This window comes from Paenibacillus sp. J22P51 (assembly GCF_059692215.1).
The window spans coordinates 1-57,671 of sequence record NZ_JCAUAZ010000023.1; the positions used below are offsets into that span (position 1 = coordinate 1).

Genomic DNA, 57,671 nt, shown 5'->3' on the forward strand with positions numbered 1-57,671 from the left:
TTCTCTCATGCGAGAAAACCAGTTATCCGGTCTTAGCTATCGTTTCCGATAGTTATCCCAGTCTTAAAGGCAGGTTACCTACGTGTTACTCACCCGTCCGCCGCTAGCTTATCCCGAAGGATAAACCCGCTCGACTTGCATGTATTAGGCACGCCGCCAGCGTTCGTCCTGAGCCAGGATCAAACTCTCCATAATAGAAAAGATGACTTGCTCATTTGAAGCTAGCGAGATTTTGCAATCTCTTTATAGTCGATTACTCGACTGTGCTTACTCACTCGTTGTTCAGTTTTCAAAGATCAATTTCTTTTGCTCACTGCCGTGTTACCGAAGCAGCGAGAAGTAATATACCACATCAGCCTGTCCGAATGCAAGAACTATTTTTGAAATTTCTTTCGTTCATTCGTTCTTTCGTTCGACCGCCGAAGCGACAAGGAGTAATATAACAAATCCTCCAGGGGAATGCAAGTTTTATATCATGGAAAAAAACGACAATAAAAAAAGCCCTGGCGCTTGATGCACCAGAGCCTTACCTTATTTTTAACCTTGGCTTCCAATAAAGACATATCGTGCAATAATTAGAAGAGCTAGAATCCACATTAACCAGTGGACACTGTATTTCTTTTCACTTTTGCCACCTACATTAGCTGCTGTTGCTAGAACGACGTACGTCACGATTCCGAAGGAAATGCCGTTCGCAATGTTGTATGTGAAAGGCATCAATACAATCGTAAGGAACGCTGGGATCGCGATAACGAAGTCTTGGAAGTCGATCTCTTTGATGGATTGAACCATAAGAACACCAACAACGATTAACGCCGCTGCAGTTGCAGAACCTGGAATCAACATAGCGATTGGCGCTAAGAACAAGGCAAGCAAGAAACATACGCCAGTTGTGACGGCTGTTAAACCTGTACGTCCACCCTCTGCTACACCTGCTGCACTCTCAACGTAAGCCGTTACCGTACTCGTTCCAACTAATGCACCGCCGCTAACACCGATCGCATCAACGAACATCGCTTTACCTACACGTTTGTTGCCTTCTTCTTTGTTCTTCATAATACCAGCACGGGAAGCTGTTCCAACCATGGTGCCGAATGTATCAAATAACTCAACAAACGTAAATGTAGCAATGACTGAAATGATTCCCGTTGTCATAATACCTGCGAAATCAAAATCACCAAAACGCAGCTTAGTCATATCTGGTACCCAAGTTGTTTTGTCACTAGTTAATGTACCTAGATCCACCATACCCATGAAATACCCAACTACCGTCGTTCCTAGAATTCCGAACAGAATCGCGCCACGAACACGCAGTACCATAAGAATTGAAATCAACAAGATTCCGATGATGGTTAAAATAACACCTTTATTCTCTAATGAACCTAGGTGAAAAATCGTTTCAAAAGAAAGAACCTCTGTATATTGATGTGCTTTAATATCATTGCCTGCTTCAACTGCAACGCTTAGAATACCGCTGTTCTTGAAACCGATCATGGCGATAAACAAACCAATTCCCACAGTGATCGCATGCTTCAAGCTATCCGGGATAGCCACAAGAAGCATTTGACGCAATTTCGTAATCGTAAGGATGATAAAGATAATCCCCGAAATAAACACCGCCGTGAGCGCCATCGAAAATGTAAACTTACCTTGTGACGTCAGAATGATCGTCGCGAAGTACGCATTTAAGCCCATCCCCGGTGCTAGTGCTACTGGGAAGTTAACGAAAAGACCCATTGCAATCGTCATAACGCCTGCCGCGATGGCTGTAGCTAAGAAAATGGAAGTCCAGTCTCCACCCGTCGCCCCTGATTTGAAAGCACTCAGAATATCTGGATTTACTGCAAGGATGTAAGCCATAGTCATGAACGTCGTAATCCCCGCCATGATTTCTGTTCTTACGGTGGTGCCATTCTGTTTCAATTTAAAAAAACGATCCAATCCCATTTTCCTACTCCTCCTAAACGAATGATGGGGAACAGCAAAAAACCCGGAATCATGTTGTCTGATTCCGGGTACGAAAAAGGAGCCGTCCATATGAGGGCTGCCTTCAAAATGTGAAGTCGCACGTAAAAACTCATACGGATACCGTTCCTTTTTTTCGTAGCCAGATCATTTGCGGTGATCTCGTAGAAACTCTCAGGCCAATCCCCGAGATTATACGAAAAACTGTTATCCAATTTCATATTCTAGTGAAGAATTGAGCAAGTGTCAATAAAAAAAGACGAACGATTCAAGGGTAAAATATAACAAATCGTTCGCCTTTTCATGCAGCTATTTCTGCTAGGTAAAAAGAACGAAAATAAGTGCGACTAGAGCAGGCAACCCCTGGACAAGCAGAATTGATTTTTTCACTGTTGCGCCACCAAGATCGTTGCAATCATAACCATAACCATTCCTCCATTGGGTACTCCAATATATTGGGTGTCCATATAATGTAACATATTTTTCCAATAAACTCGTTCAAAATAAAAGACTCTCTTCCAGCTGATCTACAGCTCAAAGAGAGTCTTTCTTTCATGCTATTGGCACTGCCCAATCTGCAGCAGCTATTCCCACTCAATCGTAGCCGGCGGTTTGGAAGTGATGTCGTACACGATACGATTCACGTTCTCAACCTCGTTTACGATACGGACGGAAATCTTCTCAAGCACATCCCAAGGGATACGTGCCCAGTCGGCTGTCATGCCGTCAATGGAGGTTACCGCGCGGATACCTACTGTATAGGAATAGGTTCTAGCATCACCCATGACGCCTACGCTTTTCATGCCTGGAAGCGCCGTGAAGTACTGCCAGATCTCACGATCTAGGCCAGCTTTGGCGATTTCATCGCGTAGGATGGCGTCGGATTCACGAACTATTTTCAGCCTATCCTCGGTAACTTCACCTAGAACACGAATAGCAAGTCCAGGACCTGGGAATGGCTGTCTCCACACGATCGCGGACGGAAGGCCACACTCTTCGCCTACTTTGCGCACTTCGTCTTTGAATAGTGTTTTCAATGGCTCAATCAGCTTGAACTTCATATCTTTCGGCAGGCCGCCAACGTTATGATGCGACTTGATTGTTTGCGCGGTAGCTGTACCACTTTCAACGATATCCGTGTACAACGTCCCTTGCGCCAAGAAAGTGAAGTCATCAAACTTGCTTGATTCTTCTTCAAACACACGAATGAATTCGGTGCCGATGATTTTACGTTTTTGCTCCGGATCCGCTACGCCAGCCAATTTGCCAAGGAAACGGTCTTTTGCATCGATCTTAACAACTTTCATATCAAATTTACCGACAAACGTCTCCATGACGCTTTCACCTTCGCCTTGACGAAGTAAGCCATGGTCAATGAACATACATGTCAATTGCGCTCCGATTGCTTTATGAAGCAGGATCGCAACAACGGAGGAATCAACGCCGCCGCTCAGTGCGCAAAGCACTTTTTTGTCGCCAACTTCTGCACGAAGCTCTTTAATCATGTCTTCCACGAAAGAGGACATCGTCCAATCGCCGACACAACCACACACTTCATAAATGAAGTTGTGAATCATTTCGTTCCCTTGAACAGAGTGACGAACCTCAGGGTGGAACTGAACAGCATGGATTTTGCGATCACGGTTGCTCATTGCAGCAATTGGAAGTGATTCTGTGCTTGCTTCAACAACAAAGCCATCCGGTAAAACGGAAACATGGTCACCATGGCTCATCCATACCGTTTGTTTCGCCTCAAGACCTTTGACTAGCGGGCTTTGGTTCGAGAACTCTAGATCCGCTTTCCCGTATTCACGTGTATGTGCACGTTCAACTTTCCCGTTCAATTGGTGTGCAATCAACTGCATCCCATAACAAATACCTAAGATCGGAATACCCAAATCGAAAATGCCTGCATCAACCGAAGGAGCTCCTTCGCCATATACGCTTGCAGGTCCGCCGGAAAATACGATCCCTTTTGGGTTAATTTCACGAATTTTATCAACCGTTGTATTGTGCGGCAGCAATTCGCTGTATACGCCCAAATCACGAATTCGTCTAGCAATCAGTTGGTTATATTGGCCTCCAAAATCTAAAACGACGATCAATTCACTTGGTTTACTCATTATCCGACCTCCTAGGTTCATAGCGATTAAAGCTTTGGGAGAACCCTTGTCCACTTACCGCTATTTCTAGGTACTAATTTTAAACATTAGGCACCTAGGATGTAAAGGGGATTTAATGTGTCTTTTGAATGGCTTTCCAAATCGCTGTAATTTCCCGCTTCGAATAGGCAAAAGCACGTGCTGGATCATAGCGGACACTTTCATAAATTTGAGCGAAAGCCATCAGTGCCTGTTGTTGCCCTTGATGGGTCACCTGAAGATTCATGACATATTCGCGAACCGTTTGATTGGCTGGCTTTACACCGTATTTGCGGAAAAGCTGTCTCCACAAACGATCCATATACGGCGTAATAGGATGCTGTTGATTCGAAGTTTCGTTGTTGTAGCTCGGGAGCTCCACCGTTCTATGCAACAAGTATCCTTGTCGTCTAAGCACGAGAATCATACCAACAAGTAGACAGATGCTGCCGATTAGAACAAAAACAGCACTCTTATAAGCCTTTACTAATTGGATAAGATTATTCTTCATTGTGTGCAACCATTCACTCGACTTGTTGATGATCGAACTCGATACCTGTGTATTGGCGAGGGAAGCCGTCATCCCCAATTGCTCCATCGTTTCTGTAGTCAACATATCTCTCGGTTGATCCGCAGATATTCCTGAAAAGCCTGGAGTCGGCTCGAATGGGACCCATCCCATCGATGGAAAATACACCTCAACCCAGGAATGCGCATCTTGATTCCGAACAACAACCTCTTGAAGCCCATTGTCATCCACGGTGCCTGCTGATCCTGGAGCAAACCCCTTCACCCACCGAGCGGGTACACCAACAGAACGAAGCATGACAACCATGGCCGTGGAAAAATGATCACAATACCCTGTTCGATCAACGAACAGGAAATGACTGACGAAATCCTCATTTCGGCTGGGATTGGTAGGCTTTTCGAGACTATAAGGAAAGGTTTGACTCAAATACTGCTCGATAGCCACCGCTTTGGCATAAGGAGTCAAGCGATTTTCTGTGACTTGCTCTGCCGTGCTCCGCACAGTCCGCGGCAGCGCCTCTGGCAATTGCAAATACTCGTTTGTAATCTCTTCTGGGTAAGGAGCGATATCTGTGTTCAACAGATCAGGATTTTCCGTGACGGGCTGAACAGTTATTTTGTAATAGGATAGTGGATCTGCGATCTCCGGCAAGGTTGTTAAGCCGCTCGCATCGGAAGTCAGAAGACTACTCGAAGACATTGGCTTCCCTTTTTCGCTCAATAACATATCCACGCTCCGCAGTTGACCACCTACGAACAATTGTTTATTGGATGATTTCCCATTCAGCAAAATCTCCTGCTCCACTACGGGTAGTGTTGACGACGGAGTAGAGGCTGCAAAAGGTTCCAGCTTTTGAATCGGCTGTGTCCAGCCTTTGCCATCGTAGTAGCTTTTGGATTCGCCGCGCCAGTAAGTTAATTCGGAGGTTTTGGCTGTAAAGACTGGCGATGTGTCCACTTGGAGTGGACCTCCTAACGCAGTGTCGTTCTGGCCATATCCAGAAGTCGCCACGGCAGGACTTACGCCCATGTCTTCGTTATAGAGCTCAAATAAACGATCATACCAATGCGCCCAACTCACTGGCTTCATCAAAGGTTCAGAATCGGTTTGTTTGGCAGAAAACAATCCAACGCCAGTCAAGAAGCCAACGACAATCACACTGACCATAAGCCATTGCAAATAACTTCTTGAACGTGTAATCGTCACTTTATACGTCTCTTCAATCCTTGAAAGATTAAGAAGAGCCATAAGGAGCAGCCCGTAGCCTAATGTGCGAATAATCCCTTGAACGGTATCTGCCCCTAATACAAGCTGAATACCTACGAGATAGGTCAACGTTGCCATCACAAACCAAAGACTATGCTGCCTTTGCAGCATAAGCGCTTGAACAACAGAGAGCAGGAGTGCCCACCCCATTAAGAATAAAAGCGTACGCATTTCACCGCTGATGAGATCAAAATGAGCTTGAACGATGTACATAAAATCTTGAACGAACGTTCTCACCAGTGAGACGATCCATCCCCCAGCGAGCAACTCCCTTCGGTCAAACATATAACCAATAAACATGATGATAATACTGAACTTCGCGGGCCATCCCCAACTATACGGAACTCGGAAGCAATCCAGTGCAAGGCAGAGCGCAAAAACGACCAGGATCGGTCCTATTTGGATCGACTCATCGCCCAGCCACGCCAATGGACGCAACCATTCCGAGAGAAGGAGAAAGAGCAGCAGGGTGATGAGACTGTCTCGGAAGAGACTATTGTGAGTAGGCCGTATCGTGTCCGCGCGAAAGATGAGCTGGGACGGGTTGCGGGTTGCGCTGGGTGGTGTGTCTGGGTGTGAAGGGATCGAAGCGTGCAGAGAGTTCACTTGTGTAGTACTGGATCGTGACTCACTTGTGTTTGAAGTACTTTTTATTGAGCGCGCGTGTAGCATGCGGCGTGGTTCAAGCGGTTGCATCCGCAACACCCCCTTGCCTTGGCCACTGGCTCTGCGGATGCGGCACTTCCGTGAAGCTGCAGCCTGCGGCTTGCAGCTGAGAAGCCCCCTCTCGCTCTGCGACCGAGAGGGAAGGCCGCGCGTGCACGTAGATCACGTGCACAGCTCGGCGCCTGGTGCGCGCATCTGCGACCGCGCGCACCAGCGCCACATCCAGCGTCGATGTAATGCACAGCATCGACGCATCCAGCGGCAAGTCTGCCGCCTCTTTCCTGACGAGGTCAGGAAAGGGCAGGGCGGGCTTGCCGCCAACGCTCGCGAGTACTTCGTACGCGAGCGTTAGATCGGGGCGAATCGTCGGCACGATTCGCCTTGTGCTAGAGCTGCTGCAGGCGAAGCCGCAGCTCTCTCGCCCGCTCGCGGCAGCTTCGAAGAACCCCGCCGCAAGGGCGACGCCCTTCTCCAGCAGCGGCTGAGCCGCTTCTGCCGGGCCCGCCGCAGGCGCTACATCGAGCAGCAGCATCCACTTCGTGGAGGCGGTCTGCTCGGGATCTTTGGTCATCAGACGGCTCAGACGAGCCGTCGATTTCCAGTGGATGCGGTGATATGGATCACCGCTGACGTAATCGCGCACGGAGCTAATCAGCGGCGTTTCGGCGGCCTTTGAACTTCGTGTTGCAGAGCCCTCATCGGATTGAAACGTCATCCCGCTTCCACCCAAAGCATCCGGCCGTGGATATACGACATATCGTCGCAAGTCTTCCCTATATACTTTGCGAAGCGCGAAACCGAAGAGATCCCCCGCCACAGCTTCAAGGTGAGCAAAGCGGTAGCTGCCGCGCATGAGATGAGTCATTTTGTAAGGAAGCAAAAGCGTCTTCTGAAACCAAGGAAAAAGCAGCTTGCTATACGCGAGCTTTCTCCCGCTTCCTTCATGTATCCAGGTTTCTTTCATCAGCAGCCAAGGCAAAGGTACTAGTGAGCGATGCTTGATCTCCAGTACAATCGTCACAGCTTCACCAGAAAGAAAAACGTCCCCTGACATGTGCCGATTCAAGCTCAAGCCTTTCAGAGCAAACACATAAAACAAGCCAGCCTGAATCCAGATCAACGATAAACAGATGCCTAGATACCACGCAGCAAATCCACCTTGTCGATATGCCAAATAGACCATCAACACACTACCAACGAGCAATAACGTCGACTTCCCCCAGCTTCTCATAATGGCCCCCTACTTCGCTGTGACATAACGAAGAACTGGTGTTTGCATGCCATCTAATAAGCCTTTAAGAATCAGTTCTGCCGAACGCCCCATCATGCGAGCATCCGAAGTTAGAATAAGCCGATGCGCCCAAACAGGTAAAACCAAATCCTTAATATCGTCGGGAACAACAAAGCTTCTCCCTTTCACATAAGCCGCTGTTTGTGCAGCACGCATCAAGGCGTAAGACGCCCTTGGACTCGCTCCGATGTAAAAATCAGCTTGGTCTCGCGTTGCTAAGGCTAATCGAACTATGAAATCTTTTAACGTGTTATCCACATGGATCATGGCGGCTTCCTTCTGTAATTGCACAAACTCATCCTGCACGATAACAGGCTTCAGGTTTTCCAATGGATGACGATCCTGCAAGCGATCCAACATCAGAATCTCTTGATCATGGGTTGGATAGCCGAGCGAAAGCTTCATCATAAAGCGATCCATCTGCGCTTCCGGCAGGGCATACGTACCTTCATAATCCATTGGATTTTGGGTCGCGATGACAACGAAGGGCTTCGGCAGCTCATAGCTAGTGCCGTCAATCGTTACTCGTTTCTCTTCCATCGCTTCCAGGAAAGCAGACTGCGTCTTCGGAGAAGTCCGATTACATTCATCCGCAAGTACGACAGACGTCATTAGCGGCCCTGGGCGAAACTCGAACTCATTGCTTTTCACATTAAAAACGGAAACACCGGTTACATCCGAAGGAAGCAGATCTGGCGTACATTGAATTCTCTTAAACTCGCAACCGATCGTTTTGGCTAATGCGCGTGCTAGCATGGTTTTACCTACACCTGGCACGTCCTCTAGCAGTAGATGACCACCGCTCAACATGGCGATAAAAGCTCTCTCTATCGTCTCTCTTTTGCCAACTATCACTTTCTCTACGTTCATGATCATCCGTTCCACAAGAGGCTGCGGTTGATCGAATATTCGGGTTTTCGATGCCATAGACAAGAAGCCTCCTTTATAAGGGTATGCTTCTAGTTTTTCCAGCTCTCTACTCTTTTAGACATTAACCTCCCATAGCAAATAGAGAGTTTTTGAGAATACTATTATTTTCATTGAAAAAGTAGAGTGGTCGCAGCGCCAAAGAAACCTCCCGATTGTTCGACTCCATCACGGCATTCGTAATTCGACCACCTAGTGAAGCTATGGTTTTGCGTAATGGCACGATGATTTGATTATTTTGCATGTTCATATCCGCTAACGAATAAGTGGCTGTTTGCTTACCTAAAGTAAACAAACTAATGCTTCTATTCGCTAGATCATAGTCCATATCATAGATGCCATAATGCGCATTGGCTGTTTTCGTACTCGCCTGCCACTCGACCTTTCCGCCCATCTTCTCGATGAGATAGCGTAGAGACAGCTCTATTTGATTCTCACGCAGCTTATATATCGATGGTTCTATAGAAAATGTATTGCCTCCGAGCACATGAACCTGCAGAGGTAAGGCTGCTTGTTTGGCGAGAATACGAGCAGCCTCCTCCTCTTCTTCCTTCTTCGCTTTCGCTTTCTCTTCAGCCTCGGCCTCTAGTTTCTGAGCGAGGAGCTTTTCCTCTTCCTTCTTCGCTATGTCAGACGGGCTCGGGTGAGCAACTGCATATTGCTGTGTTTGTTTTATCAACGCTTGAAATTGCTTCAAGCTCATATTTCGTGACCATTTCGGCTTCGTGACAGCGAATTGTCTTGGTTTAACCTGTTCCGTCAACGGCGCGAACGCATATCCTAATTTTTTGTAGTAGCTAATCACTTGGGGTAATACTTCAACTGATGATTCATGGCCAGTGCCGTCGTGAAACAAAATATTGATCTCATGCTCAAGAGGTGAAGCCTTCACCGTCTGCCAGATTTCATTCACAGGTACATTAACTCTCTTGGAGTCCCCACTGTCAACATTCCAGTCATGCACGATATAACCGGCTTGTTCCATGAGGTAAAAGTAGTTAGCATCAAAATTCGTAGCAGTCCCGCCAGGCGCACGCACGAGTTGTGGTCTTATCCCCACGATATTTGAAATAATGTCCTCGCTGCGCTGAATTTGGTTCCAAAAGGTTTGAAAATCACTATAAAGCTCTTTATAAACATGATTATATGTATGATTGCCAATGGCATGACCGTCTTTCACAATTCTTTTGAGCTCAGCAGGATGCGCATTCGCTTGCTCGCCAAGTACGAAGAACGTCGCCTTAATGTCCTCTTTATCTAGAATGTCCAGCACCTTATTCGTTAGCTTGCTAGGACCATCATCAAATGTCAGATACACAGTAGGCTGCTCCGGTGTTACATATGTCCCCTCACTCTTCAGTCGCTTTCCTGCTTGAAGCTGCCCAAACACCTCTTGCACAGCTGGATCAGCATCATTGTCCGCGGCTTTGGCCGGTGTCATACCAATCAAGAGTGAAACTAGTAACACAACAACCATCATGATTTGAATTCGTAGTCTTCCGTTACCGTTGCTTGGAGTTTGTACTTGTAAGCGCATCCGATGATCCCTCCGCATGTTCTATCATTTTGACATCTGATAGATTATATGGGCGGAGGTGCGAGAGTATGACACAAAATAAACGCACTCGTCCTCTTAGGACGAGTGCGTTTATGGAGAAATATAGCCGCCTTATATGTGAAACATATACATGCTATATTTGAAAAAAAACGATCCCTCTCAGCAATGAGAAGCATCGTTAAAGTGTGATTTGGCAGCTCGCTTAAGCTTCCTGAGGCAGGCTACGGCTCTCCTCTTTCGTTCCAATTTTAAACAGAGATCGACTGCCAATCAGGCCCACAAAGCTCACGATCAGCAACACGCCAAGCAGCAAAATCGCGGTTCTTGCCCCCTGGAAGGAAACGATTTGCGTACAGACGGCGATGAGCAGAACACGCATCCCCATCCCTACGGTATTGAAGAAGCTGTTCACTCGGCCAATCAGATGATTCGGCACGATTTCCATCAGAATCGTATTTCGCGCTACGCGACTTCCCGCATTACCCCAGCCGTTCAACGATTTGAATACTAGAAAGATAGAGATGATTGGAAACGAATAGAAGAAGACGATCGATAGACTGAACATGACAAATGCGAGAATCGTTGTCGCATATGAGCCTAATCGCTTCATAATCAATGGAATTGTTAAACCTGCCACGATAGCTCCAATGGCAAAAACCATATCAGCCGCCCCAAGCACACTCGCCCCACCTTGAAGAACGCTTGTAATATACACGGGGTATAGATAGTTACCTACCATCACACAGAGGAAAGGCATCAGCGCACATAGGAAAAATAAGACTAGCAGCGGTCTCGTTTTCAAATATGTATACCCTTCCTTGAAATTCGCCCACATGGAGACAGCGCCAGTCGCGGTGACTGACTTATTCTTGATATAGGGAATGAGCAGAAAAAGTCCAAAACCTAAGAAATAGGTCAACGCATCGGCTAATAGAATCCAGCCAAAATTGATATGGTCAATTAGCAGACTCGCCAGGCCCCCTGCGATCATGGAGGTGGATTGATTTTGTACCTCAAGAATGGCGTTTAATGTCTTATACTGCTCCTTGGAGAAGATCTCCTGTGTAAATGCGAACTGCGTTGGAAAATGGACATTATAGTAAAGAGAGCCACTGAAATAGATGACAATCAACTGCCACGTTTCAAAATGACCTGATAGGATTCCCCACAATGCAAATAGCAGTGTGACGGCACCGCTGACAATTTCACTGCCCAGCAGCATTTTTTTACGAGAAATGCGGTCAATATACGCGCCTATATGAGGCGAAAGCAGGAACAGAATCAGGGTAGAAACAAGCGTCGCATACCCATATATCTCACTTCCCCCTGCCCGATTCACCAGTAACCACGGTACCCCGATCATCGTAATTCCTGAGCCGATCGAGGATAACATATTGGCAATCATAAGAAACATCATTCTTCGGTCTTTGAGCATGAGCCACATGTTGTATAAACACCTCGATGAAAGTATTGGATTGTCTTACTTCATTTCCAGCACAGCATCTAACACAGACTGTACGTGATTTTTAATTTTCACTTTACTCCATTCCTTCACGATGTATCCTTTTTCATTGATAAGAAACGTCGATCGAATAATGCCCATATACTCACGGCCATACAGCTTTTTCAACGCCCATACCCCATACTTCTCAGCTACCTTATGATTCGTGTCTGAAAGCAGGAGGAATGGAAGCTCGTACTTGGTAATAAATTTGTCATGCGATTTCAGCTCGTCTGGGCTGATGCCGATCACTTCAACACCTAACTCCGCAAACTTTCCGTTATAGTCTCGAAAGTCGCAGGATTGTTGGGTACAGGTTGGTGTATTGTCTTGCGGGTAAAAATAAATGACGACTTTACGCCCTTTATAGTCGGCTAAAGAAACTTTCTCTCCGTTAGTGGCAGGCAGCGAAAAGGCAGGTGCTTTACGCTTGGTTATTGCTGTTTCATTCACTTTTTTCAATGGTGCTCTCTCCTCTTGCTATCCAGCTTTATCTTCATCCATTATGCGACATTCCCTGGATGACATCAAACAGAAAAAGCTGCTCCGAATCGTAAAGACTTCGTTAGCAGCCGTTGTACATGCATGTAAGGAAGCTATGTTTCGGATGATTCCTTGTGAAGGTGCCTCAATTTATCAGGATTCACAACGAGATAAAATGCCTTAATTAGCCCATCTTCCACTTGGAAGGTCATCACATTATTGGGTTGATCGTTCACATAGGCTGCAATGCCCATTTCACCATTAACCGTAGTTAGCTCAAACCGATAGCCCTCTGGCACTTTGGCCAAAACACCAGACAAGAACAATGCAATCCGCTCAGCACCTATAATCGGATTGATGGCCGCTTTCACTTTGCCGCCGCCATCAGAGTACAGGATCGCATCGGATTTCACGATGGTTAATAGTTGAGCGATATTCCCCGATACCAACGCGTGTACGAATTGTTCCACGACAGCTGCCGTTTGTTTGAGTTCAGGTTGTTTGAGCTGCAACTTCGTTTCACCGACTCGCTCTGTCGGGATGCTTATGGCACTCTTAGCCCGACGAAAAATTTGCCGGCAATTGGTGCTGCTTTTACCTACAATCTCTGCGATTTCATCGTATTCGTATTGCAGAACCTCCCGAAGCAGAAACACCGCCCGCTCTACCCATGACAACTGCTGCAGAAGTAGAAGATAGGCCGTGGAGAGCGACTCTTTCTGTGTGTATACGTCATCCGGGGTGCTTTGGGAATTTTGACTGCCCATCAGCGGTTCTGGCAGCCAAGGTCCTACGTAAACTTCTCGCTTTTTGCTGGCGGAGCGCAGGTTATCGATGCACCGATTGGTCACGATTTTGCATAGGTAAGCCTTGGGATTGTGAACATGCTCCAGCTTGGTCTCATTGGCATACAGAAATGCCTCCTGAACGACATCTTCCGCGTCCACCACACTGCCCAACATGCGATACGCTAGGGAGAACAACAAGGGTCTATAGGACAGATAGATCTGTTCGGAAGCTCCCGATTCTGTTCCTGTGATCTCCATCCGGCACACCTCCCGATTTTACTGTTATAGGGTAATTTTAAGCGAACTGAGGCGTTTTTAAAATAGCTTGGGCCGCGCGTCTAGCACTCGCCGCCGAGGCATCTGCAAGCATTTCGCCATGGCTGACCCAGTCCCCAGCTACATAAAGACCGCGAATGCCTTCGACGGCTGGACCCGTTTGCAAATTGGATTTACCTACATGCAAGGTGTCGTGGACGACCGTCATGTTCGGCAGAAACTGTCTGGCTACGACTTCTTGTTCCCAGCCTGGATGCAGGGTATTCATTGCAGCTGTAAGGACGTCCTCATCATCCTTCGGATTACTTTCCCCAGATCCGTTATATTTGACCATATGCACGACTAGGGTGCCATCCTCACTAAGCTTAGCATTTAAGGTGTGATGCGAGAAAAAGATCGGTTGATCCAGCGCGATCGCGACATCTCGACCTGGAACGGAGAGTCTCTTCAAGCCTAAGTCAAGGCATGCGGCCTTCGAGGGGCGCGCTTCGTCCTTCCATTGCTTCAAAATCGTTCGGTCTGCGTTTGGGACTAGCTTGTAGGTCTCAGATGGGGACGCGGTACTGATGACATGCGATACTTCTAGCATTGCTTCATCAGCAAGTTTGAGGCCCTGCACCTGGCCATTCGTATGAAAGATTTCTTTCACGTCGGAACCACTTATGATGTGGACACCCGCTTCAATCGCTTTCTCATGGAGCTGATCAATGATCGTTTGCCAACCTCCGTGGAGGTAGAGCACTCCTTTTAATGAACGCTGTACTTGCCCGAGCACCGGACCAGCAAGCTGATGATCCGGATCATGCGTGTAAGTTGCCGTACGGCACAAGGAGTAAAAAATATGACGAACCATCGGATTAACAATTTCTTGCTCCGCCCACTCTCTCAGCGATGCGTTTCCAACCTTGCTTGCGTCCATTTTGGTTAACCGCACAACGAGTCGCAGAAGTCCCATCTTCCCAGACCACGACAGCAGCTTCGATGTGAGCATGCTGAGCGGCGTTGCCGGCATCGGCACTAGCTCATGGTTCCACAAAGCGTTGACCTTTGAGGAAGGCGGGCCTCCTTCGATGCGAACATCAAGCTCATGCAGGATTCGAAAGGCATCTCCTGCACGGTATAAGGCATGCCCGCCAAGGTTGAGTAGCACACCATTTTTCTTATTTGTCATCGCTCTGCCGCCCATTCGTCCCGATCGTTCCAGAAGTACAACGCTTCTGCCACCCTTCGCTACTTCAATAGCAGCAATGAATCCAGCTAAGCCTCCACCAATGATGGCAGTGTCGTATTTTGTCATATTCATCATCCTCCGTTTCGCTTTCCCTCTATAAGGCGAAATAGGAGCATGTTTTGTGACAAAAAAATAATCCACAAAGCTATTTCTGTGGATAACTACAAATGTGGATATGTTGATATGCGTCGAATAAGTTATACACAATAGGGACTTAAGGCCCTGTGGACTTGTGGGTAACTCTGTGGATAGATGTGTATAACACATATAGGCCGCCTCTAGGGAGAGACGACCTCTGTTTACTTTTGTGATCATACCGCCTACGCCTTACACACCATTCGCAGCAAGCCCTCAGCGAAACGAAACGAAACGGAACGTAGATCCGCTATTTAGGTGAATATCGTCTATATTTAAAAATTGAGGAACGTGGTTCCGCTATTTCATGAATATTACCCTCCAAACACACTTTTTGGATGAAATAACGTCCTCACGTTCCGTTTCGTCGGGAAATTGGCTATTTGGGGCAAAATAGCGGAACGTAGTTCCGTATCTGCGGGTCTCGAGTCTCCGTTCTTGTGTCTCGCGTCTCAGTTCTAGTATCTGCTCGATCCTCGATCAACGCTATTTCCCCCGACTCCCATCTAACGTAACTCCCTTATTCAGCCGAACAGCTTCCTTCCAATAGTAGCCCGCAATAGCAATATCGAAGATACCTAAGCCCATCGGATTAAAATAAATGGGCTCCTCGGCGCTCACACTTGCAAGTTGGTCGCGAAGCACCACATCGGCTAAGGTACGTACATCCGATTCCTGTAAGTAATACAGGAGGTGCAACTGCTCGATATCCGTCTGCTCCCGGCATACTTCGCGCCAATCATCCACGATGATCGCTTTCACGCCCGACACACTTTCAGGTTTATAATCTCGGAGGGAAACATTGAGTAGAAGCGCACCTTGAGGTGGAGCCTCATCGATATATCTATCTTCTGACACGGTGCAGGTCATAATCACATTAGCCTCGCGGTAGCCATCTCGCCAATCACCTACAATCTGTGTCTTCTCTTGAATAGCTGCTGGAATCGTCGCTGGGTCAACACCCTTAAGATCATAAAGGCTTACATGCTCAATCCGTTCCCCAAATAACGTTAAACACATATCCAAATGCAGGCGTCCAATCGGTCCCCATCCGATTAAGAGAATGCGTAAACGGTCAGGCCGCCTGACTTTCACAAATTGGCCCAACATCACACCGCTAACCGCTGCGGTCCGCAAACCATTTAGCAAGCCGCTGTGGATAAATGCCGTAGGCTCACCCGTCGAGGGTTTATTCAGAATCAACGTATTATGGGCCCGGGGAAGTCCCAAAAGGCGATTGTTTGGAAAGCTCGCAATCCATTTGATACCCGACATATCGATGTTACCACCTACATAGGCAGGCATCGCAATAATGCGGTTCTTGGGATCGCGAAAGCGTAAGTATGGCTTCAAGGGGTGAGCACAGTCCCCGCTATCTTGTATCGCGACAACATCTTGAATGATGTCGGTCAGCTTCTTCCAATCGATTCCGATTTCTCGGATATGGTCATCCTGTAAATACAACATCCGCTAGTCTCCCATGCTAGTTACTCGGTTTATACCCTATCTCACTCTGTACCCATTCATCGTTGTACACTGTACTTAAATACCGTTCACCGCGATCCGGCAATATGGCTGCGCAAACCGCTCCCGGCGGAATGGAACGGCTCATTTTGCGTATGGCCGAAATAACGCCTCCTGAGGAGGCACCTGCCAGAACGGCTTCCTCATGCACTAGAGCGCGACAGCCCTCTACGCAATCCCTATCGGATACGTACATGACCCTATCCGCAACATCGTGCCGATGCAAGCCTGGCGTGATTCCCGCGCCTAATCCAGGGAACTTCCGTGAACCTTTTTCCCCGCCAAAAATAACACTGCCCTCGGCATCCACCGCCACGATCTGTGTGGACCATCCGCGCGCGCGAATGTATTCCATACAACCTCGAATCGTTCCACACGAGCTAACTCCGCAAAATAAATAATCCACCGCTCCTAGCTGCTCGCCAATTTCCCGCATCGTTGTCTCGCTATGAGCAAGCGCATTGTCTGGGCTTCCGTACTGATTGGTCCAATAGGCGTTCGGAATTTGCCGAACCAACTCAGCTACTCGCCGAATCCGAGCCGGCAGAAACTCACCCGTTGCCTCATCCGGCACGGTAACGAGGTCGATTTCTCCATGAAAGCTGCGGATGATTTGCAAATGTTGCTGCGTCGTACGAGGATCGACAACACAGATGAAACGAAGCCCGAGATATCGGCAGAGTTGAGCCAGACTGATAGCCAGGTTGCCGGAGCTAGATTCTACAATGACACTCTCGCTCGTCACCTCGCCTCGGCGTATCGCTTCCCGCAGCATAAACAGGGCAGGCCGATCCTTTGCACTGCCCCCAGGGTTCATCCATTCCATTTTGCCATATACCTCAAAGGGCTGATCCTTGAACAAGCGCGACAGCCGAATAAGCGGCGTACGTCCGATCGCGTGGACAATACCTCCTTCAAGCTCCATTCGCTTCCCCTCCTTTTACGTGTAAAAAATCTTTTTATTTTTCACGGAGTTGCGGTTGTGTGAATCCTCAAAGGTGCCCCCGATAACTTGAATGCCCTCTAAAAGCTGAGCTTTTATCATCATGCCGATCGCTGGAATGTGGTTCTCCACATCCGCACGAATGCGGTCCAGAATGGCTGTCGTTGCTAACGCGCTGTAGACATACACCGTTAATGCGTTGCCGCTAACCTGTACTCGAACGCTCGCTTCACGAAGGTGATGATAGACAACATCCTCAATGTCATAGATACTGATTTTCTCTCCGTGCTTTAGGTCAGGCCCTATACGTTTTACGATGCTCTGAAAGGTCTGCGTGGGGACACCATCTACATCGATTACTCTCAAATCACGCACGATATCGTAGGTGACATAACGCAGCGCTGGGAACGAATCCCTTACTGTCGAAGTGAGGACCAGCACTTGCTCCAGCTCATCCGGCAGCGGCTCCATATCATCCAGCAGCTCCGCATGGACGCCTTCTGCAACGATGCCCTCTGTAAACAAATACCTGCCATGCTGGTGGGAAAAGTAAGCGATCGTCCCAATCTCGATCGAGCCGTACGTATCAGTGACACACGCTTCTGCAATGCCTAATCTTTCAGCAATACGCTGCCGCCAGCCTGGCGAAGCAATCTCTCCAACGAGAATGACGTACTGGATGCCATAGCCAGCAGGATTCTCCGACGCTTGCAATATGCGATCCAAAATGGACGGCATCGTATACAACACTTCGGGTCTAAAGCTTTGAAGCCGTTCAATATGCTGCTCGATGGGAAGCCGAAAGGATACCGACTCTACCTCCATCCCGAGCTCGCGAAAAACCTCGACCGCCGTTGCCTCCGCATGCCCCGTGCCCATATCAGCCATCGCACTTCGGTAACTGGTGCCTACCAGAATGTTGCGGAAAACGTCCAGTTTGATTCGCAAATAAGCTTCTTCGTCCGATTTTGAGTAGAAAATCGTCTTACGCCGCTTGGAGCTCGTGCCTGACGTCTGATAGCGATTCAAATCCGCTTGCTGCAGCAAAGGGTTGGTATCCGTGTAGTAAAACGATTCCAACATCCCAGCTGACACAAGCGGCAGCGCAGCCAGCTCTCCAAACCCTTCTTGGTCCGACGAAGCCTCTACCCCCTCTAGCAGCCAGGGAAATTGCCGCTTCATCACCTCAATCGTATCTTTGATGTGCATGGTTGTGATGTTCCTCCTCTCAACCGTACTGACTATACGAACCCCCAAAACACCTGACTACATATCCTATGCGCCCTTCCTGCCCATCGTTCTGATTTCCTGATGTAGAAACCTGAATCCCTGTTCCCTGCCTCCGCAAACGCTCATATCATAATGCATAATGAAATGCCATGCTCACTAGAGAAAGGATCGCAGCCATGACAAGTTCACTGAAGGCCGTTTCAAGCAAATGGATTAAAACACGCATCACGCTTCGGAATGCGAAGCTGCGCCAGTATGTGCCAACTACGCATCCTTTTGATCGAAATAGGCTATTGGCCATGCTCACCGAGCACGGCATGCTCTATGTGAAGCCCGACATAGGTTCCCTTGGTATAGGCGTCATGCGTGTCGAGAAAAAGGGAGGAGCCTACCGCTATCAAAGCGGCGTACACATTTATCGTTTTCCGACGTTTGAGAAGCTGTACCAATCCCTGCTGCATCGTTGCGGCACCAAGCGTTATCTCATTCAGAAAGGTATCCATGTGCTAAAGCATGAGGGGAATCCCTTCGATTTCCGGGTCATGATTCAGCGAAGCCCTTCGGGGAAATGGGTATGCACTGGAACTGCAGCACGGGTTGCTCATCCGCAGAAAGCCGTAACCAATGGCAGTCAAGGCGGCACCATCTACAGTCCATATGACCTCTTGGAACCCCAATTCGGTGTTGATGCAACGTCTATTCTAATGTTCAAAATGGAGAGAATCGCCTATTTGACCTCTGTTCAATTAGGTCGCGCATACCCTGCCATGAATGAGCTCGGCATCGACATCGCCGTCGATCATAAGCTCAAGCCTTGGATCCTCGAGGTCAACACGCGGCCAGACCCCTGTCCCTTCACCAAGCTGGAGGACAAATCCATCATCCGTAAAATCATCCAATTCGGCAGAGCGAATGGCCGAAAGTACGATTTGACCTGCTCGAAGGCGAAGAAGGCGCCGAAACAGCGGTTTTCGACCGCTTCTACTGAGCAGCCTCTTCCGAGCGTAGAACCTCCTTCTGAACCAACTTCTGAACCAGCTTTTGAACCAGCTTTTGAACCACCTTTGGATAGTGAATGATCTGGTTTCAACCTCTCAACTCGGATAAATGAAAAAAGCTGTCCTCAAGTAATAAAACCTTGTTGGACAGCTTTGCTTTTTGTTATGAACCTGCGCCGCGATACCGCTTCACGCCAATATTCCAGACCGTGATGCCAAGCACACTAAACGCGATGCCAACCACAGGGGTAAGTAGGGCGAACCATTTCCAGTTCTCTGGATCAATGAAATACGCGGCCGGATAGAAGCCAACGAACGCAAACGGTAGAATCCAGGTCAGAATACTTCGCAGCAATTTATTGTAAATCGTCGCAGGATACCGCCCGTAGTTCTGAATGTTCCAAATCAACGGCAGGATACCCGTCGGCGCATCGGAGAAGAAGGCTAATGATGTCAGAGAAATGTATACCCCTGCATAAATGAGGATCGACCCCACCACCATGACGATGAAAATCAGCGGATCATGCCAATGGAACGGCAGGTCCAACTGTACCCAGGAATAGATCATGACGACCAAGCCGGCCAACGCGCTGAACATAGAAGCAGGATCGAGATTTTCCATCATAAGCTGCCACAGATTGTAAGCAGGCCTTGTCAGGACGCGGTCCATTTCCCCTTTGACAATGTAGCGCTCACTGAAGCCCCACAGATTAAAAAAGGAAATAAATATGCCATATGGGATCATAAAATAACCGTAGATGAACAAAATTTGTTCTTGATTCCAGCCGCCAAGCGATTGCGTTTGCATAAAGACGACAAGAATGAAGAATAGATTCAATCCATTGAATAACAAGTCGGACAGCACTTCAATCCAGAAATCAGATCGGTAGGTGAGCCTTGTTTTCATGTAGTTTTTGAAATATTCGAAAACGAGGGTGATATAGAACATGCGTTACCCTCCCTGCACGAAAAGACGTGTTTTGGATTTAACCCACAGTACATAAATCGGAATAATCAAGAGCAGGAACCACAGCACTTGTACGCCAAAATTTTGGAGTATTGCATTGCCTGTTATTTTACCTGTAAACACTGCGCTGGGTAAATAAGTGATCGCCTGAAATGGCAGCCACTCAAGAATGGACTTCGACCATCCTGGGAAAAAGGAAATCGGAATGATAAGCCCTGAAAAAAGGTCAACCGCTACGCGCTTCATGCGCATGAGACCTTCATTATTTTCGAGGAAAAAGGCAAACAAGCCCGTAATGATATTCAACTGCGTATTAATTAGAAAGCTGAAGAACAACATTACGAAGTAGATGACCCACAAGCTCGGATCTGTTGGTAACTGAATCGGGAGCAGCAGCCAGATTAAGATCATACCAGGTGTCATGAAGAGCAGCAGTCGGAATATGCCTTCGCCTAGGCCCTGCATCATTTTAACAAATATATAATTGTAAGGCCGGATGAATTGAATCGCTACACTGCCATCTCGAATCTCATTTGCAATTTCACGATCTAAATTATTGAAATAAAATGCGCGGCCCATCCAGGAGATCGCAACATACGTTGTCATTTGACCCAGTGTAAGACCTCCGATGATGTCTTGGTCCCCGTAAATCGCTTTGTAGACGAAATAGTAGGAGCCAATATTGAGCGCATAAATCAGGATCCCGCTGTAATAATTCACCCGATAAGCGAGCATCATGAGAAACCGCATGCGGATTACTTCTATATAAGCTTTATGCATGGGTCGTGACTCCCTCTGGCTGATCGATGTCCAAGCGTTTCACTTCGGCAGAGCCGGATTTATAAATTTCACGGACGATATCATCCGTATTCGTTTCATTAATCTTAATATCTTGGATTTGCAGCACGCCAACGACGCGGCTAAGCACCTCGGAGATATTCGCTCTTTCGTAAGGAATGAATACTTTGGCGGATAGCTCATTGTCTAACTGCCAAGCTACATCCAAACCGAGGGTCAGCTCTTGGAGACGAGCCAAGGTTGTTGGTCGCTCAAATTGCAGCACAACTTCCTTTCCCTTGCCCCATCTGGCTTTCAACTCTTCTAGACCACCATCATAAATAATTCTGCCGTCATCTAGCATAATAACACGGGAGCACAGCGCCTCAATGTCCTGCAAATCATGCGTTGTCAGCAAGATCGTCGTTTCATATCGCTGATTGAGTGATTTCAGAAATTCACGAATTTCTGTTTTAACTACAATATCGAGGCCAATGGTTGGCTCATCCAGAAATAGGATTTCAGGATTATGCAGCAGTGAAGCCGCTAATTCACAACGCATCCGCTGACCCAAGCTGAGCTTACGGACAGGTCGTGAAAGGAGATCCGACAGCTGCAAACGGTCGACGAGCTCGTCGAGGCGTTTCTTGTAATCGGCTTCGGAGACACGATACACCTTTCTCAACAGCTGGAAGGACTCTACAACACCAATGTCCCACCAGAGCTGACTGCGTTGACCGAAAACTACACCGATCCCGGCGACGAATTTCTCACGCTCTTTGAAAGGCACGTACCCATTCACTTTGATGTGACCGGAAGTCGGCACAAGAATGCCCGTAAGCATTTTGATTGTCGTTGACTTCCCAGCACCATTTTCACCAATATATCCACAAATTTCGCCTTTCGGAATTTGAAAGCTTATGTCCTTCACAGCTGTGATTTGCTTATACTCTCTCTTGAATAAATCTTGCACGGCTCCTTTGAGGCCACCGCGGCTTTGCTGAACTTGAAATTCTTTACGCAGCATTTGAACATCTATGGCTAACATGCGTCTTCCCCCCTGACTTTGTCGTCTCGGTTACAGATTACGGCAACATTCGTCATAACTTGCTATCGAAGTTTCGTAGCATCTATAATATGGATCATAATGACGTTTCATACAACCGTACAACATGCTCATGATAACTCAATTCTGTAAGAAAAAAAAGTACAGATTAGCATGTATCGTATTTCCCTTTAAATCACGCTGAATTTCACCTTGGAAAGGAGCTTACCTAGTATGAAAATCTTCAAACGGACCATGCTCCTGATTGTTATGCTCCTTCTAGTGGGCGCTGGCTATTATTCTTACGCTTTCTACAGCTTTGCAAATAATATCTCGCATAAATCAGAGAATACAGATGGCAAAGGAACTGGAAGCACTACCTTAATTCCAAACACTGTGAAGGAAAATGGAGATAAATTCACACCACCGAAATGGGAAAGCAAGCAGCGGGTGAATATTTTGCTGTTAGGCGGCGATTCTCGTGGCATGGTGAAGAACGAGTTACCAAGATCAGACAGTATTATGCTAGCCTCCATCGATCCGGTCACGAAAAAGGCTCATCTGTTCTCGATTCTACGGGACACCTACGTGAAAATCCCTGGCCAAGGCGAAGATCGGATTAATACGGCGATCACGATGGGCGGTCCTAATTTGGCCATGAAAACCGTGAGCGATCTGCTTGGTATTCCAGTTCAATATTACGTTTACACAGACTTCAAAGGCTTTATCGCACTCATTGACGCTGTTGGCGGTATCGATATTGATGTCGAGAAAGACATGAAATATTCCGACTCCGAAGATGATCATGTGTATGATATTAATTTGAAAAAAGGAAAGCAGCATCTGGATGGCAAAACAGCCCTACAGTACGTACGCTTCCGACACGATGCGTTATCTGACTTCTCCCGAACTGAGAGACAACGGAAGTTCCTAACGGCTGTTGCGGCAAAAATGCAATCAACCTCATCGCTGATCAAGCTGCCGCGTATCCTGAATGCAATCGATCCGTATATTGATACGAATCTTAGTGTAACGGACATGCTCAAGCTAGGTAGTCTCGGCTACGAAGCCAAAGCGGATGGCATCGTTTCATCTCAGCTTCCTCCTTCTGAGCTGCTCGTTGAGAAAACTATTCGCGGCGCTTCCGTCATCACAGCAGATAAATTGAAGCTTCAGCAATATATCAAAGACCTTTTTGCTGGCAAAGCGGACGCCGATTCAGGTCCAACGAAACCATCCCCTTCTCCAACGCCGAAGGTCACAGGGAAAACAGTGAAGTAAGCACAAGAATAGGTTAAAAAATAAGATAAAAAAGCGGATAATAAGAGTGGGTATCCACTCTTATTTTTCTGTATGAGGGGCTTATAAGATCGCCGCTGTTGATGTGGTGAGGGGTTGGGATTGCGAAAGTTACTGAGTGGTGCGGGAGATGCGGGGTACGCAGACGCAGGGTATATCGAGACGAAGTAATCGCCTGTGACAAAAGTGAGAATCTGTCATTTGTGAAATGTCATTTACTCGTTGGTGGAGATCCGAGATATAACTAGACCACATGACTGACTGTGACAAAAGTGAGAATCTGTCCTTTGTGAAACGTCATTGCTCGTTGGTGGAGATCCGGGAAATAACTAGACCAAATGACTGACTGTGACAAAAGTGAGAATCTGTCATTTGTAAAGCGTCATTTACTCGTTGGTGGAGATCCGGGATATAACTAGACCAAATGACTGACTGTGACAAAAGTGATAATCTGTCATTTGTGAAACGTCATTTACTCGTTGGTGGAGATCCGAGTTATATAACTAGACCACATGACTGACTGTGACAAAAGTGAGAATCTGTCATTTGTGAAACGTCATTGCTCGTTGGTGGAGATCCGGTATATAACTAGACCAAATGACTGTGACAAAAGTGAGAATCTGTCATTTGTGAAACGTCATTGCTCGTTGGCGGAAACCTCCAATCGCGTATGAACCTAACGAATTCAAAAACTAATACATATAAAGGAATGATGATTTCCATGGAACGCAAACAATCTGAGCTACTTTATCAAGAAGCACTGCAACACATCGTCGGCGGGGTCAACTCCCCTTCCCGTTCGTTCAAAGCCGTTGGCGGCGGCGCGCCCGTCTTCATGAAGCGTGCGCAAGGCGCACACTTCTGGGACGTAGACGGAAATCGCTTCATTGACTACCTCGCCGCCTATGGTCCGATCATTACCGGTCACGCGCATCCGCACGTTACCGAGGCGATTTGCCGCGCCGCACAGAATGGCACGCTGTACGGCACCCCGACCGAACTCGAGATCGAGTTCGCCCGCATGCTGAAGTCGGCGATTCCCTCGCTCGACAAAGTGCGCTTCGTCAACTCCGGCACTGAGGCCGTGATGACGACGATCCGCGTGGCGCGCGCTTTCACAAAGCGCACCAAGATCATTAAGTTTGCCGGGTGCTACCACGGCCACTCGGATCTCGTACTGGTGGCGGCCGGCTCCGGGCCGTCAACCCTGGGCACGCCGGACAGCGCTGGCGTGCCGGCCAGCATCGCGCAAGAGGTCATCACCGTGCCGTTCAACGACATTCCGGCACTCGAGGCCGCGCTTGCGCGTTGGGGTGAAGAGATCGCCGCGGTGATGGTGGAGCCCATCGTCGGCAACTTCGGCATGGTTATGCCCCATGCCGGTTACCTCGAGCAGCTCTGCACAGCTGCTCGCAAGCACGGTGCCCTCGTCATCTACGACGAGGTCATCACGGCGTTCCGATTCCATTACGGATCGGCACAGACCTATGAAGGCCTCCCTATTCTAGAGGGAGGCGCTACCGAGGCGGCGGCGCGCTTCGCCGCCGTGGAGCCGGACCTGACGGCCCTAGGCAAAGTGATCGGCGGCGGGCTGCCGATCGGGGCCTACGGGGGCCGCAAGGAAGTGATGGAGCAGGTCGCACCGCTCGGACCTGCTTATCAAGCCGGCACGATGGCGGGGAATCCCGCCTCCATCTCGGCCGGCATCGCCTGCTTGGAGGTGCTCCAGCAGGCAGGTGTATATGCCAAGCTCGAGCAGCTTGGCACAACTCTAGCTAGCGGCATCGCAGAATCCGCCGCCCGCCACGGCATCGCCCTCACGTTGAACCGCATTGGCGGCGCCTTCTCTACCCACTTCTGTGATCATCCAATCACCAACTATGATGAAGCGCAAGATACCGATAGTGAACGCTTCGCCGATTTCTTCCGTCTCATGCTGGAGCAAGGCATCAATCTTGCCCCGTCCAAATACGAAGCATGGTTCATGACGATCGCTCATACCGAGGACGACATTGCCCAAACGCTTGAAGCTGCAGATCGCGCTTTCAAAGTGATGAAAACACGCTGATTGTCCCAAAAACGAACTATGATCCTATCAGGATTATAGTTCGTTCGTCTTTCTACCCCTACTAGAGTTGTATGAATTATGGTTTTATTCACCAATATACAAAAAAGGTAACGCTTACATTCGTGATTTACGTCTGCAAGTATTGTCGGATGAAGTTTTTCATGCTATTCTAAGATTACTTTTACCCTTTTAGCGAAACGGCTTGAATACACAGTATTTTCCTAGAAAGTTAGGGCATGATTTACAAATCCTACACGGTTTTTTGTGTGCGATGCCTTACTTTCCTACGAGTCGATTTATGCCATATTTCGAGAGTTTTATCTCCTGTAAATTGGCATGTTATTCAGTAATATTGCATTTTTATACACAATCATGCATATTTCGGATTTAAGCAAATAGTGGCTTTTCTCCCTAAAATGTGAGAGCTGGCAGGCTCATCAGCGCCAGAATGCAAGAAGCGTAAGCAAGAGGAGTTTAATTATGTATGGGAGGTGACGGTCAGGCGACTGACCAGAGCAATGAATGAAATTATGCGTAATGAAGGCCGTTTTCAAGATCTACTAGGAACCGAACACGACAGCTGCGGTATTATTTGTATTATTGAAAAAAATGGTCACCCTTCCCGTGATAACATCCAAAAAACGATTGATGCCCTTGTTAAAATGGAACATCGTTCAGGATTTATCAATGGTGAAGGCGATGGTTGCGGTATTCTAACAGACATTCCACGTGCTCTCTGGGAAAAGAAATTAACAGACGCGGGTCTGGACGGCAAACTTGCCTATGACAACCGTTTTTCTGTTGGACATATCTTTGTTCCAAGAAAGCTGGACTTGACTGTTACTGAGATTCAAAACGGCATTCGTGAGCTTTTTGCCTCCCATGATGTATCCATTATTCTTGAGCAAGAAAACCTCGTTGACAGCGGTTCGCTTGGCGCCAACGGTTTGCTCGATGAGCCTACGTTCTGGCAAATTGCAGCGATTAGCAACAAGACTGAAGGTCAAGTTGCCGATCACCTGTATGAGCTGCATATTGCGATTGAAGATCGTTACAACGTACATGTTGCGACACTAAGCAATGTGACTTCTGCCTACAAAGTACTAGGTGCAGCAAGCATCCTTCCTAAATATTTTAACGACTTGCGTGATCCTTTATTTGCGTCCCAAGTTACGATCGGTCATAACCGTTATTCAACAAACACATTGTCCAGCTTCTTCCGCGTTCAACCGTTCTCCCTTCTTGGACACAACGGTGAAATTAACACGGTAAAGAAACTTCGTCTTGAAGCTGACATGGTTGGTGTTCCGCTTGTTAGCGGCGGCTCTGACTCCCAAGACATGAACAGAACGATCGAAACGTTCATTCACCGTTTTGGATTGTCCCTTTTCGAAGCCATGGAAATGGTATTCCCTCCTATTATTAATGAAATGAAACAGTTCCGTCCGGAGCTTCAAGATCTATACGTGTACTACCGTCAAGTATGGGGCCACTTTGCACAAGGTCCAGCGGGTATTGTTTCCCGTTACGGTAATGAGTGTATTTTTAGCGTTGATGCGCTAGGTCTTCGTCCGGTATGGATGGTTGAAAGTGATACATCCCTATACTTCTCATCCGAGCAAGGTGTTATTACGGTTGGCGAAATGGTTGCTGATCCGAAGCCAATTGCTCCAGGTGAGAAAGTCGGTGTTGTACTAACACCAGGCGAACATATTCAAGTTATTCCTTATCATGAAGTTCAAACCCTGGTATATGAGCGTGTAAGCAAGCGTGTGAATTTTGGCGGTCTCCGCTCTTATTTGAACCCTGCCCAAACGAATACAGAAGCCGAGCTTAATGAGAATATTGTTACAACAGATCAAGTGTACAGTGCATTTGGTTGGGATCGTGACGGCATTTCACACATTGAATCCATGTCCGAAACTGGCGCTGAGCCGATTCGTTCATTGGGTCATGATTCACCTCACGCAGCGCTTGCATGGGAACGCCAGAACGTGCCTGACTTCATTAAAGAAAGTGTTGCTGTCGTAACGAATCCGGCCATTGACCGCGACCGTGAAATGGAGCATTTCTCCACGCGTGTTATCGCTGGAGCTCGTCTTCCTGTATTTGCACAGGTTGATACTAACCTTCGTCTTGAGCTTCTTGCTCCGCTTGTTCTTGAAGGAACGAACGGTGTAGGCAGTGAAGAGCACTTGTCACAGCCCTCATTCGAACAATTATTGGCACAATTCCGCGCACAAGGCGATAACAAAGTAGCTGTACTATCCGCAACATTCGCTAGAGGAACTTCTCTAAAGGATGGCTTGAACAAACTTGCAGAAGATGCAATCTCTGCAGCACGCGATGGCGCTGTACTTCTCGTCTTGGACGATGCAGAAGCTCACCAAAACGACCGTTTGTGGCTTGATCCGCACCTTGTTGTTTCCAAAATCGATATCGCACTTCGTGCGGAAAAGCTTGGTTTCGGCGATAACCTGCGCCGCCATGTTACGCTGATCCTTCGTTCAGCTGCTATCCGCAGCCTGCATGATATCGCGGTAGCTTGTGGTCTTGGTGCAGATGTGATTTCACCTTACTTGTTGTTCTCCACGGCTTCTGACAAAGAAGGCAACGCAGCAGCAGCACGTAAAGTATACGCGGCTCTTACGAAAGGACTTGAAAAAGTCATTTCAACTATCGGTACACATGAGCTTCGCGGGTACACACGTTTCTTCTCCTCCATTGGCTTCCATCCGGAAGTATCCGAGGTGCTAGATATCGTGAACTACTTGGGTAGTGAAAAAGCAGGAACTGGCTTTGCACAGCTTGAAGCTGAAGCTGAAGCACGTTATGTGGATTACACGAACCCGAAAGCGAAAGCAGCGAAGAACTTCCGTTTCTTCCAACGTATGTGGAAAGCCCTAGGCGATGCTGCATCAGGAGCTGCTCCTTACAGCGACTACCGCGACAAGCTGCGTGAAGAAGAGAAGAAGAATCCGATTTCCATTCGTCATATTGCGGGCTTCAAAGCAATTAGCGATGGCCGTCAGCCACTTGATCCGTCACAAGTTGATATTTCCATTGGCGGTCATTCCTTGCCGATGTTGATTTCATCCATGTCCTTCGGTTCACAGAATGAAACAGCTTTCCGTGCCTATGCTGAAGCCGGCGAACGTCTGAACATGGTTACCATGAACGGCGAGGGCGGAGAGATTAAAGATATGTTAGGCCGTTACAAAAAAACGCGCGGAGCGCAAGTCGCTTCCGGACGTTTCGGTGTAAACATTGAGCTTGCTAACGCTGTAGCTTTCCTTGAGATCAAAATCGGTCAAGGGGCAAAGCCAGGTGAAGGCGGTCACTTACCAGGCTCCAAAGTAACAGCGAAAATCGCTGAAGCACGTAACGCTACAATCGGTTCAGACCTGATCTCGCCATCCAACAACCACGATATTTACTCCATCGAGGATTTGGCGCAAATCATTTCCGAGCTTAAAGAAGGTAGCGGACGTAAAGCCAAAATCATCGTGAAAATCCCAGTTGTTCCTGGTATCGGTACGATTGCAGTTGGTGTTGCCAAAGCTGGCGCTGACGTTATTACCCTTTCCGGTTTCGATGGCGGTACAGGTGCTGCTCGTATCCACTCCTTGACTCACGTTGGTCTTCCTACGGAGATTGGTACGAAGCTTGCTCACGTTGCTTTGATTGAAGCCGGTCTTCGTCACCGCGTTGAGCTATGGTCCGATGGCGGTCTGAAATCAGGCGCTGACGTTGTTAAAATGGTTATGCTCGGTGCGAACCGTGCAGGCTTCGGTAGTATCGCGATGCAATCCATTGGTTGTACAACATGTCGTGGTTGTCATTTGGACACTTGTCACGTTGGTATCGCCACACAAATCGATTCCATGGAAGAAGCCGAAGAAAAAGGTCTTCGCCGTTTCGTACCGCGTCAATTCGATCTAGCTGTTGACAGCTTGGTTCGTTTGTTCGGTTCGATGGGTGAAGAAGTACGTGAAGTCGTTGCTTCCCTTGGTTTCAAAAGCTTACAAGAACTCGTTGGCCGTTCCGATCTATTGGAACAAATCAGCCACGTTGAACGTATTGATCTATCCGACATTCTTCGTCCAGCTCCACTTCAGTTCATCTCTGAAGAGACAAGAGCGGCTGAAGAAGCAGCAGTTTCGTCCGATATCCGTATCGCGGCTGGTGCAGAAGGTTTGGAATTCTTCCCGGATTCCGTATCATTCGATGCTCCTGTCGTTCGCAACTGGTCCAAAGTGGATGCCGAGTCCCGTATCCTTGGAACTCGCTACTCTAGCCATCGTGTAAGAGACCGTTTCAACGGCAGCTACGATGAGCTTCCAGCTGTTGCGCTGAACCTTGTTGACGGTTCTGTTCCAGGTAACGGTCTTGCCGCATTCAACGCACGTGGCGTTAACATCACTGTCCATGGCGGTGCTGAAGATGGTCTTGGTAAAATGGCTTTCGGTGGTAAAGTTGCTATCGTGAAATCACTTGGCCAAAATAACACCTTCATCAATGGTAGCGTTGGTAAATCGTTCGGTTACGGCGCTCAAAAAGGTTTGTTCTTGATTCAAGGCAGTGCAGATACACGTGCATGTATCCGTTTCTCCGGTGCTGACGTTGTCTTCGGCGGCGAAATCACGACACCTTTACAAGATGAGCTTGGTGGTTTAGCTGCTCGTGCGAACCTCAAAGGCTTCGCGTTCGAGTACATGACAAACGGCCGTGCCGTTGTTATGGGCGATCCAGGTCCATGGATCTGTGCTGGTATGACCGGTGGGGTTATCTACCAACGTCTAGTGCCGGAAATGGGTCTTGATCAAGCAGCCATCGAACGTCGTATCGCCAAAGGCGCTAAAGTTAAACTTGAGCCTATCGGCCTTCAAAGTAAAAAAGATCTTACCGAATTGCTTACAGCTTATCACGCTGAGCTTGCGAACTCCGGTCAATCCGAAGCCGCTGCGAAAATCGAAGCTTTGCTGGGTAATCTTGAAGCTAGCTTCATCCGTATCTCCCCGGTCAACATGCAAGCTGACCAATCCGTTGCTACGGAATAGTATAATTGTAAAAAGCTCCATCAGACCTTCATCGGTCTGGTGGAGTTTTTTCGTAAAGAGATGTTATCTACTTTGCATAAAATAACCTCATGTATCACATTTTATTAGTGCAACACCATCCGCATGCCAGAGGAGGTTTTTAGCGATGAGCCACTCAAAACGCCGCGAAGAAGCTGCATGGAAGGGTCGTAAACAAGCTCAACATCCACATGGTAAGGTGAAAGCCCTGGCGGAATTCGCCAGCGAATATGAAGCGGAAAACCAGAAGTAAATAAGTAACCCCCTCTCCTCCCACACGTTAAGAGGGACCAACACAAAGAGCCCGTTCGACCCGTTTCTGCGGAAACAGGGTCTTCGGGTTCTTTGTGTGTAGGTCAATTTCGGTTGGACGACTGGCAACTTTACTGGATCCTGAGCCTTAGGGATAGTCCTCATTGCTTGATCTCCAGGCACTATCCCCTATACTCAGGTCGCCAAAACTAAGCTAGAGCTGAGCTTTGGGGATAGTGTTCATAGTGCCATGTATTATGTTAGTTTAGCAGCCATGTTTTTCACGAATTCGCTTCACCGCGCGAAGGTGATGATTCGCGTGTCCGGCCATCATTTTCAATAATTGGGCAACGCTTTCTTCTCGATTGGTTGCTCGAATGGTTCGCTCTAGCGCATCCGGCAGGTGCTTGCACACGCCTAGAATATGCCCTCTCGCCGCTCGGAATAGTTGTACTTCGTTCACAATCGGTCGCTCTATATACGCCAATCCACGCTGCCAATCATCGGGTTGAAATGAATTGCCTTGGTACATCCGCCCAGGCTCGGCTAGGGCAAATTTCAATTTGTGCAAGGTGATTAGCTCTAAGTCGATCAAATGCAAAACATGCTCGCGAATCGACCACTTCCCAGGCACTTCCCTTAAGCTGAGTTGAGCCTCGGATAGGCCTTCTATCGCCTTCTCCAGCTCTGCTACTCCCACTTCGTACATCAACATTATGTCGCTCTCAGAGGGAAACAGTTCCTCCCAATACACCAGTGTGAACCCGTCTATACTGGGTACATGCAGTTCACGAATGTGCCCCGGCTCTTCTTGGCTCGTCATTAAAACATTGCAACCATTTGACTGCAAGCTCAACTCCATCTCAGCTACAGAACGAACGCCAGCGTACACGAGACTCCCAGGTTGTGGGCTGGTGTGATTTGGATGCATCCAACGGTCCAAGTAGGACTCTAACTCCTCCTGAGCTCCTCCTACAGTAATCAATACAGCCTCATCCTCTGTTCCACCAATGCGCAGTAATGCCGCTAAGTTCCCTTCAGCTAGCTGAATCAGTTCCCACCCCATTTGATCGATATAAAAAACTAATGAAGCCTCCAGGTTGTCCACTCTCAGCAAAAGTCTAGCCCGCCCTTGATACATGGTTGCCTCCTCAAGTTCAGCACAAAAAAATACGCTCCGTCCTAATTTCGACGGAGCGAGCGCACTTTCCATGCCTACTTCTTGGCCGCTTGGTAGGCCTCGATATATTGAGCAGCCTTCTTCGCTACAAGGCTGTAGTTTCCTGTTTTGACCGCTTCGCTGGTCAAGTCGGAGCCGATGCCGACGGCAACTGCGCCGGCCTGGATCCACTCGCCGAGGTTGCTCAGCGAAACCCCGCCTGTCGGCATGATGTTCGCCTGTGGCAGCGGACCTTTAATGGCCTTAATCATCGCCGGGGAGTAAAGATTGCCCGGGAAGAGCTTTACAATATCCACACCTAACTCCAAGGCGGTTTGGATATCAGCGATCGTCATGCACCCTGGCATGATCGGTACACGATACCGGTTACACAGCGTAACCGTGCTCGGGTTCAAGGACGGGCCGACAACGAACTCGGCCCCGCTTAGAATCGCGGCACGCGCCGTTTCAGGGTCTAGGGCTGTGCCCACCCCGATAATCGCGTACTTGGACGCGTCCTTCGCTGTGCTCGAGTAGCGCTTCGCAAGCTCCTCGATCGCGCGCAGCGCGAAAGGTACGGTCATCGTGACTTCGATGACTTTAATACCGCCGGCGATCGCTTGGTCCGCCATTTCGACGACTTCTTCTGGCGTTTCACCGCGTAGGACGGCAACAACACCCTCATTTGTAATTTGCTGAAGTAATTGAAGTTTTTTCACAATCATCTTCCCTTCTTTGTGTAAGCTTGTATGAGTTATGTTTCGTAACGTCTACCGAGCAATTAACGTTCTATATGTTTAATATTGTTAAGTACCGCATCCACTTGCTCCCACGTCGGAGCGCCTTCCCAGTCGCCTTCCGCCTGCACGATCATGGAGCCAACCAAATTCCCGATGCGAACGGCTTCAGGGTACTCATACGCCTTCAGCACGCCAACCAAAAAGCCAGCACAAAACCCATCGCCCGCGCCCACGGTATCAACGACTTGCTCCGCTTTGAAGTAAGGCACGGTCGTAATGGAATCAGCTGTAACTACATACGTCACATCTTCTCCACCTTTAACGATGGAAACGGCCGACAACTCGCGCAGCTTGCTCACGATGACATCCCAGTCTTCTGTTTGGTAAAGAAGCTTCAGCTCATCCAAGCCTGGCAAGAAAATATCAGACAGCTTCGCAAGCTCGAGCAGAACAGGACGCGCCTCTTCGATGCTCCACAGCTTCAAGCGTAAATTCGGATCGAAGCTAACCTTCACGCCATGCTTGCGTGCCAAGCGAACAGCTTCGAAAGCTGCCTCTCTACATGACTCACTTAACGCCGGTGTGATACCGGTAATATGCATTATTTTAGCCCCAGCGATGTACGCTTCGTCCAAATGTTTCGGACTCATCTGACTTGCTGCCGAGTTTTTGCGGTAGTAATATACGGATGTTTTGCCCATCAGGACTTCACGCATCATGAGCCCTGTTGGCGCCTCTGCAGTCAACTCCGCACGAGAAACATCGACGCCTTCACCACGGATTTTTTTGAAAATCATACGACCCAGCGGGTCCTTACCTAGCCTGCCGAACCAGCCTACGCTGCCGCCAAGACGTGAAATGCCGATCGCTACATTGCTCTCTGCACCACCAAACAAGCTATGCAGCTCAGCAGAGTACTCCAAGCCTTTACCGCCTGAAGGCATTAACAGTGCCATTGTTTCTCCGAACGTAATAATATCTGGTCCTGATCCTGTATTTACTGACATAGAAGCACTCCATCCATTCTGATCACGACTCCGCGTGTCCCGTTGATTGAAACGTTTAAATAAATGAGATATCTCATATTATAGTGGATTTGTACGGATTTCACCAGACTTTTAAGCAGGGCCACACCATTTCCAAATAGAGGAAAAAACCTCTTGCGCAATCATTCCTCATGGAACGACCTTGCAAGAGGTTGCTTCTTATCTCATAACCCTGTCGCCTCTGCCACTGCTAGCTCATGCTGGAACTCCTCATGAATGCGTCCATTCGACGCTAATACATTCCGGACCCCCAAATGATAAGGCTTGCCTTCGGAATCTGTTACACGACCGCCTGACTCTTGAATGATCAAGGCACCTGCTGCAATGTCCCATGCATTGAGACCAATTTCCCAAAATCCGCTTAGACGTCCCGCAGCCACATAAGCCAAATGCAGCGCAGCAGAGCCTGCCACTCGAATGTTGCGGACCTTAGGGGATAACGCCTGAACGCCCTTCAGGTTAATCGGCAAAGCCCCATCGCGATCCGCTGGGAACCCCGTGGCGATTAAACTGGTGAGCAGCGTCTCGTCTTCGGAGACCTCTGTTTTTTTGCCGTGCATGTAGGCGCCTTTCCCTTTCTCAGCAACGAACAGCTCGTCGCGTGATGGGTCGTATACGACACCTACGATGACTTCACCCTTATGCGCAAGCGCAATCGATACCGAGAAGAAAGGAAAACCGTGAACGAAGTTCGTCGTTCCATCGATCGGATCCACGATCCAGAGATACTCTTCGTCACTCATCTCTTGCAGCGCTTTGGCCGACGCCTCCGGACCTGGCTCAACGCCTTCCTCCCCGAGGATGGAATGGTCTGGGAAATGTGTCATAATTAAATTCCGAATCAGCTTCTCCGAACCTTTATCGACCTCTGTTACCAAATCTTGAGCGGAGTGTTTCGTCCCCACATGATTGATGTCCCCGAGCCTTGTCTTGATCCATTGTCCTGCTTTGGCTGCCGTATTAATAGCTACAGCTGTAAAACTTTTACTCCCAACTACGAAGGCTTCCGTCTCACCGTGCACCATTTATATCAACTCTTTCTTTTCATTAATTTAGATAATACGTTAAGTATAGTAAATTATACGTTTCTAATACTAGTGCGTTTCATCCTAAATTATTCGTACATTTTCACATTGGCGCCAAAATAAACGAAAAAAAAACCGTATCGGCACCAAGGCCGTACGGATTTCTTTCTTTTTCTTTCTATGAAAATAAGGCTTTCACTTAAATACCAACGATGTGGTATCCGCCGTCTACATAAATAACTTCGCCCGTGATGCCGCGGGACAAGTTGCTCATTAGGAACATGGCCGTGTCGCCAACTTCAGCTGTATCTGTTGTTTTACGAAGTGGCGCCTTCTCTTCGACTTGACGCAGGATGGAGTTGAAATCCTTGATCCCTTTGGCAGCCAAGGTACGAATCGGACCAGCTGAGATACCGTTCACGCGAATGCCGAATTGGCCAAGATCTGCTGCCAAGTAGCGAACGCTAGCTTCAAGCGCCGCTTTGGCAACGCCCATGACGTTGTAGTTCTTCATTGCGCGCTCTGCGCCAAGATACGTCATTGTCATAATACTTCCGCCTTCTGTCATCAGCGGATAAATGCGCTTGGAGACAGCAACAAGGGAGTAGGCACTGATGTCATGCGCAAGCGCGAAGCCATCGCGAGATGTATCTACGAACAACCCGTCGAGTTCTTCTGTTTTAGCAAAAGCAATACTATGTACAAGCCCGTGCACCACACCGAACTTCTCTTTGAGCGCGGATGCCAAGGTATCAATCTCTGCATCCACGGTTACGTTACAAGGCATCAAGGTTGAGCCTGGAATCGTGTCAGCCAACTTGCGTACGCGTTCCTCAACGCGCTCGTTTTCGAACGTGAACACAAGATTAGCGCCTTGTGCGGCTAAAGATTGTGCAATGGCCCAAGCGATACTGCGGTCATTGGCAACACCCATTACAAGTATATTTTTCCCGTTTAATAATTGACTCATGGTTCGTAGAAGCCCCTCTCACAATGGCATGGTTAGTCGTTCATTTCTCCAAAGTACCCCATTTTGTCCAACAATTCAAGAAAAATATGGGATTAGAGCTGAATCGACGCTTGATCGAGGACCACGACGCCTTCTTGTCCCTTCAGGTCCTCCATGAGCTTGAACAGGGCACCATCCTTCATCTTTGCTTCAATCATAATATCCAGCTTCGGTGTAATGGGGGCTATCGCTTTGAGGAAAGCAAAAAGCGGCCCCACTTCCACATAGTCGGCGTGACTTCTTAGTTCGGTTTCACCTTTGGGGCTTGAAACGTGAATTTTGGGAGGGAGCAAGGCTGACGCCTCATCCAGATGCAAACGTGCCCGTGTCAGCCAGGTCTCCTGGATGCGTGGCCATAGCTGGACAGCGTCTTCGCCATTGTTGTTGACCGCATGATGATGCACATCCAGCACCATAGGGGCACCGACTTCCTCGGCAATCTCAAGCGTTTCTAGCGCATTGAAGGTTTTATCGTCATTTTCGAGCGTGATTCGCTGTTGAATTGGCCGGCGCAGCGCACTGAAATTCTGGACAAATCGCTTCGCAGCCTTCGTCTTATCCCCATAAGAGCCGCCGACATGAATGTTGCACATGGCTTCCATGCCAAGCCCCATGGCGTTCAGCATGGCGGAGTGGCGTTCCAAGTCCTGAACGGATTTCTCCAGCACATCCTTCCTTGGTGTGCTGAGCACGGTGAAATGATCGGGGTGGAAGCTGACGCGCATGTTATTCTGCTTGGCATAGCTGCCAAGCTCCTCAAACTCAGCTGATAATGCAGGGATCGGGTCCCAATCGCCCAGCATCTCATGGCCAATCAGGGGGATGAATCGGGAGGAAAATCGGAACACCATGATGTCATGAGCGCGATTGTGCTTGAGTAGGCGGAGTGTGTTATGTAAATTTTCAGCACCGATTCGCTCTAACTTGCGGATGGCTGCCTCGCGATCAAGCAGCTTGCTGAAGTTCGTAGCCGTCATCGTCTTGGACGGGGATGCATTTTTAACCACGGTGGACATGGCCACGTATCCGAGGCGAATGAGCATGAGTATGTTCTCCTTTTTTCTAAGGATGATCCCGATTAGATTACCCTCTCGATCTGCCGCGCATACAGGTTGTCTCTGGCTTGGGCGCATCTCGACTGGATAAATACAGTACTTTACTAGAAAATGAGCGATAAATTCTGCTTTCATTGGATATATCCATTAGGATATTAATAAACAGACAAAGAAAGCGCATACAAATTGAGTTTGAATAGATTTTTCCAATTAAACTCAAAATTCAGCTACTTATTATAGCAATTCATTGGATTTATCCAATAGACAAGGGGATCGGGGTCTGATCAAGCACGCAAAAAACGCCGCCCCTAGGGGCGGCGCTCTGTAATCACTTGTTCTTTCTTAAGCCTGCTCGCCAAAAAACATCTCAAACGCCAGCGAGGTCTGAATCCGTGCCTCTTCCTCATTCAACCGACGGATGAGTTCCATTTCCACCTGTGTGACCTCTTCACCTTGGAAATTAATTTCCGCGATGGAGGCCACGATGCGCACGATAGCGATCGCTTGGTTCTCAGGCGTGTACGCGATAACCTTCTGACCTGTTGGGAAAACGCGGAAGCCGCTTTTCACCATTTTACCGCGGCCATACTCCAGCAGCTCATAGAGCTCCTGTTCGGACTTAAACTTACAAACTGAATTGAATTCCGTTTGAAAACCCATGGTTTATCTACTCCGCATCGAAAGAATATTGGATATTTTGCTTGGCTGCATGACGCTCAAGCGCCAAACGAATGAGATCACCTAGCAGTTCTTTATAAGGTTTCCCTGTTTCTTGCCATAGCAGCGGATACATGCTGAATGGCGTAAACCCAGGCATCGTATTAATTTCATTGATGTAGATCTTCTGATCGATTTTGCCTAGGAAAAAGTCCACACGTGACAAGCCGCTGCCATCTACCGCCAAGAATGCACGGAGCGCCAGTGCTCTGACCTCATCCGATACCTCTTGGGGAATCTCTGCAGGGATAATCATCGCCGATTTGCCGTCCAGATATTTGGCTTTGTAATCGTAGAATTCGTTCGAAGATACGATCTCACCTACAACAGAAGCGATAGGCTCATCGTTCCCCAATACGGCAACTTCGATTTCGCGGGCATCGATGTTTTCTTCAATAATGACTTTGCGGTCATATTGGAAGGCGAAAGCAACCGCCGCGATAAGCTCATCTTGATTTCTCGCTTTGGAAATCCCAACGCTTGAGCCTAAGTTAGCTGGCTTCACGAAGCATGGGTAGCCAATCGCTGTTTCCAGCTCCAAGAGGTGATAAGCGCGATTCTTCTCCCACTCTGTGCGGGTAAAATGACGGAAAATGCACTGAGGAAGCCCTTCCTGCGCGAAAACCTTTTTCATCATGACTTTATCCATCCCCACAGCAGAAGCCAATACGCCTGCGCCCACATATGGGATATTTGCCATTTCCAAAAGGCCTTGAATCGTCCCATCTTCCCCGAAAGTTCCGTGTAGTAGCGGGAATACAACATCTAAGCCAAGATCCTGTGCTCCAGCTGAAGCGACAGAAGAAACAGCCACATCCCCCTTCGTTTGAATACCGCCAAAAATCGGCGCCAGTGCGTTCGAAGCAGGGGCGCTAGCATCGCCTGTACTGAAGGTTAGTACTTCCTTGGATTCAGCCGGGCCTAGAAGAGGTGCACCGCTCCTCCACTCCCCTTTTTTCGATATATAAAACGGTGTAATTTCATATTTCGTGAAGTCCACAGCCTTCATAACCGCCAATGCTGTTTGCAAAGACACGTCATGCTCGCCTGATTTCCCTCCATAAATTAATCCAATTCGTATTTTGCGGCTCATTACGTACCTCCGTCTAGTATTTGCAGTTTCTTTGCTCTCTTCACATTTCATCTGCTACATGAATGAACACGTATTTCGTCCGTTCCGACCAAGCAGGTGAATCCTTATACGCCCAGTAACGATTGCGACTATTATAGGTATGCGCATTAACTAATGGCATCCCGTTGGCATCTTTGCCCGTGACAAACGTATTATGCTGGAAGCGACCGTCACCATCCCAATCATAGCTGATTGTATCTCCAAGCTGAAGTTCTCGAGGATCTTTGACTTCTGTGCCTTTCAAACTATGCGTATGGGGACGATCAAGATAATGATGTAAGCTGTTGGCTACTGCCCAACTAAAGCTCCAGAGCTCTTGATGCCCTTTTTTGCCAGCATACCACCAGCCCGAATCCCTTTTCCCAGTATAGTCCATTGGAGCCCCGCCTGCAAAGAGGCATTGCGAGACATAATTCGTGCAATCCACTTCGAAATATTCGTATCTCGGATTCGGTGTTTGCCACCACGTTTCCGCATATTGGACGGCTTTAAGGCGATTATAAATGATTTTACGATGAGCGGATTCCAGACCACCCGTATTGCGTATACTAGGATTGATATAAGGAAGTGAAGGTGAACTGCGCTGGGTGTTTATGAATGTTTGATTCTCTGATAAATGGAAGCTGCGACCGCGACTGGGCTGTGACTTTTCACTTTGTAAAAGCTCTGCGCTTTGAACCTTCCAGCCCGTAGCGTTACTCTCTATAATCACACGTTCTGACTCTATTCGCTCCTCCTGATGTTCTATTGAACCAATTTGATAGGTCAAAAAACGATGCAGCTGGATATCCGCAATAATGCCGTAAGGCAATTCTTTAACGCCCTGCAGACGAAGCTTCGTCTCTCCGCGCAGCAGCTTAGCATCGCGTTCTCGGTAACTGTTCAGGAGCCTTCGCACCTTGACATCCTGTTTCCGTACATAAGCGCTGTCCGAGACAAATGCTTCCAAGGGTGCAGATGAGCCTTCAAGCTCAGCCTGATTTTTCGCATGAACGTAATTGTAGAGCGCTGTTTTCCAGGACATCTTGGTATCCCTCCTTAGCTTATTTAGGGTCTTTAATAGGTTTTGGTAGGACAAGCCCGAATTGCTTTGAATTGATTCAATATATGACATTTTAAAGGTAAAAATGATTGAAATTAATCTTTACTCCCACGTGGCGAAGCGCTATACTTGAGGTAGAGGGAATTATGAAATCGAGTTTCACTAGATGAAATTCGATGGCATGGTTAGATATTATAACTTGAGGAGGAACTACCTATGTCCAATAAGGACTCTTTTTCTGTGCGTAAGCAGTTAACTGTCGGCACGAAATCGTTCCAGTATTACAGCCTTCCTGACTTTGAAAGCCAAGGTCACGGCACAATTAACAATCTTCCTGTTTCCATCCGCGTTTTGCTTGAAGCTGCTATTCGTCAGTTCGACGGTCGCGCAATTACAAGTGAGCACGTTAAACAAATCGCTGGCTGGGCTCAAGGCCGCGATGAAAACAAAGAAATTCCTTTCATTCCTGCTCGTATCGTTCTTCAAGATTTCACAGGCGTTCCAGTCGTCGTTGACCTTGCGGCAATGCGTGCGACAATGGCTCGTGAAGGCGGCGATCCTAAACGTATCAACCCGCTTGTTCCTGTAGACCTTGTAATTGACCACTCTGTCATGGTTGATGCTTTCGGATCCCCGGACGCACTCGAAATGAACATTAACTTAGAATTCGAAAGAAACGAAGAGCGTTACCGTTTCTTGCGTTGGGCACAAACTGCATTTGATAACTTCCGTGCAGTGCCACCTTCAACAGGTATCGTTCACCAAGTTAACTTGGAGTACTTGGCATCTGTTGCAGCAACGAAAACGATTGACGGCGAAACTGTCGTGTACCCAGATTCCCTCGTAGGTACAGACTCCCATACAACAATGATCAATGGTCTTGGTGTTGTAGGTTGGGGCGTTGGCGGTATCGAAGCGGAAGCTGGTATGCTTGGTCAACCTCTATACTTCGTAGCTCCAGACGTAGTTGGTTTCAAATTAACTGGTCAATTGGCAGAAGGCGCTACAGCGACTGACTTGGCATTGACGGTTACTCAAATTTTGCGTAAAAAAGGCGTAGTTGGTAAATTCGTTGAGTTCTTCGGTCCTGGACTAAGCAACATTTCCTTGGCTGACCGTGCAACGGTTGCAAACATGGCTCCTGAGTACGGCGCAACAATCGGTTTCTTCCCTGTTGATAACGAAACTTTGAACTACTTGCGAGCTACTGGCCGTGAAGAAGAGCAAATTGCGCTTGTAGAAGCTTACTACAAAGCACAAGGTATGTTCCGCACTGACAGCACGCCAGATCCAGTGTTCACAGATGTTCTTGAGCTTGATCTTAGCACGGTAGTTCCAAGCTTAGCTGGTCCTAAACGTCCGCAAGATCGCGTTGAGCTTACAAACATGAAAGAATCTTTCAACGCTATCATCCGTACACCGATCGAAAAAGGCGGCTACGGCTTGACAGAAGAGAAAGTGGCTGAAGTTGTTGATGTTGTTTATCCAGGTGGCGAAACTGTCAAAATGGGTACTGGCGCAGTTGTTATCGCGGCTATTACTTCCTGTACAAACACATCCAACCCAAGCGTTATGATCGGTGCCGGTCTCGTAGCGAAAAAAGCGGTAGCTCTTGGTTTGAAAAAACCAGCTTTCGTAAAAAGCTCTTTGACACCAGGTTCCCTTGTTGTTACTGAGTACCTGATTAAAGCAGGCCTTCTTGAGTCCCTAGAAGCTCTTGGCTTCCACGTTGCAGGTTACGGCTGTGCAACTTGTATCGGTAACTCCGGTCCTCTTCCAGACGAAGTCAGCAAAGCGATTATCGACAACGATATGACTGTAGCTGCTGTTATTTCCGGTAACCGTAACTTTGAAGGACGCGTGCATGCACAAGTAAAAGCGAACTACCTTGGATCACCTCCACTAGTTGTTGCTTATGCTCTTGCAGGTACAGTTAACATCGACCTAGCAACTGATCCAATCGGTTATGACCAAAACGATAAACCTGTCTACTTGAAAGACATTTGGCCAACAAACCAAGAGATTCAAGATGCGCTTAACATTGCAATGAGCCCTGACATGTTCCGCGACAAATACAGCAACGTATTCCGTGCGAATGAGCGTTTCAATGAAATTCAAATTCCTGAAGGCGATCTGTACGAGTTCGACACGAACTCCACTTACATCCAAGAGCCTCCGTTCTTCACAGACCTCGGCACAGTTCTTGATGATATCGCAGATATCCGCAGCGCAAAAACACTAGCACTTATGGGCGATTCCGTTACAACGGATCACATCTCCCCTGCTGGTAACATCAAAGTTGACAGCCCTGGAGGCCAATACTTGATCAACCATGGTGTTAAAAGAGAAGACTTCAACTCCTACGGTTCCCGTCGTGGTAACCACGAAGTGATGATGCGCGGTACGTTCGCAAACATCCGTATTCGTAACCAAGTGGCTCCAGGAACAGAAGGCGGCGTTACAACTTACTTGCCAACTGGCGAAGTTGAGTCCATCTATGATGCTTCCATGAAGTATCAAGCTGAAGGCCAAAACCTCGTAGTTATCGCAGGTAAAGAGTACGGAACTGGTTCTTCCCGTGACTGGGCAGCAAAAGGTACTTTCTTGCTAGGCGTTAAAGCTGTTATCGCTGAAAGCTTCGAGCGTATTCACCGTAGTAACCTTGTTGGAATGGGTGTTCTTCCACTTCAATTCGTTAACGGCGAAAGCTGGAAAACGCTAGGTATCACGGGTCGCGAGACTTTCGATATCACTGGTTTGAGCAATGATGTTCAACCAGGTTCAACAGTAAAAGTAACTGCGACTCGCGAAGATGGCACAAGCTTCGAATTCACAGCACTTGTTCGTTTGGATAGCTTGGTAGACGTAGACTACTACCGTAACGGTGGTATCCTACAAACCGTTCTTCGTTCCATTCTTGCTGAGAACAAAAACTAAGTTATACACGTTTAAGCAACAGCAAACACACACACCAAGAATAATCACAAAAGCTCGAGATTGCCTTTCTGGCAGTCTCGGGCTTTTTCTATATTTTAGGAAAAAACCACTCATACTTTCGCAAAATCGAGCAAAAATGCACCCCACTCAAACCTTACTGCCCCAAGGGATTGACTTACATTTCCAAAAACTGCGGGTTGAGACCACCAATATCGGCACCTATACTTAGAGGAGCGAAAGGGGAGATGAAGATGATGTTGATTAAAAAACTAGTCGTAGTCGCACTTGTAGCTTCCTTTGGTTTAGGAATGAATGCAGGATCGTGGAGCCCGACGGCATCCGCAGCAGGAGCTACGACTTTAAAGCAAGGCACACAGAATGGTGACGTGTGGGACGCACAATTCCGACTAAAAACTTTAGGCATATATGAGCCTTCAATAGATGGGAAATATGGTCCGATTACAGCCGCGGCAGTTCGTAACTTCCAAACAAACTACGGACTTGACGTGGATGGGATCGTTGGTGCGAAAACGTGGGAATACTTGCGTAAATTCACAGTGAACCAAGCTGAGCTTGATATGCTAGCCAAGGTCATTTACAGTGAAGCACGCGGCGAATCCTATGAAGGTCAAGTGGCTGTTGGAGCGGTCGTTATGAACCGGTTAAAATCCAGTCAGTTCGATAATACCATTCAAGGCATCGTGTTCGAGGTTGGTGCTTTTACGGCAGTCAGCGATGGCCAATACAATTTAACGCCGGATAGTGAAGCCTACAAAGCGGCTTTGGAAGCTGTACGAGGCTGGGACCCAACGGGTGGCGCCCTCTACTATTTTAACCCGAAAACAGCGACTAGCTCTTGGATCTGGACACGTCAACAGACGGTACAGATTGGGAACCATATTTTTGCGAAGTAATTATTAAGAATCGTGTGAAGAGCACGTTGCTTATAATTGAAAACACCTCTAACGAAGCCGCTGATGTAGCGAGCTCGTGTAGAGGTGTTTTTTTGTTACAGAGAGACTGCTGCTTACGTTTGTTCCGCTATCTCTTTCATATGCTCCATGACCTCGAGATGAACGTTGCGAATAATGCTTTTCGTCCATATATCGAAATAAAAAGAAGGCTTCACTTTCAAGTCATACCAGCTTGTGCCTATTAAAGTCGTGGTACCGTCACCATTGTCTTCTAGGATGAATTGTCCTTTGGACAAGCTCAAGTGCCCTAGTATTTCCGGATCATCGGGCAGCTTCGTTATCGCGAAGGTTAGTTTTCGGTTTTCTTCATACTCTACGATCTTCTCATCGAAAATGATACCATTGCTGAAAATACACTTACGCTCTGCGCCGACATAATTGCCTTCTGCCGTTGATTGTATAGGGCTTGGCAATCCGATTTTAAATAACCAATAGTCAGGTTCTGACGTAATAGGCGAAAATGCAGTGACATTTTGCCATACGACTTCAGGCTTCGCATGTATCAAGATACGATCAGTGACCTGGCTTTCACCAGGTTGGGCGGTAATGGCATTAAGCAAGACGAGGCCGATCATCGCTGTAAGGATGGAGATATTTACGGTTTTATGTTCTCTTTTGAACATTGCTTTGCCAAGTAAAATACCGATCAGAATAAAGAGGTAAATCAGTGGGGCCACGATGATAAGGCAAATATAGCCCTCCCCCATCATAAAATAACTATAAATTAATCCTACAAGTAGATTAAGAAAAGCATACCCAAAGGATGGTCCAACCGTCACTCGGTGCTTTCGCCAGAAATAGGCGTTTATGATACCCATGATGAACGGGAGCAAGACAAAATCAGACAAGATCAATATGCCTTCCACCCCTGTAGCGAGCTTGATGATATAGGAAGTCAAAAGCATAAAGACGATTCCGCACCCATTTGCCACCGCGATACCTAACCAAATATCCCTTGCTCTTCGACTCATAGCTTTCACTCCCTTGGACTTATACACATTGACGCTGTCGGAAAGATGCTATGACTAATCTAACCCGATCTAAAGTAATTGTAAATAATGGAAAAATAAAAAACTGACGCACCTACTCATGCGTCAGCTTGCTCTTCATACCAAGGATTCAAGTGGACTAGCACCTCATCCACATCGTTATGGGCTTCTTTAATTTTCTGCTTAATACTACGGCTGATGTCGTGCCCTTCTTGAATCGTCAATCTCCCTGAAACACCTAGTCTAGCGTCAACTAATATGTAATGACCATGCTCCCTCGCACGGAGACGATCGATCCGCTTGACCTCTGGTACAGCACGGATCAGCTCAGCATACTGCTCGATATAGGTCGAACTCACACTACGCTCCATCAGAATATCGAAAGACTCGCTGCCCATTTCGTACGCCAGCTTCAATACAAGAAATGAGACGATAATCCCCGCTATAGGATCACCATACGCCAAGTAGCTAATGTTGTAGTGATCTCCTATCAATGCTAAGCCGATCCCCACCGAAGCTGCTATCGAGGCATATACATCTGCCAAATGGTCGTAGGCTGTGGCAATGAGCCCCTTGCTATTGATCCTTTTCCCAATACGCATGGTGTAGACATAGAGAATTTGTTTCCATATTAGTGAAACCACAGCCGCGCAAAGTGCAATGATATGTGCCTCGCTCGCTGGTTCGAATAGGGCATGAATAGAGTGATAGCCCATATAGATTGCGGCTCCGCCTAATATGATCGCAACGATGAAAGCGCCGAGCACCTCCGCTTTCCCATGCCCGTAAGGATGATCCACATCCGCTGGCTTCGAGGACACGCGCATAGAGCTGTAGGCGGTTGCCGTCGCAATTACGTCTCCTGCGTTATGAATGCCGTCGGCAATTAGCACTTGGCTATTGAACAGAAGGCCGACAACGATTTTGATGGCGGTCAGCACAATGTTACTGGCCAGACTTAACCATATCGCCAGCATCGAGGCTGTCTTCTTCATGACTTGCCCACTCCCTTCCCACATCTAGTATGGCCTTTCAGAAGCAAAGCATCCGTCCATGTGGGGTAGGTTGGGTTGGTTGATTAGGGACTTGATTAGGGATAGATGAGTGAGTTAAAGGGTGATGGAGATGGAGATGGGGAAACGGATCGAAAGCAGGGCTAGGCTGGGATTAGACTATTTGCTAGATAAGAACATAGTGAGTGCTTATTTGCGTAAAAAGGTGGCATATCGCGAGATAAGACCTTAGAGAGTGCTTATTCGCTGCACTACGCGTCATTATGAGGCGTATGCGCGGGAAATAAGCACTCCTTGAGTGCTTATCTGAGTCTAACTCGCGGTATATCGCGAGTTAAGACTATTGCAAGTGCTTATTCGCAACATTACGCACCATTCTGGGCGTACGTGTGTGCCATAAGCACTCCGTGGCTTTGCATGGGTGACGAATGCCGCTAGCGCAGCATCGTCCCCATGCGCCGCGCCGCCTCCATAATCGTCGGCGCCTGCTCTTGCATCAGCTCCAGCGTAAGCCTATTCGCTGGACCCGAGACCGCGAGGGCGGCGACTAGCCGGCCGCCGCGGTCGAGTATCGGCGCGGACACGGCCGCCGCGCCTGGCTCGCGCTCTTCAACGCTCGTGGCGAAGCCCGCGCGTCGAGTGTCGCCGAGCTGCTGCAGGTACGCCTGCGTGTCTAACCCCGTCGGCCAATCGGCCGAGGTTAGCAGCTGCTCCAGCAGCCCTGGCTCGGCAAAGGCGACGAGCACCTTGCTCGAGGCGCCGACGTAAAGCGGCATTCGCGCACCGACAGGGGCAACACGGCGAATGGCATGGTTGCTCTGCACGGCTTGGATGCGAACACGCACCAGGCCGTCCTGTACGTACAGCGAGATCGTTTCCCCTAGCTGATCGCGCAGTCTCTCCATCTCAGGCAGCAGAATGATGCCGGGGTCTCCCTCTTTGGATAGGTTAGCTGAAAGCTCCCACAGCCGGTAACCCAGTCTGTATTTATCCGTCGCTTCATCACGCATGATGAAGCCTTTCCCTTCTAGGGATGCTAGAAGGCGATGCACCGTGCTTTTGTGAAGCTGCACACGTGTGGCAATTTCGGTTAACGTCAGCTCCGACGCCCCCGTAAAACAAAGCATAATATCTAAAGCGCGCTCAACAGCACGCACGGTCAGCTTGCCATCTTCCATCCAATGAACACCACTTTCATGAGCCAAACTGTTTCACTATATGAAACCTTGTTATGTTCAGTATAACGAAACTACATGGAACCGTAAAGGTCAAACACCTCTTTTTCCCATTATTACAGGACCGTTACAATAGGCTTACAAATGCCGCATCTTCATTGACTTGAAAGCGCATTCATAATACTATTAAGGTAGATCAATACTTATCAGAATATTTAAATAATTAACTCTCCCTTCACTTGTTCATACCTCTAACTATCATCCTATACACATCTGCACGGAGGGAGACTACATCGATGTCTACAACTACACTAAATCCCGTTACGGGATCGCTTCAACCCACACTTGGTCAGGTAATCACGCAGCCTTTTTTACGCAGAAGAAAGCTAATCACCACAACACTTCTAGCCTTATTAATTCTATGTACATCAGTCGTACTTATCTTCCATGCTTACATTGCCTGGACATTGGCCCGGCCTCATATTGAGCCTCTACATTCTAACCCTATGAAGGCTGTACGTCTTCCTTACACGGATGTATCGTTCCCTAGTCAAAATGGTAAATCCCACTTGGACGGCTGGTTCATCTCAGCTGCTGGGTCGAGTAAGACCGTTATTTTCTCCCATGGCTATGGCGGAAATCGCGAAGAAGAATGGGTCCCTTTGTACACCTTAGCACGAGAGCTTCATAAACAGCAGTACAATGTTCTCATGTTTGACTATGGCTATGTGAATCCAAGCAGTGATCGCCTCATGACGGGCGGTGTTCAAGAATCCCAAGAGCTGCTCGGGGCTATAGATTATATCAAACAGTCTACTGGCGGTTCGATCTTTATATGGGGCTTTTCCATGGGAGCAGGCACTGCTTTACAGACTGCTCTGCAGCAAACCGGAGATATCTCAGGGATGATCCTGGACAGTACATTTCTGTTGAACTCGGACACCCTTTATCATAATGTGACTCAACTCGTGCAGATACCTAGATACCCTTCTCTGCAGCTTGTCAGCTTATTTCTTCCATTACTGAATGGGGTAAGCTTACATGACGTTCCCTTCAAGAAAGTAACCACGACTTCTTATGAGATGCCGATTTTCATGATCCATGGCACTAATGATAACAAAGCTCCTCATAGCCTAGTCGAAGGGATGTTCAAGCAGCAGCACAACACCGCCTCTAAGCTATGGATACTTCCTAACGCTCAGCATGAGCTACTGTACCGTGCTGAACCTAAAACGTATATGCGCCGCACGATGGACTTCCTAGGCAGTATCGACACATCGGCCATATCCGAGCAAGTTAACGCTGGTATTCCCTCCTCCCTATAAAATCGACCTCTGATGAGGTCGGTATTTTTTTTTGCGTTTGTCTGGCTGCAATAACGACGAAAAAGGTAAGCTGCGCTTACCTCTTATCTCTCACATTTCATTATCAAAGCCGCGTCACGTTCATCGTAAACAAACTTAACTGGAAAACCTACAGTTAATTTCGTCTTGTTACATTGAATATTAAAAATAGTTGGAAAACCTCCAGTTAATTTAGGCGGTTTTCGCCCATTTCCCTAAAATACCTTGAATTAACTGTACAAAATCCATCTATACCTCCGAAATGAGAGAAACCAGCTAGATTAACTGTAGTAAATCCATCTATTCGCGCGGGTGGCGAGTAAGTGACGGGTTTATCTAATCTATTGGTTACCTCAATCCATCTCATAAATCGAGCCGGATTTGCTGGCAAACAGCTCCGCATAGACCTTCTCCGCATACGCGTCTGTCATGCCTGAGATGTAGTCCGCGACGAAGCGCGGCCAGCTCCAATTACTATTGCTGCTGCGCCGCTCGTAGCTATCGATCCAATCGGGCGGAATGATCCACTGCCCCTTATCCTTATTGATGAAGCTGTCCCAGAGGCGCTCGACGATGATCTCACTGCGTTTTTGCAGGCGCAAGACGCGGAAATCCTTGATCAGCGTGACCCACGCCAGCTTTTTGAGAATTTCCATCGTCCGCAGCAGGTCCATATCCTCCGCGCCGTCTCTGACGAGGGCGACTTTCTTCCAACCCCGTTCCGTGTCGTCGATAATGTCGAGGCGACTCGCAAATGAGCTGACCCAGCGAGCTTTCATCTCTCTGCGCGTCCGGGACTCCTCGCGGTTGCACTCGGCAAAAATAAGCTGCCACTGCTCCAAATAATCATGCAAAACGCGTCTGACCATTTGCTCAATATCAACTTGCTCCCAGCCGAATTTGTGCTGATTCGGGTCATTCAATATCTCCATCACAAGATGTCGAATCAGGCGTTGATCCTCGAAGAAGGTGGCGTTCATTTGGATTTTACCTGCGCGAATACCATCCTCAATATCGTGGGTGGAATATGCAATATCATCACACAAGTCCATCAATTGAGCCTCGAGCGTGGAGCAGCCCTCCGGCATCTTCCACACATCACGCAGCTCACGAATGATGTCCCACTCCGCCGCGTATACGCCCTTGAGACGCCCCTCTTCTTCGATGAGGAAGGGATACTTATTAATGCCGAGAAGCACAGCTGCCGTTAGATCTAGGCCGCTCTCGCTGCCTGCTCTTTTTTCAAGAAACATAAGAATTCGAAAATTTTGCGCATTGCCTTCGTATTTCAAACCGTGATCCTTCATCAGGATATGGTTGAGCACTTCTTCGCCTTTATGTCCAAAAGGGGGGTGACCGAAGTCATGCGCTATGGATGCACACTCCACCACGGTCGGATCAATGATCAGGCCTGGATGCTCTCTTTTGCTCAAAAAGGGATTTGTACGCTCTAACCGCTTCGCCACTTCTCGGGCAATCTGTGCGACCTCCAAGGAATGCGTCAGACGCGTCCGATAATAATCTCCTGAGCCGGCTCCGAACACCTGTGACTTCCCTTGCAGACGCCGAAAAGTTGGCGATTGTATCAACCTTGCATAATCCCGCTCAAATTCATCCCGTTCTTCACTCCATTTTGAGGAAGCTGCCTCACCAGGCCGATATTTCCGTATGTTGTTCATATGCTTGCCTCCTCTTGCCCTCTAGCGCTGTAGGGCGCCGATCTCACCAGTATCCTGCTGCTCCAAACCATCCATTTTTCTTCAATTAGTTTATGCGAGAGCATGTACGATAGTCACTATTCAAATCTAGCCGAAATAGCAAGGATTATTAATTTTTAACAATACTATATTCCTCTATACCCAACAAGCCTAACTTGCACCTAACGCACAAAAAAGGGAATGATGCACAAGACCATTGTCTTTATGCACATTCCCCGGCGCTCACATTATTTTAATAAAGATAGAAATTCCGAACGAAGTGTTGAATCTTTACGGAACGAACCGCGTACGGCGGAGGTGACAGTTTGACTGCCGTATTTCTTCACGCCTCTTGCACACATACACATATGTTCGCCTTCAACGACAACCATAACGCCATGCGGCCTCAGCACATCGAATAGAATGTCGGCAATTTCCGAGGTAATCCGTTCTTGTACTTGCAGCTTGCGTGTAACCACATCAACCAAACGAGCAAATTTACTAAGACCAGCCACTTTACCGCTTGGTAAGTAACCTACATGGACTTTGCCAAAGAAAGGCGCCATATGGTGCTCACACTGGCTGTAATATACGATATCTTTGATGATGACCAGCTCTTCATGCTGTTCATCGAAGGTAACGCCTAGTACTTCACGAGGGTCCGCCGCGTACCCTGCAAAAATCTCTTCATACATACGCGTTACACGAGCTGGCGTGTCCAATAGACCTTCCCGATCTACATCTTCACCAATCAAACGCAAAATCTCACGGACATGACTCTCGATCTGCTCGCGATTTTCCGCGACTAATGCATTTTTGTAATCGATGGATGCCATCTTCTCTACCACTCCACCCTATTTCTTATTTCCGCTTTTGGTTAAAGTTTTGGTTTTTCATCATTTGCTGTGCTTTATTCAATTGTTGCTTATTCATGTTATAGCCCATTTGCTTCGCCATTTTGGCCAGCATTTCAGGATTGTTCTGCATGGACTCCAGCTGTCTCTTCAAATAGAATACACCAATAAAGAAACCGCCAACCAAACCAACAATCAACGTGAGAATGGGAATCAAATAACTCCACATAACCTATGCCCCCTGCTTGTACATAATTAGAATAGAATGCTTGTTCTATCATATCATTACTGTTCCACGGTTTACAAATTAAAGAACCTGTTCAATGAATACAGTCGTTTCTTTGGCCAGATCGACCTCTTTGATCTCAAGCACCTTGTCGGTGGCATCCTGCTTCACGATCCGAATGATCGGCCGCGTTGGAAGTCCTCTGTGCTGCCCCACGACAACGCCTGTCTCCCGATTCGTCAGCTTAACCGACGTCCCCGTAGGATAGATGGAGACAATTTTCATGAATTGAATCAGCACATCCCGATCCAACTTCGTCTCAGCCAGCGCCAGCATATATTCACAGGCTTCATGAGGCAGCTTGCGGCGGCCCGCAGACATATCAAAGAGCAAGTTGTCGTACATGTTAGCGACGGCAGTTATTTTGGCATAGAGATGAATATCCTCACTCATTAGCCCTCGAGGAACACCTTCCCCATTCAACGCCTCATGATGCTGGAACGCAACGTGTGCTATGAGCAGACTGAACTCACGTTTGTTCTTCAAAAGCTCAAACCCGCGCCACGTATGATGCTTCCGTGGATCCTCCGAATCATCGTCTGTTAGCAGCTCCACTTTCCCTATATCGTGCAGAAGCGCCCCCATGGCAAGCTCTTTCAATTGAGTCGCATTCATCCCCATATTCATACCGATGAGCACAGACATCATACACACATTCATGGCATGAACATACATGGAATTATCCTGCGTCCGGATATCATTCAGCTGCACGAGGACATCGCGATTCTTCATAATTTCATCCAGCAGCGTATTGACTGACATGCTGACGTTGCGCGAATTAAACTCTTTACCCGACTGAATAGATGCAAACGTCTGCCCCATCTGCCTCATGACAAGTCGCTTCGTTTCTTCCGAAAGAATTTCTTGGATCTCCACATCCTCCAGGTTCGGGTCCTTGATATAAATCATCGTCACGCCAATGCGATTCAGTGTATTGATCATAAATACAGTTAGCTGCACATTCTCCGAAAGCAAAATAGTCCCATTACTGGCATAAATCGTACGTCCCAGATATTGACCAGGCTCCACAGAATCCAAATGCACATATTTCATAGGATTCACTCCACATGTTGTAATTGTTTGTCTTCTACGCTAGTACGGTTCGTTGTTCTAAATCCAATAAGTGCACTTTGGTCGGAAGTCCTCCTCCATAACCTACAAGGTCGCCGTTTGCTCCAATGATACGATGACAAGGGATAATAACGGGAATGGGATTATGATTATTCGCGCCCCCTAAAGCTCTTACAGCCTTTGGCGAACCGACAGCTTCAGCAATGTGCTTATATGACGCTGTCTCTCCGTAAGGGATCGTTAGCAGGGCTAACCACACGCGCTTCTGGAAATCAGTCCCTTGGAGATCCATCTCCCCTTCAAAGCTCTCTCGTTCTCTTTTAAAATACTGCAATAACTGCTCGGCTACGGACGCTAGCTGCTCCGCATTTTCGCTAAGCTCAAACGCCCCATACCAACGTCGAGCCCACTCCTCGCGACCCTGGCAATTACTTTCAAAAGTACCGAACTCCACTTTGCACAGTCCTTTTGGAGATGCCATGAGGACAAGAGGACCGATGGGCGAGTCGATCTCGGTATACGTAAGCAAGACTTTCTCCTGCGGCTGTTTCATCCTATTCCTCCTGTTCGGCCACCTCTTGGCTGTTCTGTGCAGCAATGGCCTTCTCAATGTCCTTCTGTACTTGCGGCTCTTGCTCAGCCGCAGCGGCTTTCTCAAGCGCGCGGCAAGCTTCCTCGCCGCCGATTCGCCCTAGCGCCCACGCTGCGGCAGCCCGGATCTCCGGGCGAGGATCGCTTCGCAGCAAGTCCTGAAGGACCGGCACCGCGGTGAGGTCCTTGAAATTACCGAGCGCGATAATCGCGTTGCGCTGGATCGGCTTTTTACCGCGCCAAGATGCCGCGATGCGCCCGTACTGCTCTTTGAAATCCTTGTTCGACATCGTGAGCAAGGGAATGAGTAGCGGCTTGACCTTCTCCGGGTCAGGCGTAAGCTCGGGATGATGCGTCCAGTTCATCCCCTTGTTCTTCGGACAAACGACCTGGCACGTATCACAGCCGTAGAGTCGGTTGCCGATCTTGCGTTTGAATTCATCATCCACATACCCTTTGGTCTGTGTGATGAACGAGATGCAGCGACTCGAATTGAGCTGCCCTGGGCCGACTAGCGCCCCTGTCGGACAAGCGTCAATGCATATCGTGCAGTCTCCGCATTGGTCCATGATAGATATATCGGATTCGAACGGGATGTTCGTGATCATTTCGCCCAAATACACCCACGATCCCCATTCAGGGGTGATGACGGCGCAGTTTTTGCCGCTCCAGCCGATACCGGCACGTTCGGCGACGGCGCGGTCGACCAGGGCACCGGTGTCGACCATGCTCTGCAGTCTCGCCCCCGGCACGCGCTCGGCGATGTACGCTTCCAGCTTCGCGAGTCGGTCGCGAAGCACATCGTGGTAGTCGCTCCCCCACGAGGAGCGCGAGATCATGCCCCGATAAGCCCCCGGCTCGGATCGGGGCGGGTTTGGCAGCTTCGACGGGTACGCGACCGCGATCGAAATGATCGACCGCGGCGCGTCGAAGCTCAGCTCGGGATGTACCCGCTTCTCGATATCCGGCTCCTCGAAGCCGGATTCGAAGCCCTTCTCCCTGTGGCGGAGAAGGATGTCCTTCAGTTCGTGGAACGGCTCCGCGGAGGTGAAGCCGATCTTATCAATACCCAGAGAAGGCGCGGCTTCCACGATCTCTTGTTGCAGCTTACGCCAATCTGTTCTCTCTGTAATGGAAACCGCCAACCTGCTCACCTCACTCTCTTCGAATCATTTCGATCACGCAAAGCTTCATTGTCTAAGACGAAATTCCTGCAAAAGTACATCCTTTTGCATGTAAATCTGTCCATCGACAATACCATACCTGCGAAAGTGCAGGAATTATTGCCACTTTGAGCTTTTTAAGGTTATAAAATGGGAAATTCATGCAGATTTGCAGGAATTGGATCTTTCAGCAATGTAATTGTTCGAAATTTCTGTACTTTTACAGGAATTTGAAATAGTTTTAATCGTTTGAGTAACTTTCGATTATAGCTTGCCGGCCATGTCGAGTGGCCAAAGCACAAACTCTGCTCGTCCTTGAACTAGACTAGTCGGTATGACCCCGAACATGCGGCTGTCTGCACTCGCCGCCAGGTGACGATTATCGCCCATGACGAAGATTTGCCCCTGTCCGACGGCTGTAGGTCCGAAATCCCCATCTTCAATGAGCGTATCCGCGTACGGTTCCGTCACCTTGTCACCATTCACATATAAAGCCCCTGCCCGGCCCTGCACCTCATCGCCTGCGATCGCAATGACCCTTTTGACCAACAACGGGTGCTGAGGTAACGCTAACTTCTCTGGCTCCTCGAGAATAACGATTTCTCCTCGCTTTGGTGCCTTCAAATACGTGATGGCTTTATTCACAAACAGCCACTCACCTTCACGGAGTGTTGGGTCCATCGAATGACCGCGAACAGTTGACAAGTTAAATCCAAATTGATGCACAATGATAACAACAAGAAGAGCTACGAGAATGGATTTCGTCCAATCCCACAGCTCATGCGTGAAGCTTCTCGATTCTTGAACATGCCCTGGCGTAGAAACGTTCCTTTTGGTATCTTCGCGACCTACGAAGAAGCTCATTCAACCGCCTCCACTCTTATATTTTTCCCATTGCTCGTAATAATAGATCACCATGTCATCCTGGAAAGGCGGCTTGTCCTCATTAACTAAAGCCAGCAGCGCTGCAAGCCCTTCCTTCACCTTCGTCTCCACAAGAGCCGAGTAGTGGTAGCCCAGCTTATGACGCTCGTATTCATCTTGATCCACAATATGTACAGTACGATCCGGCAACCGGATGACATCCAGATCATAGTCGATATAGGTTAACACCTGCTGAGTGACATACATCGGTGAGGCTACATTACAGTAATAGCGCACCCCAGACTCCTCCATCAGAGCAACGATATTAAACCACATTTTCGGAATAAAAAAAGAAACCCCTGGTATGCGGCTGACCCACTCCTTGCCATCCGCTTCTTGAATCTTGGTCTGACTATTGATAAACACTAGCATGCCCTGTTTCTGATGCTCTTCATGGAGCATACTCGGAGGAACCCGCCAATTGGTCAGCCACATGCGATGTAGATGCCCGTCGTGTTTGAAGCTTTTTATCACATACGGCGTGAAATTATCCATGTTCAAAGCTCCTCTGTAAATTGCTGCCGAAACGACACCTTATTATACTAGAAAAGCATATCTGACCCCCAATTGCAATGGCGGCACAGATATGCTTCCTATAAGCCAAACCTATTTATTTCCTTACTGTGCCACGCAAGAGACTACACGCTTACTTTCTTCACAATACTAAGCCTGTGGGCAGTTCTGGAAAAGTCATCTGCGCTATAGCCAGCTGACTCATACACAGGCAACACCATTTCATTGTGTACATCAACTGTTACCATAATTTTCTTTACATTCCGCCCGAGAAACCGCTGCTTCATTGCCTCGATCAAAGCTTTGCCAATACCCTTACGTTGATATGCTGTTGCGACCGCGATCCTATAGTAGTAGCCATTGTTATTATCAATCGTACCGATAATCATGCCTACGACTTGCTCTTCTTCTTGAGCGATTAAAACGAGCTCCGTGTCCCACGATAGCTGACGTGCGAAGGCTTCAATCGTCTCCTCATAGCAGGTTTCCGACAGAACGTCTTCTAGAAGTTCTTTAACCGAAGAGGTATCACCAAGCTGAAATGAACGAACATGCATACGGTTCTCTCCCAATTCCATATTAATTTGTAGAGATTAATTTTCTGGTAAAGAAGTAAATACGACAAAAAAACCCGAAATCCTGCTGAAATTGTGGTGAAATTCACAAAAAACTTTGTTTTTTTCGATATTTCTCTTGAAAGCGCTTAAATGCAAGCGTTTTCAAACAAATGGATTCATTTATTGCTGATTATTCTAGTTCCTTTGACCTCTCCTTTGCTCAAGGATGCTTTGCCTTTAAGACGCATAAAAAGTCACCTACCAAGGAACAATGAAAGTCAGTACAGTGAAATTGAGAATTTATGGGATGGTCGAATATGGAACTAATCCGCCGTTTATTAAAAGTCGCTCATCGGATGATCGAGGAAACCTCGGAACACCACCAGGAAGCCCCAACACCCGGAATCGCCGAAATCACCACTAACTTATCGGAAAATATAGATGAACTCAAAACGATTTTCAGCGACACACCCGATTTGATCATTCGTACGTTCACTTATAAACAATCCGGAGCTCAGGCAGCTCTGGCTTATCTCGAAGGACTTGTAGATAAAAATTCCATCAACAATAATGTCCTGCATCAGCTCATGTTTCACACGACTGGCGATGACAAGGATGAGTTGCCAGTCGCTTTAGGGGAGCTCAGCCACCTTATTGCCTGGGCGGCGGTTGAAACTGACATTTTGCACGGCTACAGCATACTTTTCATAGATGGGCAAGCCCATGCCTATGCGTTAGAAACACAAGGCTGGCCTCAACGTGCGATCTCAGATTCTCAGATTGAAGCCTCGCTAAAAGGTGCTCATCAAGGCTTCATCGAAACTGGTAGTCAAAATATTGCCTTAATTCGTCGATACATCTCTAGCCGAGAGCTTAAGATCAAAGAACTTTATGTCGGAAAAAGGACCAAAAGCAAAGTATCCATCCTGTATTTAGAAGATGTTGCACTTCCTGAAATACGTCTTGAATTGGAGCGTCGCATCTCGAGCTTACAGGTAGATTGCATTTTAAATACAGGCGAGCTGGCGGAGTTGATTGAAGATAATCCCTTCTCTTTGTTCCCGCAAATGATTACAACCGAACGTCCAGACACTGCCGCATCTCAGCTGCTGCAAGGGCGATATTGTGTTGTCGTAGATCGATCCTCCAGTGTACTAATTGCACCAGCAGGGCTAGCTGCCTTCTTCCAGGGTATAGATGATTACAGTACGCGTTGGCCCGTTGCTACATTCTTTCGACTACTTCGTTTCTTCGCCTGTATCATTGCAGCGTTTCTACCTGCTTTCTACATTGCCTGTATTTCATTTAACCATGAACTCATTCCCTTGGATTTGATTTTGTCGATTGGTGAGTTTCGATCAGCTGTTCCCTTTCCTGCTTTTATAGAGGCGCTCATTATGGAGATTATGCTCGAAATGCTGAGGGAGGCTGGCGTTCGTCTACCTGCACCCATTGGCCAAACTGTGGGGATTGTAGGAGGCATTGTCATTGGGCAAGCAGCGGTTCAAGCGGGCATTGTGAGCAATCTCATGGTCGTTGTCGTCGCTTCCACGGCGGTTGCCTCCTTCATCCTCCCCAATTATGACATGGCGGCATCCGTTCGATTAATTCGCTTTCCGATGATGACGATCGCGTCCATGTACGGCATTATTGGGATGATGGCAGGCGCAATGGTCATCCTAGCTCATCTAGTTAGCTTAAAATCACTCGGAGAACCGTAT

46 protein-coding genes, 1 rRNA gene and 1 riboswitch (1 of these 48 running past the window's edge) are annotated in these 57,671 nt (G+C 48.0%); of the genes, 9 read left to right on the forward strand and 38 right to left on the reverse strand.

Features of this window, described 5'->3' with window-relative positions; genetic code table 11:
- The 14 genes from AC58QC_RS28290 to AC58QC_RS28355 all read right to left on the reverse strand — a co-directional run.
- Nucleotides 1–195: ribosomal RNA gene (locus AC58QC_RS28290) — 16S ribosomal RNA — on the reverse strand; the annotation flags it as partial.
- A gap of 342 nt (nt 196–537) precedes the next feature.
- Nucleotides 538–1,941: an NCS2 family permease gene (locus AC58QC_RS28295; protein WP_497418426.1), complete on the reverse strand. Its 1,404-nt coding sequence runs from the start codon at nt 1,939–1,941 to the stop codon at nt 538–540.
- Between the two features lie 143 nt (nt 1,942–2,084).
- Nucleotides 2,085–2,185, reverse strand: a riboswitch (purine riboswitch).
- A gap of 364 nt (nt 2,186–2,549) precedes the next feature.
- Nucleotides 2,550–4,088 (reverse strand): glutamine-hydrolyzing GMP synthase, encoded by a 1,539-nt coding sequence (gene guaA / locus AC58QC_RS28300; RefSeq protein ID WP_497418366.1) that lies wholly within the window; start codon nt 4,086–4,088, stop codon nt 2,550–2,552.
- Nucleotides 4,089–4,200: 112 nt separating this feature from the next.
- Nucleotides 4,201–6,597, reverse strand: a complete 2,397-nt coding sequence (locus tag AC58QC_RS28305; RefSeq protein ID WP_497418367.1) for a transglutaminase TgpA family protein — start codon at nt 6,595–6,597, stop codon at nt 4,201–4,203.
- Nucleotides 6,584–7,798 (reverse strand): DUF58 domain-containing protein, encoded by a 1,215-nt coding sequence (locus tag AC58QC_RS28310; protein ID WP_497418368.1) that lies wholly within the window; start codon nt 7,796–7,798, stop codon nt 6,584–6,586. The genes AC58QC_RS28305 and AC58QC_RS28310 overlap by 14 nt, the downstream gene beginning before the upstream one ends.
- A 9-nt stretch (nt 7,799–7,807) precedes the next feature.
- Nucleotides 7,808–8,785: an AAA family ATPase gene (locus AC58QC_RS28315; RefSeq protein WP_497418369.1), complete on the reverse strand. Its 978-nt coding sequence runs from the start codon at nt 8,783–8,785 to the stop codon at nt 7,808–7,810.
- A gap of 64 nt (nt 8,786–8,849) precedes the next feature.
- A complete protein-coding gene (locus AC58QC_RS28320; protein WP_497418370.1) occupies nt 8,850–10,322 on the reverse strand; it encodes a polysaccharide deacetylase family protein in 1,473 nt (490 codons plus the stop codon).
- Nucleotides 10,323–10,545: 223 nt separating this feature from the next.
- Nucleotides 10,546–11,787 carry an MFS transporter gene (locus AC58QC_RS28325; protein WP_497418371.1) on the reverse strand — a complete coding sequence of 414 codons (1,242 nt, stop codon included), beginning with the start codon at nt 11,785–11,787 and terminating at the stop codon, nt 10,546–10,548.
- Between the two features lie 36 nt (nt 11,788–11,823).
- Nucleotides 11,824–12,306, reverse strand: a complete 483-nt coding sequence (gene bcp / locus AC58QC_RS28330; RefSeq protein ID WP_497418372.1) for a thioredoxin-dependent thiol peroxidase — start codon at nt 12,304–12,306, stop codon at nt 11,824–11,826.
- A 134-nt stretch (nt 12,307–12,440) separates the two neighbouring features.
- Nucleotides 12,441–13,373: an RNA polymerase sigma-70 factor gene (locus AC58QC_RS28335; protein ID WP_497418373.1), complete on the reverse strand. Its 933-nt coding sequence runs from the start codon at nt 13,371–13,373 to the stop codon at nt 12,441–12,443.
- A gap of 37 nt (nt 13,374–13,410) precedes the next feature.
- Complete coding sequence (locus AC58QC_RS28340; RefSeq protein ID WP_497418374.1) at nt 13,411–14,688, reverse strand: phytoene desaturase family protein; 1,278 nt, start codon at nt 14,686–14,688, stop codon at nt 13,411–13,413.
- A gap of 555 nt (nt 14,689–15,243) precedes the next feature.
- On the reverse strand, nt 15,244–16,224 hold the full coding sequence (locus AC58QC_RS28345) for a 2,3-diaminopropionate biosynthesis protein SbnB (protein ID WP_497418375.1): 981 nt from the start codon (nt 16,222–16,224) through the stop codon (nt 15,244–15,246).
- 16 nt (nt 16,225–16,240) lie between these two features.
- Nucleotides 16,241–17,206: a 2,3-diaminopropionate biosynthesis protein SbnA gene (gene sbnA, locus AC58QC_RS28350; RefSeq protein WP_497418376.1), complete on the reverse strand. Its 966-nt coding sequence runs from the start codon at nt 17,204–17,206 to the stop codon at nt 16,241–16,243.
- A 15-nt stretch (nt 17,207–17,221) separates the two neighbouring features.
- Nucleotides 17,222–18,433 (reverse strand): phenylacetate--CoA ligase family protein, encoded by a 1,212-nt coding sequence (locus tag AC58QC_RS28355; protein ID WP_497418377.1) that lies wholly within the window; start codon nt 18,431–18,433, stop codon nt 17,222–17,224.
- 197 nt (nt 18,434–18,630) lie between these two features.
- On the opposite strand from AC58QC_RS28355, the gene AC58QC_RS28360 reads away from it, so the two are divergent.
- Nucleotides 18,631–19,533, forward strand: coding sequence for a YheC/YheD family protein (locus AC58QC_RS28360; protein ID WP_497418378.1), 903 nt, complete (start codon nt 18,631–18,633; stop codon nt 19,531–19,533).
- 82 nt (nt 19,534–19,615) lie between these two features.
- Here the strand turns inward: AC58QC_RS28360 and AC58QC_RS28365 are convergent, their stop codons facing one another.
- Genes AC58QC_RS28365 through AC58QC_RS28375 form a run of 3 tightly spaced genes read right to left on the reverse strand, consistent with a single transcriptional unit; the run spans nt 19,616 to nt 22,244 of the window.
- On the reverse strand, nt 19,616–20,401 hold the full coding sequence (locus tag AC58QC_RS28365) for an ABC transporter permease (RefSeq protein WP_497418379.1): 786 nt from the start codon (nt 20,399–20,401) through the stop codon (nt 19,616–19,618).
- A 3-nt stretch (nt 20,402–20,404) separates the two neighbouring features.
- Entirely contained in the window at nt 20,405–21,199 is a 795-nt protein-coding gene (locus tag AC58QC_RS28370; protein ID WP_497418380.1) for an ABC transporter permease, read from the reverse strand.
- Nucleotides 21,192–22,244 carry an ABC transporter ATP-binding protein gene (locus tag AC58QC_RS28375; RefSeq protein ID WP_497418381.1) on the reverse strand — a complete coding sequence of 351 codons (1,053 nt, stop codon included), beginning with the start codon at nt 22,242–22,244 and terminating at the stop codon, nt 21,192–21,194. The genes AC58QC_RS28370 and AC58QC_RS28375 overlap by 8 nt, the downstream gene beginning before the upstream one ends.
- Before the next feature lie 231 nt (nt 22,245–22,475).
- Between AC58QC_RS28375 and AC58QC_RS28380 the strand changes: the two genes are divergently transcribed.
- The 4 genes from AC58QC_RS28380 (at nt 22,476) to AC58QC_RS28395 (ending at nt 30,939) form a co-directional block, all read left to right on the forward strand.
- Complete coding sequence (locus tag AC58QC_RS28380) at nt 22,476–23,522, forward strand: LCP family protein (RefSeq protein WP_497418382.1); 1,047 nt, start codon at nt 22,476–22,478, stop codon at nt 23,520–23,522.
- A gap of 739 nt (nt 23,523–24,261) precedes the next feature.
- Entirely contained in the window at nt 24,262–25,608 is a 1,347-nt protein-coding gene (locus AC58QC_RS28385) for a glutamate-1-semialdehyde 2,1-aminomutase (RefSeq protein WP_497418383.1), read from the forward strand.
- Between the two features lie 518 nt (nt 25,609–26,126).
- Nucleotides 26,127–30,668, forward strand: a complete 4,542-nt coding sequence (locus AC58QC_RS28390) for a glutamate synthase-related protein (protein WP_497418384.1) — start codon at nt 26,127–26,129, stop codon at nt 30,666–30,668.
- Between the two features lie 145 nt (nt 30,669–30,813).
- A complete protein-coding gene (locus AC58QC_RS28395) occupies nt 30,814–30,939 on the forward strand; it encodes a DUF6254 family protein (protein WP_497418385.1) in 126 nt (41 codons plus the stop codon).
- Between the two features lie 264 nt (nt 30,940–31,203).
- On the opposite strand, the gene AC58QC_RS28400 is transcribed toward AC58QC_RS28395, so the two are convergent.
- The 9 genes from AC58QC_RS28400 to AC58QC_RS28440 form a co-directional block, all read right to left on the reverse strand.
- Complete coding sequence (locus tag AC58QC_RS28400; protein WP_497418386.1) at nt 31,204–32,079, reverse strand: DinB family protein; 876 nt, start codon at nt 32,077–32,079, stop codon at nt 31,204–31,206.
- Nucleotides 32,080–32,153: 74 nt separating this feature from the next.
- Nucleotides 32,154–32,816, reverse strand: coding sequence for a bifunctional 2-keto-4-hydroxyglutarate aldolase/2-keto-3-deoxy-6-phosphogluconate aldolase (locus AC58QC_RS28405; protein WP_497418387.1), 663 nt, complete (start codon nt 32,814–32,816; stop codon nt 32,154–32,156).
- Nucleotides 32,817–32,878: 62 nt separating this feature from the next.
- On the reverse strand, nt 32,879–33,844 hold the full coding sequence (locus AC58QC_RS28410; RefSeq protein ID WP_497418388.1) for a sugar kinase: 966 nt from the start codon (nt 33,842–33,844) through the stop codon (nt 32,879–32,881).
- A 203-nt stretch (nt 33,845–34,047) separates the two neighbouring features.
- Entirely contained in the window at nt 34,048–34,908 is an 861-nt protein-coding gene (locus AC58QC_RS28415) for an inositol monophosphatase family protein (protein WP_497418389.1), read from the reverse strand.
- Nucleotides 34,909–35,107: 199 nt separating this feature from the next.
- Complete coding sequence (gene fabI, locus AC58QC_RS28420; RefSeq protein WP_028555353.1) at nt 35,108–35,878, reverse strand: enoyl-ACP reductase FabI; 771 nt, start codon at nt 35,876–35,878, stop codon at nt 35,108–35,110.
- Nucleotides 35,879–35,970: 92 nt separating this feature from the next.
- Entirely contained in the window at nt 35,971–36,960 is a 990-nt protein-coding gene (uvsE, locus tag AC58QC_RS28425) for a UV DNA damage repair endonuclease UvsE (RefSeq protein ID WP_497418427.1), read from the reverse strand.
- Nucleotides 36,961–37,314: 354 nt separating this feature from the next.
- Nucleotides 37,315–37,632 carry a hypothetical protein gene (locus AC58QC_RS28430; protein ID WP_497418390.1) on the reverse strand — a complete coding sequence of 106 codons (318 nt, stop codon included), beginning with the start codon at nt 37,630–37,632 and terminating at the stop codon, nt 37,315–37,317.
- Between the two features lie 7 nt (nt 37,633–37,639).
- Nucleotides 37,640–38,782 (reverse strand): D-alanine--D-alanine ligase, encoded by a 1,143-nt coding sequence (locus tag AC58QC_RS28435; RefSeq protein WP_497418391.1) that lies wholly within the window; start codon nt 38,780–38,782, stop codon nt 37,640–37,642.
- A gap of 40 nt (nt 38,783–38,822) precedes the next feature.
- Complete coding sequence (locus tag AC58QC_RS28440) at nt 38,823–39,845, reverse strand: amidase domain-containing protein (protein WP_497418392.1); 1,023 nt, start codon at nt 39,843–39,845, stop codon at nt 38,823–38,825.
- A gap of 234 nt (nt 39,846–40,079) precedes the next feature.
- On the opposite strand from AC58QC_RS28440, the gene acnA reads away from it, so the two are divergent.
- Nucleotides 40,080–42,800, forward strand: a complete 2,721-nt coding sequence (gene acnA, locus AC58QC_RS28445) for an aconitate hydratase AcnA (protein ID WP_497418393.1) — start codon at nt 40,080–40,082, stop codon at nt 42,798–42,800.
- 251 nt (nt 42,801–43,051) lie between these two features.
- On the forward strand, nt 43,052–43,714 hold the full coding sequence (sleB, locus tag AC58QC_RS28450; RefSeq protein ID WP_497418394.1) for a spore cortex-lytic enzyme: 663 nt from the start codon (nt 43,052–43,054) through the stop codon (nt 43,712–43,714).
- 113 nt (nt 43,715–43,827) lie between these two features.
- Here sleB and AC58QC_RS28455 read toward each other — a convergent pair whose 3' ends face one another.
- The 3 genes from AC58QC_RS28455 to AC58QC_RS28465 form a co-directional block, all read right to left on the reverse strand.
- On the reverse strand, nt 43,828–44,745 hold the full coding sequence (locus AC58QC_RS28455) for an SRPBCC family protein (protein ID WP_497418395.1): 918 nt from the start codon (nt 44,743–44,745) through the stop codon (nt 43,828–43,830).
- 116 nt (nt 44,746–44,861) lie between these two features.
- Nucleotides 44,862–45,758, reverse strand: a complete 897-nt coding sequence (locus AC58QC_RS28460) for a cation diffusion facilitator family transporter (RefSeq protein WP_497418396.1) — start codon at nt 45,756–45,758, stop codon at nt 44,862–44,864.
- A 452-nt stretch (nt 45,759–46,210) separates the two neighbouring features.
- A complete protein-coding gene (locus AC58QC_RS28465; RefSeq protein WP_497418397.1) occupies nt 46,211–46,954 on the reverse strand; it encodes an IclR family transcriptional regulator in 744 nt (247 codons plus the stop codon).
- A 293-nt stretch (nt 46,955–47,247) separates the two neighbouring features.
- Between AC58QC_RS28465 and AC58QC_RS28470 the strand changes: the two genes are divergently transcribed.
- Entirely contained in the window at nt 47,248–48,276 is a 1,029-nt protein-coding gene (locus AC58QC_RS28470; RefSeq protein WP_497418398.1) for an alpha/beta hydrolase, read from the forward strand.
- Nucleotides 48,277–48,647: 371 nt separating this feature from the next.
- On the opposite strand, the gene AC58QC_RS28475 is transcribed toward AC58QC_RS28470, so the two are convergent.
- The 9 genes from AC58QC_RS28475 to AC58QC_RS28515 form a co-directional block, all read right to left on the reverse strand.
- On the reverse strand, nt 48,648–49,973 hold the full coding sequence (locus tag AC58QC_RS28475; protein ID WP_497418399.1) for a deoxyguanosinetriphosphate triphosphohydrolase family protein: 1,326 nt from the start codon (nt 49,971–49,973) through the stop codon (nt 48,648–48,650).
- A 266-nt stretch (nt 49,974–50,239) separates the two neighbouring features.
- Nucleotides 50,240–50,827 (reverse strand): GTP cyclohydrolase I FolE, encoded by a 588-nt coding sequence (folE, locus tag AC58QC_RS28480; RefSeq protein ID WP_497418400.1) that lies wholly within the window; start codon nt 50,825–50,827, stop codon nt 50,240–50,242.
- Between the two features lie 25 nt (nt 50,828–50,852).
- Nucleotides 50,853–51,074, reverse strand: coding sequence for a YneF family protein (locus tag AC58QC_RS28485; RefSeq protein WP_028555371.1), 222 nt, complete (start codon nt 51,072–51,074; stop codon nt 50,853–50,855).
- A 78-nt stretch (nt 51,075–51,152) separates the two neighbouring features.
- Nucleotides 51,153–52,184 (reverse strand): HD-GYP domain-containing protein, encoded by a 1,032-nt coding sequence (locus AC58QC_RS28490; RefSeq protein WP_497418401.1) that lies wholly within the window; start codon nt 52,182–52,184, stop codon nt 51,153–51,155.
- 34 nt (nt 52,185–52,218) lie between these two features.
- On the reverse strand, nt 52,219–52,755 hold the full coding sequence (locus tag AC58QC_RS28495) for a methylated-DNA--[protein]-cysteine S-methyltransferase (RefSeq protein ID WP_497418402.1): 537 nt from the start codon (nt 52,753–52,755) through the stop codon (nt 52,219–52,221).
- Nucleotide 52,756: 1 nt separating this feature from the next.
- The gene (gene queG, locus AC58QC_RS28500; RefSeq protein WP_497418403.1) at nt 52,757–53,947 is read right to left on the reverse strand and encodes a tRNA epoxyqueuosine(34) reductase QueG; all 1,191 of its coding nucleotides are present in this window, start codon (nt 53,945–53,947) and stop codon (nt 52,757–52,759) included.
- A 273-nt stretch (nt 53,948–54,220) separates the two neighbouring features.
- Entirely contained in the window at nt 54,221–54,820 is a 600-nt protein-coding gene (gene lepB, locus AC58QC_RS28505; RefSeq protein ID WP_497418404.1) for a signal peptidase I, read from the reverse strand.
- Nucleotides 54,821–55,375 carry a DUF402 domain-containing protein gene (locus AC58QC_RS28510; protein WP_497418405.1) on the reverse strand — a complete coding sequence of 185 codons (555 nt, stop codon included), beginning with the start codon at nt 55,373–55,375 and terminating at the stop codon, nt 54,821–54,823.
- A 143-nt stretch (nt 55,376–55,518) separates the two neighbouring features.
- A complete protein-coding gene (locus AC58QC_RS28515; protein WP_497418406.1) occupies nt 55,519–55,950 on the reverse strand; it encodes a GNAT family N-acetyltransferase in 432 nt (143 codons plus the stop codon).
- A 356-nt stretch (nt 55,951–56,306) separates the two neighbouring features.
- Between AC58QC_RS28515 and AC58QC_RS28520 the strand changes: the two genes are divergently transcribed.
- Nucleotides 56,307–57,671: the 5' portion of a spore germination protein gene (locus AC58QC_RS28520; RefSeq protein WP_497418428.1), read on the forward strand. The gene runs 153 nt beyond the window's last position; only the first 1,365 of its 1,518 coding nucleotides appear in the window; the start codon lies at nt 56,307–56,309; the stop codon falls past the right edge of the window.

Bases quoted from the DNA above. Each gene is read 5' to 3' on its own strand.
- AC58QC_RS28400 (WP_497418386.1), bottom strand. From the start codon at position 32,079: ATGTATCAAGGGCGGGCTAGACTTTTGCTGAGAGTGGACAACCTGGAG.
- folE (WP_497418400.1), bottom strand. From the start codon at position 50,827: ATGGCATCCATCGATTACAAAAATGCATTAGTCGCGGAAAATCGCGAG.
- AC58QC_RS28315 (WP_497418369.1), bottom strand. From the start codon at position 8,785: ATGGCATCGAAAACCCGAATATTCGATCAACCGCAGCCTCTTGTGGAA.
- AC58QC_RS28485 (WP_028555371.1), bottom strand. From the start codon at position 51,074: ATGTGGAGTTATTTGATTCCCATTCTCACGTTGATTGTTGGTTTGGTT.
- AC58QC_RS28440 (WP_497418392.1), bottom strand. From the start codon at position 39,845: ATGTCCTGGAAAACAGCGCTCTACAATTACGTTCATGCGAAAAATCAG.
- AC58QC_RS28490 (WP_497418401.1), bottom strand. From the start codon at position 52,184: ATGAAATATGTGCATTTGGATTCTGTGGAGCCTGGTCAATATCTGGGA.
- AC58QC_RS28340 (WP_497418374.1), bottom strand. From the start codon at position 14,688: ATGACAAAATACGACACTGCCATCATTGGTGGAGGCTTAGCTGGATTC.
- guaA (WP_497418366.1), bottom strand. From the start codon at position 4,088: ATGAGTAAACCAAGTGAATTGATCGTCGTTTTAGATTTTGGAGGCCAA.
- AC58QC_RS28515 (WP_497418406.1), bottom strand. From the start codon at position 55,950: ATGCATGTTCGTTCATTTCAGCTTGGTGATACCTCTTCGGTTAAAGAA.
- AC58QC_RS28385 (WP_497418383.1), top strand. From the start codon at position 24,262: ATGGAACGCAAACAATCTGAGCTACTTTATCAAGAAGCACTGCAACAC.
- AC58QC_RS28495 (WP_497418402.1), bottom strand. From the start codon at position 52,755: ATGAAACAGCCGCAGGAGAAAGTCTTGCTTACGTATACCGAGATCGAC.
- AC58QC_RS28380 (WP_497418382.1), top strand. From the start codon at position 22,476: ATGAAAATCTTCAAACGGACCATGCTCCTGATTGTTATGCTCCTTCTA.
- AC58QC_RS28410 (WP_497418388.1), bottom strand. From the start codon at position 33,844: ATGTCAGTAAATACAGGATCAGGACCAGATATTATTACGTTCGGAGAA.
- AC58QC_RS28325 (WP_497418371.1), bottom strand. From the start codon at position 11,787: ATGTGGCTCATGCTCAAAGACCGAAGAATGATGTTTCTTATGATTGCC.
- AC58QC_RS28365 (WP_497418379.1), bottom strand. From the start codon at position 20,401: ATGTTCTATATCACCCTCGTTTTCGAATATTTCAAAAACTACATGAAA.
- AC58QC_RS28475 (WP_497418399.1), bottom strand. From the start codon at position 49,973: ATGAACAACATACGGAAATATCGGCCTGGTGAGGCAGCTTCCTCAAAA.
- AC58QC_RS28335 (WP_497418373.1), bottom strand. From the start codon at position 13,373: ATGGAGATCACAGGAACAGAATCGGGAGCTTCCGAACAGATCTATCTG.
- AC58QC_RS28465 (WP_497418397.1), bottom strand. From the start codon at position 46,954: ATGGAAGATGGCAAGCTGACCGTGCGTGCTGTTGAGCGCGCTTTAGAT.
- AC58QC_RS28430 (WP_497418390.1), bottom strand. From the start codon at position 37,632: ATGGGTTTTCAAACGGAATTCAATTCAGTTTGTAAGTTTAAGTCCGAA.
- AC58QC_RS28390 (WP_497418384.1), top strand. From the start codon at position 26,127: ATGAATGAAATTATGCGTAATGAAGGCCGTTTTCAAGATCTACTAGGA.
- AC58QC_RS28375 (WP_497418381.1), bottom strand. From the start codon at position 22,244: ATGTTAGCCATAGATGTTCAAATGCTGCGTAAAGAATTTCAAGTTCAG.
- sleB (WP_497418394.1), top strand. From the start codon at position 43,052: ATGATGTTGATTAAAAAACTAGTCGTAGTCGCACTTGTAGCTTCCTTT.
- AC58QC_RS28355 (WP_497418377.1), bottom strand. From the start codon at position 18,433: ATGCACATCAAAGATACGATTGAGGTGATGAAGCGGCAATTTCCCTGG.
- AC58QC_RS28360 (WP_497418378.1), top strand. From the start codon at position 18,631: ATGACAAGTTCACTGAAGGCCGTTTCAAGCAAATGGATTAAAACACGC.
- AC58QC_RS28305 (WP_497418367.1), bottom strand. From the start codon at position 6,597: ATGCAACCGCTTGAACCACGCCGCATGCTACACGCGCGCTCAATAAAA.
- lepB (WP_497418404.1), bottom strand. From the start codon at position 54,820: ATGAGCTTCTTCGTAGGTCGCGAAGATACCAAAAGGAACGTTTCTACG.
- AC58QC_RS28370 (WP_497418380.1), bottom strand. From the start codon at position 21,199: ATGCATAAAGCTTATATAGAAGTAATCCGCATGCGGTTTCTCATGATG.
- sbnA (WP_497418376.1), bottom strand. From the start codon at position 17,206: ATGGAGCTTGAAGGAGGTATTGTCCACGCGATCGGACGTACGCCGCTT.
- AC58QC_RS28470 (WP_497418398.1), top strand. From the start codon at position 47,248: ATGTCTACAACTACACTAAATCCCGTTACGGGATCGCTTCAACCCACA.
- acnA (WP_497418393.1), top strand. From the start codon at position 40,080: ATGTCCAATAAGGACTCTTTTTCTGTGCGTAAGCAGTTAACTGTCGGC.
- AC58QC_RS28345 (WP_497418375.1), bottom strand. From the start codon at position 16,224: ATGTTGTATTTACAGGATGACCATATCCGAGAAATCGGAATCGATTGG.
- AC58QC_RS28460 (WP_497418396.1), bottom strand. From the start codon at position 45,758: ATGAAGAAGACAGCCTCGATGCTGGCGATATGGTTAAGTCTGGCCAGT.
- AC58QC_RS28320 (WP_497418370.1), bottom strand. From the start codon at position 10,322: ATGCGCTTACAAGTACAAACTCCAAGCAACGGTAACGGAAGACTACGA.
- AC58QC_RS28510 (WP_497418405.1), bottom strand. From the start codon at position 55,375: ATGGATAATTTCACGCCGTATGTGATAAAAAGCTTCAAACACGACGGG.
- AC58QC_RS28415 (WP_497418389.1), bottom strand. From the start codon at position 34,908: ATGGTGCACGGTGAGACGGAAGCCTTCGTAGTTGGGAGTAAAAGTTTT.
- AC58QC_RS28455 (WP_497418395.1), bottom strand. From the start codon at position 44,745: ATGAGTCGAAGAGCAAGGGATATTTGGTTAGGTATCGCGGTGGCAAAT.
- AC58QC_RS28310 (WP_497418368.1), bottom strand. From the start codon at position 7,798: ATGAGAAGCTGGGGGAAGTCGACGTTATTGCTCGTTGGTAGTGTGTTG.
- AC58QC_RS28395 (WP_497418385.1), top strand. From the start codon at position 30,814: ATGAGCCACTCAAAACGCCGCGAAGAAGCTGCATGGAAGGGTCGTAAA.
- fabI (WP_028555353.1), bottom strand. From the start codon at position 35,878: ATGAGTCAATTATTAAACGGGAAAAATATACTTGTAATGGGTGTTGCC.
- uvsE (WP_497418427.1), bottom strand. From the start codon at position 36,960: ATGCTCATTCGCCTCGGATACGTGGCCATGTCCACCGTGGTTAAAAAT.
- AC58QC_RS28435 (WP_497418391.1), bottom strand. From the start codon at position 38,782: ATGAGCCGCAAAATACGAATTGGATTAATTTATGGAGGGAAATCAGGC.